General features: G+C 69.3%; 52 protein-coding genes and 3 pseudogenes (2 of these 55 running past the window's edge). 21 read left to right on the top strand and 34 right to left on the bottom strand.

All coding sequences use genetic code 11. The features are described 5' to 3' along the window. From AC1VNH_RS12290 to AC1VNH_RS12260, 7 genes and pseudogenes are all read right to left on the bottom strand, one after another. Positions 1-628, bottom strand: the 5' portion of a protein-coding gene (locus AC1VNH_RS12290; RefSeq protein WP_483111671.1) for a PaaX family transcriptional regulator C-terminal domain-containing protein. The gene continues 209 nt to the left of window position 1, outside the view; only the first 628 of its 837 coding nucleotides appear in the window; its start codon is at positions 626-628; the stop codon falls past the left edge of the window. Between the two features lie 7 nt (positions 629-635). Next, on the bottom strand, positions 636-953 hold the full coding sequence (locus AC1VNH_RS12285) for a hypothetical protein (protein ID WP_483112749.1): 318 nt from the start codon (positions 951-953) through the stop codon (positions 636-638). A 42-nt stretch (positions 954-995) separates the two neighbouring features. After that, positions 996-1,344, bottom strand: a pseudogene (locus AC1VNH_RS12280) (ATP-binding cassette domain-containing protein); the annotation flags it as partial. 85 nt (positions 1,345-1,429) lie between these two features. Beyond that, the gene (locus tag AC1VNH_RS12275; RefSeq protein WP_483111669.1) at positions 1,430-2,254 is read right to left on the bottom strand and encodes an ABC transporter permease; all 825 of its coding nucleotides are present in this window, start codon (positions 2,252-2,254) and stop codon (positions 1,430-1,432) included. After that, entirely contained in the window at positions 2,251-3,090 is an 840-nt protein-coding gene (locus AC1VNH_RS12270) for an ABC transporter permease (RefSeq protein WP_483111667.1), read from the bottom strand. Before AC1VNH_RS12270 ends, AC1VNH_RS12275 begins: the two co-directional genes overlap by 4 nt. A gap of 59 nt (positions 3,091-3,149) precedes the next feature. Next, complete coding sequence (locus AC1VNH_RS12265; RefSeq protein ID WP_483111666.1) at positions 3,150-4,136, bottom strand: ABC transporter substrate-binding protein; 987 nt, start codon at positions 4,134-4,136, stop codon at positions 3,150-3,152. 187 nt (positions 4,137-4,323) lie between these two features. Further along, the gene (locus AC1VNH_RS12260; protein ID WP_483111665.1) at positions 4,324-4,947 is read right to left on the bottom strand and encodes a TetR/AcrR family transcriptional regulator C-terminal domain-containing protein; all 624 of its coding nucleotides are present in this window, start codon (positions 4,945-4,947) and stop codon (positions 4,324-4,326) included. A 103-nt stretch (positions 4,948-5,050) separates the two neighbouring features. Here AC1VNH_RS12260 and AC1VNH_RS12255 point away from each other — a divergent pair, with 103 nt between their 5' ends. Together AC1VNH_RS12255 and AC1VNH_RS12250 are read left to right on the top strand one after the other, a co-directional pair. Beyond that, complete coding sequence (locus AC1VNH_RS12255; protein WP_483111664.1) at positions 5,051-6,517, top strand: APC family permease; 1,467 nt, start codon at positions 5,051-5,053, stop codon at positions 6,515-6,517. Then, positions 6,514-8,097, top strand: a complete 1,584-nt coding sequence (locus AC1VNH_RS12250) for an amidohydrolase (RefSeq protein WP_483111662.1) — start codon at positions 6,514-6,516, stop codon at positions 8,095-8,097. Before AC1VNH_RS12255 ends, AC1VNH_RS12250 begins: the two co-directional genes overlap by 4 nt. Positions 8,098-8,104: 7 nt before the next feature. On the opposite strand, the gene AC1VNH_RS12245 is transcribed toward AC1VNH_RS12250, so the two are convergent. The 5 genes from AC1VNH_RS12245 to AC1VNH_RS12225 form a co-directional block, all read right to left on the bottom strand. After that, entirely contained in the window at positions 8,105-8,869 is a 765-nt protein-coding gene (locus AC1VNH_RS12245; RefSeq protein ID WP_483111661.1) for an ABC transporter permease subunit, read from the bottom strand. 249 nt (positions 8,870-9,118) lie between these two features. Further along, the gene (locus tag AC1VNH_RS12240; RefSeq protein WP_483111660.1) at positions 9,119-9,970 is read right to left on the bottom strand and encodes a branched-chain amino acid ABC transporter permease; all 852 of its coding nucleotides are present in this window, start codon (positions 9,968-9,970) and stop codon (positions 9,119-9,121) included. Then, the gene (locus AC1VNH_RS12235; RefSeq protein WP_483112725.1) at positions 9,967-10,644 is read right to left on the bottom strand and encodes an ABC transporter ATP-binding protein; all 678 of its coding nucleotides are present in this window, start codon (positions 10,642-10,644) and stop codon (positions 9,967-9,969) included. The genes AC1VNH_RS12240 and AC1VNH_RS12235 overlap by 4 nt, the downstream gene beginning before the upstream one ends. Beyond that, positions 10,644-11,405 carry an ABC transporter ATP-binding protein gene (locus AC1VNH_RS12230; protein ID WP_483111659.1) on the bottom strand — a complete coding sequence of 254 codons (762 nt, stop codon included), beginning with the start codon at positions 11,403-11,405 and terminating at the stop codon, positions 10,644-10,646. The genes AC1VNH_RS12235 and AC1VNH_RS12230 overlap by 1 nt, the downstream gene beginning before the upstream one ends. 24 nt (positions 11,406-11,429) lie before the next feature. After that, complete coding sequence (locus tag AC1VNH_RS12225) at positions 11,430-12,632, bottom strand: ABC transporter substrate-binding protein (RefSeq protein ID WP_483111658.1); 1,203 nt, start codon at positions 12,630-12,632, stop codon at positions 11,430-11,432. Positions 12,633-12,815: 183 nt separating this feature from the next. On the opposite strand from AC1VNH_RS12225, the gene AC1VNH_RS12220 reads away from it, so the two are divergent. From AC1VNH_RS12220 to AC1VNH_RS12205, 4 genes are all read left to right on the top strand, one after another. Continuing rightward, positions 12,816-15,062, top strand: a complete 2,247-nt coding sequence (locus AC1VNH_RS12220; RefSeq protein ID WP_483111656.1) for an ATP-binding protein — start codon at positions 12,816-12,818, stop codon at positions 15,060-15,062. 104 nt (positions 15,063-15,166) lie between these two features. Beyond that, the gene (locus AC1VNH_RS12215; RefSeq protein WP_483111655.1) at positions 15,167-15,874 is read left to right on the top strand and encodes an alpha/beta hydrolase; all 708 of its coding nucleotides are present in this window, start codon (positions 15,167-15,169) and stop codon (positions 15,872-15,874) included. A 24-nt stretch (positions 15,875-15,898) separates the two neighbouring features. Continuing rightward, complete coding sequence (locus AC1VNH_RS12210; protein ID WP_483111653.1) at positions 15,899-17,398, top strand: aldehyde dehydrogenase family protein; 1,500 nt, start codon at positions 15,899-15,901, stop codon at positions 17,396-17,398. Then, positions 17,395-18,588, top strand: a complete 1,194-nt coding sequence (locus AC1VNH_RS12205; RefSeq protein WP_483111652.1) for a zinc-binding dehydrogenase — start codon at positions 17,395-17,397, stop codon at positions 18,586-18,588. Before AC1VNH_RS12210 ends, AC1VNH_RS12205 begins: the two co-directional genes overlap by 4 nt. On the opposite strand, the gene AC1VNH_RS12200 is transcribed toward AC1VNH_RS12205, so the two are convergent. The 10 genes and pseudogenes from AC1VNH_RS12200 to AC1VNH_RS12155 all read right to left on the bottom strand — a co-directional run bounded on the left by AC1VNH_RS12200 (position 18,551) and on the right by AC1VNH_RS12155 (position 28,338). After that, the gene (locus tag AC1VNH_RS12200) at positions 18,551-20,038 is read right to left on the bottom strand and encodes a benzaldehyde dehydrogenase (protein WP_483111650.1); all 1,488 of its coding nucleotides are present in this window, start codon (positions 20,036-20,038) and stop codon (positions 18,551-18,553) included. The genes AC1VNH_RS12205 and AC1VNH_RS12200 overlap by 38 nt on opposite strands. Positions 20,039-20,130: 92 nt before the next feature. After that, positions 20,131-21,009 carry a sugar phosphate isomerase/epimerase family protein gene (locus AC1VNH_RS12195; RefSeq protein WP_483111649.1) on the bottom strand — a complete coding sequence of 293 codons (879 nt, stop codon included), beginning with the start codon at positions 21,007-21,009 and terminating at the stop codon, positions 20,131-20,133. 25 nt (positions 21,010-21,034) lie between these two features. Continuing rightward, positions 21,035-21,817 carry an SDR family NAD(P)-dependent oxidoreductase gene (locus AC1VNH_RS12190; protein WP_234073889.1) on the bottom strand — a complete coding sequence of 261 codons (783 nt, stop codon included), beginning with the start codon at positions 21,815-21,817 and terminating at the stop codon, positions 21,035-21,037. 61 nt (positions 21,818-21,878) lie between these two features. Continuing rightward, positions 21,879-22,859 (bottom strand): sugar ABC transporter substrate-binding protein, encoded by a 981-nt coding sequence (locus tag AC1VNH_RS12185; protein WP_483111647.1) that lies wholly within the window; start codon positions 22,857-22,859, stop codon positions 21,879-21,881. 79 nt (positions 22,860-22,938) lie between these two features. Then, positions 22,939-23,931: an ABC transporter permease gene (locus tag AC1VNH_RS12180; RefSeq protein ID WP_243226510.1), complete on the bottom strand. Its 993-nt coding sequence runs from the start codon at positions 23,929-23,931 to the stop codon at positions 22,939-22,941. Between the two features lies 1 nt (position 23,932). After that, positions 23,933-24,169: a hypothetical protein gene (locus AC1VNH_RS12175; protein ID WP_483112748.1), complete on the bottom strand. Its 237-nt coding sequence runs from the start codon at positions 24,167-24,169 to the stop codon at positions 23,933-23,935. A 215-nt stretch (positions 24,170-24,384) separates the two neighbouring features. Then, positions 24,385-25,461 (bottom strand): annotated as a pseudogene (locus AC1VNH_RS12170) (sugar ABC transporter ATP-binding protein); the annotation flags it as partial. Beyond that, positions 25,458-26,540, bottom strand: coding sequence for a zinc-dependent alcohol dehydrogenase (locus tag AC1VNH_RS12165; RefSeq protein ID WP_483111645.1), 1,083 nt, complete (start codon positions 26,538-26,540; stop codon positions 25,458-25,460). The gene AC1VNH_RS12165 and the pseudogene AC1VNH_RS12170, both read right to left, overlap by 4 nt. Further along, positions 26,537-27,502 carry a transketolase family protein gene (locus AC1VNH_RS12160; protein ID WP_344231142.1) on the bottom strand — a complete coding sequence of 322 codons (966 nt, stop codon included), beginning with the start codon at positions 27,500-27,502 and terminating at the stop codon, positions 26,537-26,539. The genes AC1VNH_RS12165 and AC1VNH_RS12160 overlap by 4 nt, the downstream gene beginning before the upstream one ends. Further along, on the bottom strand, positions 27,502-28,338 hold the full coding sequence (locus AC1VNH_RS12155) for a transketolase (protein WP_483111644.1): 837 nt from the start codon (positions 28,336-28,338) through the stop codon (positions 27,502-27,504). The genes AC1VNH_RS12160 and AC1VNH_RS12155 overlap by 1 nt, the downstream gene beginning before the upstream one ends. Positions 28,339-28,591: 253 nt before the next feature. On the opposite strand from AC1VNH_RS12155, the gene AC1VNH_RS12150 reads away from it, so the two are divergent. Both AC1VNH_RS12150 and AC1VNH_RS12145 read left to right on the top strand, forming a co-directional pair. Beyond that, positions 28,592-30,094, top strand: a complete 1,503-nt coding sequence (locus AC1VNH_RS12150) for an aldehyde dehydrogenase family protein (RefSeq protein ID WP_483111643.1) — start codon at positions 28,592-28,594, stop codon at positions 30,092-30,094. Positions 30,095-30,181: 87 nt separating this feature from the next. Further along, positions 30,182-30,736: a MarR family winged helix-turn-helix transcriptional regulator gene (locus AC1VNH_RS12145; protein ID WP_483111642.1), complete on the top strand. Its 555-nt coding sequence runs from the start codon at positions 30,182-30,184 to the stop codon at positions 30,734-30,736. Positions 30,737-30,751: 15 nt separating this feature from the next. Here AC1VNH_RS12145 and AC1VNH_RS12140 read toward each other — a convergent pair whose 3' ends face one another. Then, positions 30,752-31,726, bottom strand: coding sequence for a S41 family peptidase (locus AC1VNH_RS12140; RefSeq protein ID WP_483111641.1), 975 nt, complete (start codon positions 31,724-31,726; stop codon positions 30,752-30,754). A 245-nt stretch (positions 31,727-31,971) separates the two neighbouring features. Here AC1VNH_RS12140 and AC1VNH_RS12135 point away from each other — a divergent pair, with 245 nt between their 5' ends. The 5 genes from AC1VNH_RS12135 (at position 31,972) to folE (ending at position 36,510) form a co-directional block, all read left to right on the top strand. Continuing rightward, the gene (locus AC1VNH_RS12135) at positions 31,972-32,847 is read left to right on the top strand and encodes a methylenetetrahydrofolate reductase (protein WP_483111640.1); all 876 of its coding nucleotides are present in this window, start codon (positions 31,972-31,974) and stop codon (positions 32,845-32,847) included. 12 nt (positions 32,848-32,859) lie between these two features. Beyond that, positions 32,860-33,735 (top strand): formyltetrahydrofolate deformylase, encoded by an 876-nt coding sequence (gene purU, locus AC1VNH_RS12130; protein WP_137418715.1) that lies wholly within the window; start codon positions 32,860-32,862, stop codon positions 33,733-33,735. Positions 33,736-33,783: 48 nt separating this feature from the next. Then, positions 33,784-35,187 (top strand): vanillate/3-O-methylgallate O-demethylase, encoded by a 1,404-nt coding sequence (gene ligM / locus AC1VNH_RS12125; RefSeq protein WP_483111638.1) that lies wholly within the window; start codon positions 33,784-33,786, stop codon positions 35,185-35,187. A 121-nt stretch (positions 35,188-35,308) separates the two neighbouring features. After that, positions 35,309-35,896 (top strand): PadR family transcriptional regulator, encoded by a 588-nt coding sequence (locus AC1VNH_RS12120; protein ID WP_483111636.1) that lies wholly within the window; start codon positions 35,309-35,311, stop codon positions 35,894-35,896. Continuing rightward, positions 35,893-36,510, top strand: coding sequence for a GTP cyclohydrolase I (gene folE / locus AC1VNH_RS12115; protein ID WP_483111635.1), 618 nt, complete (start codon positions 35,893-35,895; stop codon positions 36,508-36,510). The genes AC1VNH_RS12120 and folE overlap by 4 nt, the downstream gene beginning before the upstream one ends. Positions 36,511-36,559: 49 nt before the next feature. On the opposite strand, the pseudogene AC1VNH_RS12110 reads toward folE, so the two are convergent. Both AC1VNH_RS12110 and AC1VNH_RS12105 read right to left on the bottom strand, forming a co-directional pair. Next, positions 36,560-38,046: pseudogene (locus AC1VNH_RS12110) on the bottom strand (aldehyde dehydrogenase family protein). Between the two features lie 122 nt (positions 38,047-38,168). After that, complete coding sequence (locus AC1VNH_RS12105) at positions 38,169-38,930, bottom strand: IclR family transcriptional regulator (protein WP_483111633.1); 762 nt, start codon at positions 38,928-38,930, stop codon at positions 38,169-38,171. A 53-nt stretch (positions 38,931-38,983) separates the two neighbouring features. On the opposite strand from AC1VNH_RS12105, the gene AC1VNH_RS12100 reads away from it, so the two are divergent. The 4 genes from AC1VNH_RS12100 to AC1VNH_RS12085 are packed head-to-tail and all read left to right on the top strand — an operon-like array spanning position 38,984 to position 44,321. Beyond that, on the top strand, positions 38,984-40,036 hold the full coding sequence (locus tag AC1VNH_RS12100; RefSeq protein ID WP_483111631.1) for an Ldh family oxidoreductase: 1,053 nt from the start codon (positions 38,984-38,986) through the stop codon (positions 40,034-40,036). Continuing rightward, positions 40,033-41,277: an iron-containing alcohol dehydrogenase gene (locus AC1VNH_RS12095; RefSeq protein ID WP_483111629.1), complete on the top strand. Its 1,245-nt coding sequence runs from the start codon at positions 40,033-40,035 to the stop codon at positions 41,275-41,277. Before AC1VNH_RS12100 ends, AC1VNH_RS12095 begins: the two co-directional genes overlap by 4 nt. Next, entirely contained in the window at positions 41,274-42,713 is a 1,440-nt protein-coding gene (locus AC1VNH_RS12090; RefSeq protein ID WP_483111627.1) for an aldehyde dehydrogenase family protein, read from the top strand. The genes AC1VNH_RS12095 and AC1VNH_RS12090 overlap by 4 nt, the downstream gene beginning before the upstream one ends. Before the next feature lie 36 nt (positions 42,714-42,749). Further along, positions 42,750-44,321 (top strand): ABC transporter substrate-binding protein, encoded by a 1,572-nt coding sequence (locus AC1VNH_RS12085; RefSeq protein WP_483111626.1) that lies wholly within the window; start codon positions 42,750-42,752, stop codon positions 44,319-44,321. 46 nt (positions 44,322-44,367) lie between these two features. Here the strand turns inward: AC1VNH_RS12085 and AC1VNH_RS12080 are convergent, their stop codons facing one another. Beyond that, positions 44,368-45,258: an amidohydrolase family protein gene (locus tag AC1VNH_RS12080; protein WP_483111625.1), complete on the bottom strand. Its 891-nt coding sequence runs from the start codon at positions 45,256-45,258 to the stop codon at positions 44,368-44,370. Positions 45,259-45,361: 103 nt separating this feature from the next. On the opposite strand from AC1VNH_RS12080, the gene AC1VNH_RS12075 reads away from it, so the two are divergent. Continuing rightward, positions 45,362-46,006: a GntR family transcriptional regulator gene (locus AC1VNH_RS12075; protein ID WP_483111624.1), complete on the top strand. Its 645-nt coding sequence runs from the start codon at positions 45,362-45,364 to the stop codon at positions 46,004-46,006. Here the strand turns inward: AC1VNH_RS12075 and AC1VNH_RS12070 are convergent. From AC1VNH_RS12070 to AC1VNH_RS12035, 8 genes are all read right to left on the bottom strand, one after another. Then, positions 45,982-47,520 (bottom strand): GMC family oxidoreductase, encoded by a 1,539-nt coding sequence (locus AC1VNH_RS12070; RefSeq protein ID WP_483111622.1) that lies wholly within the window; start codon positions 47,518-47,520, stop codon positions 45,982-45,984. The genes AC1VNH_RS12075 and AC1VNH_RS12070 overlap by 25 nt on opposite strands. Next, complete coding sequence (locus AC1VNH_RS12065) at positions 47,520-48,530, bottom strand: aldo/keto reductase (RefSeq protein ID WP_483111621.1); 1,011 nt, start codon at positions 48,528-48,530, stop codon at positions 47,520-47,522. Before AC1VNH_RS12065 ends, AC1VNH_RS12070 begins: the two co-directional genes overlap by 1 nt. Continuing rightward, positions 48,527-49,561, bottom strand: a complete 1,035-nt coding sequence (locus AC1VNH_RS12060) for an aldo/keto reductase (RefSeq protein ID WP_483111620.1) — start codon at positions 49,559-49,561, stop codon at positions 48,527-48,529. Before AC1VNH_RS12060 ends, AC1VNH_RS12065 begins: the two co-directional genes overlap by 4 nt. After that, complete coding sequence (locus AC1VNH_RS12055; RefSeq protein WP_483111618.1) at positions 49,558-50,289, bottom strand: hypothetical protein; 732 nt, start codon at positions 50,287-50,289, stop codon at positions 49,558-49,560. Before AC1VNH_RS12055 ends, AC1VNH_RS12060 begins: the two co-directional genes overlap by 4 nt. 12 nt (positions 50,290-50,301) lie before the next feature. Further along, positions 50,302-51,177 carry a phosphoenolpyruvate hydrolase family protein gene (locus AC1VNH_RS12050; protein WP_483111616.1) on the bottom strand — a complete coding sequence of 292 codons (876 nt, stop codon included), beginning with the start codon at positions 51,175-51,177 and terminating at the stop codon, positions 50,302-50,304. A gap of 11 nt (positions 51,178-51,188) precedes the next feature. Then, positions 51,189-52,013: a phosphoenolpyruvate hydrolase family protein gene (locus AC1VNH_RS12045; protein WP_483111615.1), complete on the bottom strand. Its 825-nt coding sequence runs from the start codon at positions 52,011-52,013 to the stop codon at positions 51,189-51,191. 2 nt (positions 52,014-52,015) lie between these two features. Further along, the gene (locus AC1VNH_RS12040) at positions 52,016-53,206 is read right to left on the bottom strand and encodes a Tm-1-like ATP-binding domain-containing protein (protein ID WP_483111614.1); all 1,191 of its coding nucleotides are present in this window, start codon (positions 53,204-53,206) and stop codon (positions 52,016-52,018) included. Between the two features lie 153 nt (positions 53,207-53,359). After that, on the bottom strand, positions 53,360-54,040 hold the full coding sequence (locus tag AC1VNH_RS12035) for a GntR family transcriptional regulator (protein ID WP_483111612.1): 681 nt from the start codon (positions 54,038-54,040) through the stop codon (positions 53,360-53,362). 133 nt (positions 54,041-54,173) lie between these two features. Between AC1VNH_RS12035 and AC1VNH_RS12030 the strand changes: the two genes are divergently transcribed. The 3 genes from AC1VNH_RS12030 to AC1VNH_RS12020 form a co-directional block, all read left to right on the top strand. Further along, complete coding sequence (locus AC1VNH_RS12030; protein ID WP_483111611.1) at positions 54,174-54,887, top strand: cupin domain-containing protein; 714 nt, start codon at positions 54,174-54,176, stop codon at positions 54,885-54,887. A 48-nt stretch (positions 54,888-54,935) separates the two neighbouring features. Continuing rightward, entirely contained in the window at positions 54,936-56,516 is a 1,581-nt protein-coding gene (locus AC1VNH_RS12025; protein WP_483111610.1) for an ABC transporter substrate-binding protein, read from the top strand. Between the two features lie 125 nt (positions 56,517-56,641). Next, positions 56,642-56,984, top strand: the beginning of a protein-coding gene (locus AC1VNH_RS12020) for an ABC transporter permease (protein WP_483111609.1). 560 nt of this gene lie beyond the right edge of the window; 343 of the gene's 903 nt are visible here — the first part of the coding sequence; its start codon is at positions 56,642-56,644; its stop codon lies beyond the right edge, outside the window.

The following is a 56,984-nucleotide window of genomic DNA, read 5'->3' as shown; positions in this document are numbered from 1 at the left end:
CCGTGTTCCACTCCATGGCGAAGCGCTCGTGCGCGGCACGGATGCGGGCGAGATCCCACGCGGTGCGCGCCGCATCCGCCACCGGGAAGGCGGCGAGGTCCCGCGCGCGGAACGCGATCACGGCGCCGGCCGGCAGCTCCTCCTTGAGGCCCCCGAGGGCCGCGACCAGATCGACCTCTCCCGGCGCGATCCACAGGCCGTCGCGCACCGCGGCGAACCCCTCCCACGCGAGCGCCGCCCGCAGGCGGTGGCGGAGCGTGCGCTGATCCTCGGGCACCGTGAAGGTCACGAGCGTCCAGCCACTGCCGACCGGATCGAACGGATGCGGCGAGTGCACGCGTTCGGACGCCTCCTCCAGCACCGCGCGCCCCTGATCGGTGAGGGCGAACTCGACGCCCCGACCGACCCGTGCGCGCGAGAGCAGCCCGGTGACGGCCATCCGGTCCAGGGCCGCCCTCGTGGTGGGAGCGGCCACCCCCGCGCTCTCCAGCACGTCGAGGTAGAAGCTCGCGCGCACGGGGCGGGAGATCCCCCGCTCGAGGAGTTCGCCCAGTAGCGCGAGCAGCAGACGCTGCGGCGCACGCTGGGTCGCTTCGACCTCCCGCGAGAGGGATTGCACCGATGTCACCGACATATCATGCGGCCGGACGGACGGCCTCGCCGCGCTTGGCGCGCTGGATCTGCTCGTATACATGCGTGCGCAGCTCGGTGAAGCGGGGCAGCGCGCGCGTCGTGATCTGGTCACGCTCGGGCGCGAGGTCGATCACCAGATTCTCCTGCACCCACGTTGGCGACTTCGAGAGCACGACGACGCGCTCTCCGAGGTAGACCGACTCGTCGATGTCGTGCGTCACGAACAGGATCGACATGCCGCGCTCAAGGTGCAGGCGCCGCACGAGGTCTTCCAGGTCGGCGCGCGTCTGCGCGTCGACCGCCGCGAAGGGCTCGTCCATGATGAGCACCTCGGGCTGGTAGGCGACGGCGCGTGCGATCGCGACGCGCTGCTGCATGCCACCGGAGAAGCTGCCACGGGTAGCTGTCGGCGGCGTGGTCGAGACCGACCGCGAGCAGCGCGTCGTCGATGAGGGAGTTGCGCTCGCTCTTCGAGAGCTTCTTGTGCTTCAGCGGCAGCTCGACGTTGCCGCGCACCGTGAGCCACGGATACAGGCTGCGCCCGTACTCCTGGAACACGAGCGCCATGTTCGGCGGCGGCGCGGTGACCTGCTTGCCGTCGAGCACCACGCTTCCCGCGGTGGGGCGCAGGAGCCCCGAGATGCACTTGAGCAGCGTCGTCTTGCCGCATCCGGACGGACCGACGATGCACACCAGCTCGCCGCGGCGCATCGAGAAGTCGATGTCGCCGATCGCCTCCACGACGCCCGTCGAGGACTCGTAGACCTTCTTCAGGTGCTCGACCTGCAGGAGCGTCTCAGGCACGCTCGACCTCCTTGATTCCGTGGTACCAGCGCAGGACCCTGCGCTCGACGATGGTGAAGATGACCGACAGGATGACGCCGACCAAGCCGAGCAGCACGATGCCGCTCCACATTTCCGCGATGAGGTAGTTGCGCTGGAAGTAGGCGATCTGGAACCCGAGGCCAGACGAGGAGAAGAACATCTCGGAGATCACCATCATGATCAGCGCGACGGACAGCGTCTGACGCACACCCGCCATGATGCGCGGGCTCGCCGCGGGCAGCACGAGCGAGAACAGGCGCTGCGCGGGCGTCAGCGAGAACGACCTGGCCGTCTCGGTCATGACCGAGTCCGTGCCGCGCACCCCGTCGACGGTGTTCAGCAGGACGGGCCAGAGCGACCCGAAGACGATCACGACGATCTTCATGTTGTCGGTCACGCCCAGCAGGGCCACGAAGACCGGGATCAGCACGGGCGGGGGGATCGCGCGGAAGAACTCCAGCAGCGGCTCGGCAAGCTCGCGCAGCCACCGTATGAGTCCGATGAGGGTTCCGAGGGCGACGCCGATCACGATCGCCAGCACGATCGCCAGCGCCAGGCGCGTGAGGCTCGGCACGACGTCGGTGAGAAAGGCCGGACCCACCCAGGTCTCGACGAAGGCCTCGGCGATCCGCCCCGGCGCGGGGAAGAACTTGCCCGGAGCCACCGTGCCCCACACGCCCCAGATGATCAGCAGGACGATGGGCAGCGCGAGCGCGTACACCGTGCTCGTGGCCAGGCGCACCCACACCCGCGGCGGGCGCGGCGGCGTGCGGACGGTGCTCGTGTACAGGGTCACAGCACTTCCTCCCCTCGCACCGACTGGTGCCAGGCGAGCGCGCGGCGCTCGATCATGCGGAAGACAAGGTTGATGATCAGGCCCAGCAGGCCCGTCACGATCACGACGGCGTAGACCGTGGCGATGTTGCCGTTGCTGGCCGCCTTGATGATCACCTGGCCGAGACCGGGGTTGCTGATCGTCATCTCGGCGGTGATGGCCAGGATGAGGGCGACGGATGCGGCGAGACGCAGCCCGGTGAAGATGTAGGGCAGCGCGGTCGGCAGCACGAGCGAGCGCAGTTGCGCGCCACGCGTGAGACCGTAGCTGCGCGCGGTGTCACGGGCGACCGTGTCGATGTCGGCGACGCCGTAGAGCACCTGGACGAACACCTGCCAGAAGCAGGCGTACACGATGATCACGAGGGCCGCCGGGATCTGGATGCCGTAGGTCAGGATCGCGAGCGGGATGAGGGCGACCGAGGGGATGGGGCGCAGGAACTCCACCGTGGTGTTGGTTGCGCGCCGCAGCACCGGGACGAGGCCGATGAGCCCGCCGAGCAGGATGCCGAGCACCGAGGCGATCGCGAGACCGATCGCCCAGGCGGTCAGGGTGCGCCCGACATTGCGCCAGAACTCGAGGTCGGCAGCCATCGCGCCGAGGCGCGTGAAGGTGTCGACCGCGGAGGGCAGCTGCGAGGGATTGATGAGTCCGGCAGCGGAGATGAGCTGCCAGATGCCGAGGAATACGACGACACCGATCAGTCCGAGCAGCGGAGCTCGGAACGAACGTCGGCGTCGACGACGCGGCACGACGACCGTCGACGTGTGCACCGGCGCAGGCGGGGCGAGGGTCATGGGGGGCCTTCCAGAGGGGATGCGGGGGATGCGGCGCGTGCCGCATCCCCCGCTCGGGATCACTGCGGCTGGATGAGCTTCGTGAAGTCGGGCTCCGCGTCGATGTACTTGTACTGCACGGCGAGGGCTGCGAGCTTCTCGATGCCGGCGTCGTCGAGGTCGGAGGTGAAGTTCGGCAGGGTGATGCCCGCGGCCGCGGCCTCCGGGATCTCGAGGTTCTTCACGATCGCGGCGCGCACGGCGTCCTCGTTGTCGGTCGCGTACTGCTGCGCCTCGGCCATCGCCGCGGCGTAGTCGGCGACGAGCTGCGGGTCGGCGTCGATCTTCTCCTGGGTGGTGAAGTTCGTGAGCACCGTCAGTCCCGGGATGGTGGCCTGGTACGGCGAGACGACGTCGACGCCACCGCCGGAGACGATGAGGCCGCGGAAGGGGTCGGGCACCCAGCCGGCGTCGATGTTGCCCGCCTCGAGCTGGGCCTGGACGTCGGGGAAGGCCACCTCGACGAATTGGATGGTGGACGAGTCGCCGCCGGCGTCGTCGACGGCCTTGCGGATGGTGAGGTCACCGGCGGCGCCGATGCTGTTCACCGAGACGCGCTTACCGGCGAGATCGGCGGGGCTCGTGATGCCCGAGTTGCCGAGAGCGACGACGGAGTTGACGTCCTCGCCGTCGGCAAGGCTCGACGCGTAGTTGCTGAAGATCACGACGCCGAGATCCTGGAGAGCTGCGCGAATCGGACCCATGGGCTGACCGATCGCGAAGTCGATGTCGCCGCTGAGCAGTGCGGGGATGGCCTGCGCACCGCCCTGGGCGGGGACCACCTGGACGTCGAGGCCGTGGTCCTCGAAGATTCCCGCGTCGATGGCTGCCCAGAGGGCCCCCGTCTCGGCGATCGGGAGAGCGGCGACGCGCACCTGGCGCATCTCACCGCCGCCGGCGGTGGAGTCGCCCGAGGGGGACGTGGCGGGCGCGGCGGAATCGGTGCAACCGGACAGGGTCAGAGCGGCCACGGCGGCAAGCGCGACGGCGGCAAGGGTCTTCTTCATCGAAGTGCCTCTCAGTGACGGGTAAGCAGGACGCCAACGCGAAGCATCCGTCACGCGGAGTCACCACCTCGAGTCCCCGACGCGTCGGCACCGCAGCGTGCTGACCCCCTCATGGTGCGGGGTCCAGCGGGTGAAAGTCAAGAGATTCGTGACGCCCGTTTGCTTTTCGTTGAATCCGTGTCGGGCGTCACGCGTCCGCGACTCGGGACCTCGCCCGCACTTCGATCGCATCCAGCAACGAGGCCAGTCCCTGCGCGAATGCCGCGTCGAGTCGAGAATCGGGATCACTCCACGCGCGGCTCGCCTCCGCGAGAGCGCCATCGTTGTCCGCGATGCGCCATACCTCCGCAGGGGCTGAACGCTCGAGCGCGACGCCGAGCGCGAAGCTGTCGAGCACTTCGAGGTGGACAGCGACCTCGGCGGGCGCGAAGCCCGCGCGACGGAGAGCTGCAGCCAACCGCTCGTAGAGCTCCAGCACCACCGGAGAGGTGATCGGCGTTCCCACCAGCGCGGACACGAGGCGCGGATGCTTCGCGTAACCCGCATGCACGGCGCCGAGGATCACCTGCACCTCATCGCGCCAGCCTCGCGCGGGATCCGGCGCCGGAGGACTGTCGTCGCGGACCATGCGATCACGGATGAGGTCGACGAGGCGGTCGACACCCTCCACGTGGTAGTACAACGAAGGCGCAGCCACATCCAGCTGCTTAGCCAGCGCACGCATGGAGAACGGCCGCCCCGAGTCGAACAACGCAAGCGCCTCATCGACGATGCGCTCGACCGACAGTCGAGAAGCCTTCGGTCTCGCCACACTCACCCCCGAAACAGAACAGTTACACAGCGTACTTGTCGGCGACGCATCCCCCTCGACATACTGCCTAACACTGTTAGATAACTGATCCTCTGGAGGAGAAATGTCAAGGAAGACGCCCACCACCTCCGCACCCGCGGAGACCACCGGCACCGTCGGCGCCCTGAAGAAGAATTCCCTCGGGGCGCGGGGGGTCACGTTCCTCGTCGTCTCGGCGGCGGCGCCCCTGACCGTCATCGCGGGAACAGCGCCCCTCGCGATCCTGATCGCCGGCCCCGCGGCACCCACCGCCTACCTCGCGGTGGGTATCGCGCTGGCCATCTTCGCTGTCGGCTTCATGGCGATGACCTCGCACGTGACCAAGACCGGCGGCTTCTACACGTACATCTCCGAGGCGCTGGGCAAGATCGTGGGGCTGGGCGCAGGAGTTCTGGCTCTCGTCTCTTACAACGCAATGCAGATCGGCATCTACGGACTGTTCGCCGTGAACGTGAAGGCGATGCTCGCCACGGTCTTCGGCATAGACGTACCGTGGGGCGTCATCGCCTTCGTCGCGATTGCCGGCGTCTGGGCGATGGGCTTCACCGGTATCGACGTCGGCGCCAAAGTGCTCGGCGTGCTGCTCGTAGCCGAAACGCTCGCCCTCGCCGTGCTCGGCGTGGCGATCCTCATCACAGGAGGATCCCCCGAAGGCTTCGGTGCCGGAGCATTCGCGCCGGAGAACGTCTTCACGCCGCAGTTCGCCGTCGTGCTCGGCCTCGCCTTCGGTGCGTTCATCGGCTTCGAGTCCACGGTCCTCTACCGGGCCGAGGCGCGCACGCCCGACCGCACGATCCCCCGCGCTACGTATGTGGCGGTGATCGCGATGACCGTCTTCTACTTCGTCATGACCTGGCTGCTCGTGCAGGCGCACGGCGAGAGCCTGGTGCAGGCCTTCGTCGGCGAGAACGGTGTCGATAACTTCCTGTTCGCAACGGCCGACAACCGCCTCGGCCACGCCGCGACCATCGTCTTCCTGCTGCTGATCGTCACGAGCGTCTACGCCGCACTGCTCGCCTTCCACAATTCCATCAACCGATACACGTACGCCCTTTCCCGCGACGGCGTCCTACCGCCCGTGCTCGGCGCCACCCGCGCCAAGGCGGGCACGCCCTGGGTGGCGGGACTCGCTCAGACCGCACTCGCGGTGGTCGTCGTCGGCGCCTTCGTCGCCATCGGCGCAGACCCCTACCTCCAGCTGCTCATCTGGGTGAACACGCCGGGCGTGATCGGCATCGTCGTCCTGCAGATCTTCGCCGCAGCCGCGGTCGTGGTGTTCTTCCTGCGCCGCCGAGACATCCGGCGCTCCTGGTATGCACTGCCCGCGGGCGTGATCGGCGGGGTGTTGATGCTCGCGTTCCTCACGCTGATCATCACGAACATCGGCATCCTCACGGGCGCAGACGCCACGACCAACGCGATCATCATCGCTGTCGCTCCCGTCGCGCTCCTGTTCGGCATCGTGCTCGCCGTGGTCCTGCGTCGCGCGCGACCGGCGGCGTATGCGGGCATCGGCGGGGCGGAGCAGTGACGGCCGCCGACCTGGTCATCACCGCCGATGCGATCCACGGCTCGCCCGGCGAGGCGATGGCCGTCTCCGCAGGCCGGATCGCGGCGATCGGCGACATGAGGGATGCGGCCGACTGGACAGGTCTAGGCACGCGCTCGATCCGCGTGGAGGGAACGGTCCTGCCTGGACTCGTGGACGCACACACCCACCCTGTCTTCGCCGCGCGCGTATCGCGCGGTCTGAACCTGCAGCGCGTGCGCACGATCGATGAACTGCGCGAAACGCTCGCCGCGCAGCGTCGGCGCGCGCCCGGCGAGTGGATCCTCGGGTGGGGGCTGGAACACGCTGCGTGGGAAGGCAGGACGCCCAACGTCGCAGCCCTGGCCGATGCCGTAGGCGACGCGCCCATGCTGCTGCGTATGTTCGACGCGCATTCGGCGCTCGCGAGTCGCGCAGCCCTCGAGCGCGCCGGCGTGCATCGCGGTTGTGTGTTCTCGTCGGGCTCGTGTGTTGAAGCGGATGCGGACGACGTGCCGACCGGGTTCCTGCGCGAGCACGAGGCCATCGATCTCGTCGAGCGCATCGTGCCGACCGAGGCGCCGGATGCGGTCATCGAGCGCCTCGCTTCCGGGCTCGCCGAGATGTCGGCGGCGGGGCTGACCGGTGCGCATGTCATGGACTTCGAGGGCGACCCGGCACCGCTCTACGAGGCGCTCGACAGCTCCGGCCGACTTCCGCTGCGCCTGCGCGTCCATCCATGGGTCGACCCATCTTCGACCGTCGAGGACTGGGATGCACTCACCCGCGCGACAGGGACCGGAGGGCGCCTGTGGCGACGCCACGGAGTGAAGCTGTTCGTCGACGGCACGGTCGACAACGGCACCGCATGGCTGAGCGAACCCGACTGCCACGGCGAGTCCGTGCGCGGCACGTGGTCCTCACCGGCACGATACGCCGCAGCGATCGAGTGGTTCGCCGCGGCAGGTGTGCCCACGGCGACCCACGCGATCGGAGATGCCGCCGTGCGGCACGCCGCCGCATCCATCGCCGCCGCGCGCGCCGCGCATCCCGGCTCGCTGCATCGCATCGAGCACCTGGAGCTCACCGGCGACGACATCGTGCGCGAGGTCGCTTCCAGCGGCGCGGTCGTGAGCATGCAGCCCACACACTGCACCCGGTTCATCCGCGCCGACGGCAGCGACAATTGGAGCGAGCGGCTCGGGGCGCAGCGCGCACTCCACGCGTGGCGCACACGCACGCTGGCCGATCTCGGCGTCACCGTGGCGCTCGGTTCGGACTGGCCCGTCGTCCCCTTCGACCCGCGTGATGTGCTCGCCGAGGCGCAGACCCGCAGACACGGCGGCGGCTCGCCCGTCGGAGCGGACGAAGGGCTCAGCGCGGAGCAGGCGTTCGCCGGTTATACCTCGTCCGCTGCTATCGCCGCGGGAACGAGTAGGCAGGAGGGACGCGTCGGCGTCGGGATGCGAGCGGACCTCACGGTGCTCTCGGTCGATCCCACCACCTCGAGTCCCGACATCGTCAGCAGCGCATCGGTCCGCGCCACGATCGTCGACGGCGTTGTGCGCCACCTCGAAACCTGACTGCACGTCATTGCGCCACATCCGTGCTCATGCGGAGCACCGCACGTCGGACCCGTCGGCGGGCACGCCATCTATCCACGATGCTCGGCACGAGCCCCCGCGGCACGAGCAGGAGGAAGACGACCAGGATGAGGCCGTAGCCGGCGTACTGCAGAACGGGACCCACCACCGGAGGAAGTCCCGGTGTCGCGCTGACGGCGCTGAGCAGTTGCAGCCAGACGCTCACGGCGACGGCGCCGACCACACCGCCCCACAACGACCCGAGCCCGCCGACGACGGCCATGATGACGTACCCGAACGAGAGCAGCGGCGGATAGGTGTCCTGGCTGACATAGGGCGTGAAGAAAGCCGCGACGGCACCGGCGAACCCCGCGAACGACCCCGCGACGACGAAGACCGCCACCTTGGTGCGGGCGACCGCGACGCCGCTCGCCGCGGCCGCGCTCTCGCTCCCGGCGAGAGCGCGCATCCCGCGTCCGAAACGTGATCGCACGAGGTTGCGCGCCACGATCATCGCCACCGCGACCGCGGCGAGCGCGAGGTAGGCGTATGCGAGCTGACCCTGCACCTGGATGGGGCCGAGGGCGAGCGGCGGGATCCCGAAGATGCCGATCCCGCCGCCGAACAGCGGCACGGTCGCCATGACCGTCTGCAGGATGAGCAGGACGGCGAGAGTCCCGAACGCGAGGTAGTGTCCGCGGAGCCGCAGCAGTGGCCATCCGACGAGAAGCTGCGAGACCGCCCGCGACGACCGGCGCGAGGAGAAGGGCAACGATCGACGGCACGCCGAACTGCGTCGTGAGCACGGCCACCGTGAGCCCGCCCGCCGCGACGAAGGCGCCCTGGCCGAGCGAGGTCTGGCCGGCGTACCCCATGAACAGCGAGAGCCCCACCACGACGAGTGCCGCGAGGGCGGTCTGCACGAAGAACGTGAGGTCGCCGAGGAACGGCGGAATCACGCAGGCCACGATCAGGGCGAGGACGGGCGGCAGGATGCGGGCGAGGCGCCCTCGGGTGTCGTTCACTTCGCCTCCTCGGCGTTCAGGCTGCGGGCGCGCACGATCATGATCAGGAGCATCATGACGAGCGCGATCTGGGTCTGGTATGACCCGTTCGCGTATCCCGCGACGAGCTGGCCGACGACACCGAGGATCGCCGCCCCCAGGAACGTGAGCCACGGGCTGCGGAGGCCGCCGAAGATCGCTGCCGCCAGGCCGCTCAGCACGAGCGGGAGATCCGATGACACCGACACCGCGGTCGTCGGCGCGATGAGCGCGCCCGCGAGACCGCCGAGCGCGCCGGCGATCGCGAAGGCGATCAGCCCCATCGCGCGGGTGTCGATCCCGACCAGGCGGGCCGCGCGAGGATTGGATGCCGCCGCGGTGAGCCCTCGGCCGAGATCGGTGCGCGCGAAGAACAGTCCCAGCGCGAGGAACGTCAGCACCGCGACGATCAGCACCAGCACCCGCTGCGACTCGACGGCGACTCCCAGCAGATCGATGGTTCCGGGCAGGCCCGGCGGCGACACCGGATCCTGCCCCCATACCAGGATGATCACCGCGGCGCCGACCATCGACATCCCGAGCGTGATGAGCAGCGAGATCATCGGCGGCGTGCGTCGGCTACCCACCGCCACGATCCCGACGATCAGCCCGATTCCCGCGCACACGAGGATCACGATCGGCACCGACAGGTAGGGCGGGAGAACGCTCGACAACGACCAGGAGAGGAGGGCGCCGAAGACCGCGAACGTGCCCTGCGCGAAATTGAGGACGTGTGTGACGCGGTAGACCACGACGATTCCGCTGCCGATGAGCGCGAAGGCGCCGGCCAGGGCGAGTCCGGACACGATGTAGACGAGCAGATCGTTCACGGCGTCTCCGTTTCCGGGGTCTCGAACCCGCCGAGATAGGCCTCCCGCACAGCGCGAGCTTCTCGGAGCTGAGCGCTCGGACCCTCCAGCGCGACTCTTCCGGTCTCGATCACGTAGGCCCGTGAACACAGATCGAACGCGTGCCCGATCTCCTGCTCGATGAGCAGGACGGCGGTCCCGCGCGTGCGGTTGAGCTCCGCCAGATGCGTCATGAGCTGTCCGACGATGATCGGGGCCAGCCCCAGCGACAGCTCGTCGATCACCAGGAGATCCGGCTGCGCCATGAGCGCCCGCCCCATCGCGACCATCTGCTGCTGCCCTCCCGACAGTGTCGATGCGCGTTGGCGTCGCATCCGCTGCAGGTCGGGCAGAAGCTCGTAGACGTGCGCGGGGTCCTTGTCCCTGCGATGCCAGGCGCCGAGGCGCAGGTTGTCCTCGACGCTCATGTCGCCGAACATCTGGCGCCCCTCGGGCACCTGTGCGACGGCTCCGCCCGTGCGCACGCGCCCGGCGGCGGGCCGCACGAGACCGGAGACCGCGCTCACGATGGATGTCTTGCCCGCACCGTTCGGGCCGACGAGAGCGACCATCTCGCCGTCGTCCACGTGCAGCGAGACCCCGTCGACGGCGGTCGCCCCGCCGTAGCGGACCACGAGGTCCTCGACATCGAGCATCACGCCGCCGCCTCCGTCCCCAGATAGGCGGAGAGGACCGCGGGGTCGCGGCGGATCTCGTCGGGCGCCCCCTCGGCGATAACACGGCCGAGCTCAAGCACCGTGATGCGCTCGGCAAGAGAAGTGACCATCGCGACGTCGTGCTCCACGAGGAGCACGGTGATCCCCTCCTCGTGCAGGCTCCGGATGAGGGAGGCGAGCTCGCGTCGTTCGCCGGCACGCAGCCCGGATGCGGGCTCGTCCAGCAACAGCAGCCGTGGCCTGGCGGTGAGCGCCCGCGCCACCTGCATGCGTCGCTGCTGCCCCAGCGGCAACTGGTCCGCGGCGCGGTCGGCCCAGTCGGCCAGGCCCACGCGCTCGAGACTCGCGAACGCGCTGCGGAAGATCTCGTCCTCCTCGCGCCGGTGGCGCGGCAGCCGCAGAACGGCAGCCGCGGCACCCGCGCGGGTTCGCGCGTGGGCGCCGACGGCGACGTTCTCCCAGACCGTCATCTCCGGGAAGAGCCGGGCGCCCTGGAAGACGATCGCGACGCCGCGGCGCGCGCGCTGATGCGGGGCGAGCCGGTCGATGCGCTGGCCGTCGAGGAGGATGCGGCCGCGCTGCGGTCGCAGGTGTCCGCTCACGAGCGAGAACAGGGTGGACTTGCCGGCTCCGTTCGGCCCGATCACGCCGCGCAGCTCACCGTCCGCGACGCTCATCGACACCCCGTCGGTGGCGAACACGCCGCCGAAGGACCGGGAGAGATCATGCAGTTCGAGCACGCGCATCCTCCTCGTCGACAACCGTCACTTCGGCAGATCGGTCGTGAAGCGCTTCGTCGCGTACGCCGTGGGAACCCAGGCGCCGCCCTTCGCCGTCATGATCGCCAGCGCGTCGGAGGTCAGGCCCATGTGGTCGTCGGCGCTGTAGCGATAGCGACCGTTGGAGGTCAGCAAGTCGGTCTTCTCGAGGGCGTCCCGGATCGCCTGCCGGTCGCTGGAGCCGGCGCGCTCGACGGCGTCGGCGAGCAGCTCGAGCGCGGACGACCCGCCGAACGCGAACTCGGGCGGGTAGACGCCGCTGTTCGCCGCGAGCCAGGGCTCCGCGACGGCCATCACGAGCGTCTTGTAGTCGCTGTCCGGCAGCGAGGCCCCCGCCATCGCGGCCGTCGTCGCGGCGATGATGCCCTCCGCGGCGTCGCCAGCGGGATCGAGGTAGAGGTTCGACGCCTGCGCGCCCGTGAAGTAGGTCTGCACCCCCTTGCCCGCGATCTGCTTCGTGATGATCACCGGAGCCGGGCCCGCCCCCCACACGACGAATGCGTCGGGCTTCGCCTGCACGACCTTGTTCACGAGCGGACTGAAATCGGTCGCGGCGGCGTCGTACGGCTCGTCGAGCACGACGTCGATGCCTGCATCCTTCGCGAGCGCCACGGTCGCCTTCTCGCCCGTCTGCCCGAAGACGTCGGCGCCGACATAGGTGATCGCGAGGGTCTTGACGCCCTCCGACTTCCAGTAGTCCACGAGCGCGCCCGCATACACCGACGGCGTGGGCGGGGAGGTGAACGCGTAGCGGTTGCTGCCGTCGGCGAAGGCGTCGACGGGGCTCAGCGCGATGGTCGGGATCTTCTGGGTGCGTGCCACGTCGCCCACGGCGGTTGCCGCCGAGACGAACGAACTCGCGAGCATGGCGGAGTAGCTGGGATCCGCAGCGAGCTGGCTGAACTGCTTGACCGACTCGGTGACATCGGTCTTGTCATCGACGACCGTCAGCTGCAGCTCACGCCCGTTCACCCCACCCTTGCCGTTGATGTCCTCTACGAGGCGTTCAGCAGCTTCCTTGTCCCCGAGCCCCAGGGCGGAGTACGGGCCGGTCAGCGGCACGACCATCCCGATCTTGATGGGCCCCTCGCTGTCGGCGGTGCCGGTGGGCGCGGATGTAGCGGAGCAGGCGGTGAGTGTGAGTGCGGCCGCGGCGAGGGCGGCGGCGCGCAGCAAGGTCTTGCGCATGGGAACTCCCGGTTCGTCATTGAACGGTGCGTCGCCCACCGATGGAGGCGGGCGCGGCAAGTCTGTCGCCGGCGCGGCGCGTCCCGTCTATCCGTGAGATCACGTAATCCACGGGCGGCGGGCGAATCCCGACACCCCTCCTATTCAGCGGGATGCATAATCGGTGCAGACGAAGGGGTCTGGATGATCGCCGAACCGCGCAGCGAGTTCGTGGGCCGCAAGGCCGAGCTCGACACGATCGGCACGCTGCTGCGCTCTGGCCGCCTCGTGACGCTCACCGGGGTGGGCGGTGTCGGGAAGACGCGTCTGGCCTCGCGGGCTGCCAACGAGTTCGCCGCTGCTGCCGGGGTGACCACCTGGTTCGTCGGATTCGACAGCCTTCAGGATGCGCGCCGCGTGCCTCTCGCCGTCGCGCGGGCTCTGCCGCTCGGTGAGCATTCCGCCCGCGACCCCCTCGACTTCCTCGTCGACGTGCTCGCCGACGCCCCCTCGCTGGTCGTCCTGGACAACTGCGAGCACCTCATCGACGCGGTGGCGGCATTCGCCGACGAACTGTTGGATGCGGTCCCGCAGCTGACCATCCTCGCGACGAGCCGGCGCCGGCTCGACCTCGACGGCGAGCAGGTGTTCGCCGTTCCTCCGTTGTCTCTCACCGACGATGCGTCTCGCCCCTCCGACGCGCTCGCCCTGCTGCTCGCGCGCGCCCGGGCGGCCGACGCATCCTTCGCTCTGTCGGAGCAGGAGCAACCGGTGGCGGAGGAGCTGTGCCGCTCGCTCGACGGGCTGCCGCTCGCGATCGAGTTGGCGGCGACCCGGCTGCGGTCGCTGCCGCTGTCCGAGCTCAACGGGCGCCTGTCTTCCCGCTTCACGCTGCTGCGGGCAGCCTCTCGCTCCGCCGTCGCCCGCCAGCGCACCCTGGGAGCAGTCGTCGACTGGAGCTACGAGCTGTGCACCCCCGAGCAGCGCCGGGCGTGGGAGGCCATGAGCGTCTTCCGCGGCCCTTTCGACCTCGCGGCAGCAGCATCGGTGGCAGAGCTCACCGCGACCGAGATCGTCGATGTGGTCGACGATCTGGTCACGCAATCGGTCGTCGAAGCGGACCGGGAGAGCGGCCGCTTCCGCATGCTCGAGACGATCCGCGCCTACGGACGCCAGCGCGCGGAGGAGAACGGGACGCGGCCGCTGCTGCTGCATCGCCATCTCGCGCACTACCGCCGCCTCGCGGAGGCCGCCGACGCCCGTTGGTACGGCCCCGACCAGTCTCACATCGTCGCGACCCAGCGTGCCGACCGGGCGGAGCTCCATGCGGCGCTCAGCACCGCGACGACCGTCGACGCCGACACCGCGCTCGTGATGTTCGCCGCGCTGCGCTACCACTGGGGCGTGGGTGGATTCCTGCCCGAGGGCCGCGCGTGGGCGACGCGTGTGCTGGCTCTGCCGGGTGCCGGCGCGGTGCCATGGATGCGGGGCTCGATCACGGCGGCATGGTTGTGTCTGCTGCAGGGGGATCTGGAGGAGGCCGACCTCCACCTGCGCGATGTCGAGGCGCTGCTCCCATCCGTCACCGAGCCGGAGCGCAGCGTCTTCACCGTGGAGGCCCACAGATGGCGCGGCACGCACGCTCTGTTCTCCGGCGATCCCGCGGCGGCCGTGGTCGACTTCGAACGCTCGATCGACGGCGCCCTCGGCGCGGGCCTCGCCGACGAGGCACTGCTCGCGCAGTTCCAGCTCACGACGGCGCGGAGCCACCTCGGCGACCCCGGAGCGGGAGCCTCGGCTGAGGCAGCCGTGCGGCACAGCGAGGCGACCGGTGAGATGTGGATGCGCTCGCTCGCACTGTGGTCGCTGGCGCTGTCGGCGTTCTGCGACGGTGAGCTCGATCGCGCCGAGACCCGGGCGCGCCAGTCGTTGCGAGCAGAGGACGGCATCGACGATCCCGTCGGGGACTGTCTCGTGCTCGAGCTGTTGAGCTGGATCGATGCGGCCCGCTCGCCCACCGAACGCTCCGCTGTACTGCTGGGTGCCGCACGCAGCCGCTGGCGCCGCGTCGGCTCCGACATCGCGGTGCACGGGCCGCAGATGGCCGCCCACCACGAACGCTGCGTGGCCCAGGTGCGCGCCCGTCTCGGCGACCGCGCATACGAACGCGCCGCCGCCGTCGGCGAACGCCTGACCCCCGCCGAGGCGGTGTCGTTCGCCGCATCCGCGCGCGGCGCTGCAGGCGGGCTCAGCGAGCGCGAGCGGGAGGTCGCCGCCGGCATCCATGAGGGACTGAGCAATCGCGAGATCGCCGACCGACTCGTGCTGTCGGTGCGTACCGTCGACACGCACGTGCAGCGGATCCTCGGCAAGCTCGGATTCGGCTCCCGCGCGCAGATCGCGGCGTGGTTCGAGTCCACCCGCGCCGCAGTCGCGGGCGAGGTTACGTAGTCCTACGGATACCGCGGCTCCGGACTCCGATCGACACTGAGCGTCAGACATCGTCGTCACGGAGCCGCCGCACCCCGGCTCCCCGGATCAAGGAAGACCGGAACATGAGCCAGAACCCGCATGTGCTCCTCGTCCATGGCGCGTGGGTGGGAGGGTGGGAGTTCGCCCCCGTCATCCCCGCGCTCCAGTCGCGCGGGTGGACGGTCGAGACCCTCGAGCTGCCGTCGACAGGTACCACCGGGTCCCTCGCCGCCGACGCCGCGGCGCTGCGCGACCGCCTGGATCTCGCAGAGGATCCCGTCCTGCTGGTCGGCCACTCGTACGGCGGGGTGCCGGTGACCGAGGCCGGCGACCATCCCGCGGTCGCCGGACTCGTCTACATCGCCGCGTTCGCACTGGATGCGGGAGAGAGCGTCCGGGGATCCGTCGGCGGCGAGTTCCCACCAGGGTGGCACGTCGCGGGCGGCCAGGTCACCCTCGGCGCCACCCGCGAGGAGCGCGTCGCGATGGTCTCCGCCGACTTCCCGCCGGGCACTCCTGCGGAGGCGGGCGAGCAGCTCGCCGACATGTTCCGTCCGCAGTCACTCGCTTCTCTGACAGACCCCGTGACCGCGGTCGCCTGGCGCACGAAGCCGAGCTGGTACCTGCTCACCGAGAAGGACGTGCTCGTGCCGCCCGCGTTCCAGCAGGCGCTCGCCGGGCGCGCCGGATCCGAGATCGTGCGCCTCGCCACCGGGCACGCACCGTTCCAGGAGGACCCGCGCGGCTTCGTCGATGCGCTGTCGCGCGTCGCAGCGAGCGCGCTGGTCTGACCCCACCCACCGAAGGAGTACCTCATGACCCTCACCGATCCCACATCCACCGTCGCCCGCGCCGGCGAGCCCTCCCGCGGGCAGCTGTTCATCGGCGGCGTCTGGCGCGACGCCTCCGACGGCGCCGTCATGGACGTCGTCTCCCCCGCCACCGGCCGCAAGGTGGGCGACGTCGCTCGAGCGACGACGGCCGACGTCGACGACGCCGTCGCCGCCGCGCGAGCCGCCTTCGACTCCGGCGTCTGGTCCCGCCTGTCGAGCAGGGAACGCGCCCGCATCCTGCAGCGCGCATACGCGCTCATGCGCGAGCGGACGGAGGAGCTCGCGCAGGCGGAGAGCCTGGATGTCGGCAAGCCCATCACGTTCGCGCGCATCATCGATGTCAACAACGCTGCGGAGCTCTACGAGTTCTACGCGAGCCTCGGGCACCATCTCGACGGCGATGTGCGCGAGACGACCGGCAACAACCACGCCTACGTGAAGCGCGAGCCGATCGGGGTCGTCGCGGCCATCACGCCGTTCAACTTCCCCCTCATCCTCTCGAGCTCCAAGATCGCCCCCGCCCTCATCGCCGGCAACACGGTCGTCCACAAGCCGGCGAGCGACACCCCCCTCTCGGCCCTCATCATCGCCGACATCCTGCAGGAGGCGGGTGTGCCCGACGGGGTCTTCAACGTCGTGACGGGGCCCGGAGCCACCCTCGGCGACCACCTCGTCGGCCACCCGGACGTCGACAAAGTCGCCTTCACCGGTTCGACGGAGATCGGCGCCCACGCGGCGGCCATCGCCGGACGCACGCTGAAGCCGTTCACCGCCGAGCTCGGCGGCAACGCGGCCAACATCCTGTTCGCCGATGCGGAGCTGAACGCGGCGATCAACACGGTCATCTCGGCCTTCGTGTTCAACTCCGGCCAGTTCTGCATGGCAGGCCCGAGGCTTCTCGTCGAACGCCCGCTCTACGACACCGTGCTGGGCATCCTCGCCGATGCTCTGCCCCACGTGCCGTTCGGCGACCCGGCGGATGAGGGCACCGTCATCGGACCGCTCGCCAGCGCCAACCAGCTCGAGAAGGTCGCGGCGATGGTGGATCGCGCCCGCTCGGCGGGGGCACGGATCGTCACGGGCGGCGAGCGCGCCGATCTGGGCGGCGGCTTCTTCTACCGCCCGACCGTGATCGCCGATGTGCCGAACGACGCCGAGGTCGTGGCCGAAGAGGTCTTCGGTCCCGTCCTGACCGTGCAGCCCTTCGACACCGAGGAGGAGGCGATCGCCCTCGCCAACTCGACGCCGTACGGACTGGCCTCCGGCATCCAGACCGCTGATCTCGCCAAGGCGCACCGCGTGGCCGCGCGCCTGGATGCGGGCATCACCTGGGTGAACGGCTGGGCGCTGCTCGATCCCTCCGTCCCGTTCGGTGGCGTCAAGGCCTCCGGTTGGGGGCGCGAGAACGGACCCGAGGCGATGGCCTCGTACCAGCGCACCCATTCGATCGTCTTCAATCTCGAGACGGGAGCATCGGCGTGACCGCGGGCCGCGCGGCCATCCTGCAGGACGGCTCTCTGCGGGTCGAGGATGTGGAGTACGGGGCGCCGGGTCATCGCGAGGTGCTCGTGCGGCTCGTGGCGACCGGGCTGTGTCACACGGATCTCGGCGTGATCGCCGGCGGCATCCCGTTCCCGACCCCCGGCATCATCGGGCACGAGGGCGCGGGCATCGTCGAACAGGTCGGGGCGGGGGTCGACTCCGTGGCGCCCGGCGACAAGGTGCTGCTGAGCTTCACCTCGTGCGGCGCGTGCAGAGGATGCGGGGGTGGGCATCCCGCCTACTGCGAGACCTGGCAGGCGCGCAACCTCTTCGGCCTGATGCGCCCCGACGACTCGGGCACAATCACCCGCAACGGCCTCCCGGTGGCCGGCCACTTCTTCGGGCAGTCCTCGTTCGGCACCTACGCGATCGCCGACGAGCGCTCCGTCGTCGCGGTGGATGCGGATGCCGACCTCACGGTGCTCGCGCCGCTCGGATGCGGCATCCTGACGGGCTTCGGCTCCATGTGGAACGTACTGGACCCGGGCCCCGCCGACACCGTCGCGGTCTACGGCTCCGGCGCGGTCGGACTGTCGGCGATCATGGCGGCAGCGCACCGCGGACCCGCCGCACTCGTCGCGATCGATCTCGTCGACGAACGGCTCACGCTCGCACGCCGGCTCGGTGCGACCCACACGATCGACGCCGGCACCGAGGACGTCGCGGCGCGCCTCGCCGAGATCACGGGCGGGCACGGCGTCGACCTGAGCTTCGACACGACCGCGAGCCCCCGCGTCGCGCGCGGCGCCCTGGACGCGGCCGCCATCCGCGGCACGGTGCTCGTCTGCGGAGCACCCCCTCCCGGCACGGAGATCCCGGTGGACATCCAGGGCATCCTGACCGGAAAGGTGCTGCGCGGCGTGACGATGGGGGACACGCTGCCGCAGCAAGCTCATCCCGGAGCTCGCCCGGCTGCACGGCGAGGGCAGGCTGCCTCTGGAGCTGTTGGAGAAGACCTACGCGCTCGACGAGATCGAGCAGGCCGTCGCCGACATGCACCACGGCGTGACGGTCAAGCCGGTCATCGTGTACTGACGCGTCGACGAACGGATGCGGGCGACCCCGCGAGGGGACCGCCCGCATCCGTGAGCGTCAGAGCGGGTACTGTCCGGGCTCGCGGCGCATCGTGATCCAGCGGGTCTCGGTGAAGGCGTCGATGTTCGCCTGCGCACCGCCGTGGCGGGATCCCGTACCGGAGGCGCCGACACCGCCGAAGGGCGAGTTCGCCTCGTCGTTGACCGTCTGGTCGTTGATGTGCACGATGCCGGTGGGGATGCGCTTGGCGAGGTCGTACGCCTTCATGGCGTCGCGGCTGACGATTCCCAACGACAGCCCGTAGTCGGTCGCCGCGGCCAGCTCGACGGCCTCGTCGTCGGTCGCGAAGGAGACCACCGAGGCGACGGGGCCGAAGACCTCGTCGCAGTACGCGGCCGCATCCTTCGGCGGATTCGCCAGCACCGTCGGGCGGTAGAACAGCTGCTCGTAGGTACCACCGGCCGCGAGGCGGGCGCCTTGGGCGACGGCGTCCTGCACGAGCGTGTGCACGCGGTCCCGCTGCGTCTCATCGATGAGGGGTCCGAGGTGCACCTGCCCTGCGGCCGGGTCGCCGACGACCATCGAGTCCGCCTTCGCCGCGAGCTTCGCGACGTACTCGTCGAAGAGCGACTCGTGGACGATGTGGCGGCCGACCGTCATGCAGATCTGCCCCTGGTGCAGGAAGGCGCCCCATGTGGCCAGGTTGACCGCCTGGTCGACGTCGGCGTCCTCGCGCACGAGGAAGGCGGAGTTGCCGCCGAGCTCGAGATGCGCGCGAGTGAGGTGACGGCCGGCGAGCTCTCCGACGGCGCGCCCGGCACGCGTCGACCCCGTGAAGGCGACCACGCGCACGTGCGGGTCGGCCACCATGGCTTCGCCGACCTCGGCGCCGCCGGGGAGGAGCTGCAGGATGCCCTTCGGCAGACCGGCCTCCTCGAAGATGCGCACCATCGAGACACCGCCGGTCACGACCGTGCGGGGGTCGGGCTTGAGCAGCACGGCGTTGCCGAGCGCGAGAGCCGGCGCGACCGCGCGGATGCCGAGGATGAGCGGGACGTTGAAGGGCGAGATGACGCCCACGACGCCCACGGGGATCTGCTGGGCGAGCGAGAGGCGCGGCTCCTCGCTGGAGAGGATGGTGCCCAGCGGCGCCGAGGGCAGGGACGACGCCTCGTAGCACTCGGCCGCGGTGACGTGCAGGGCGAAACCTGCGAGCGGCGGGATGGCTCCGACCTCGCGGATGTTCCACCCCATGATCTCTTCCGCGTGCCGCTCCCATAGCTGCGCGGCCTTGCGCAGCACGGCCGCGCGAGCCGGATGCGGCGTGGCCGCCCACTCCTGCTGCGCGCGTGCGGCGGATGCGGCGGCGCGCGCGACGTCCGCGGCATCCGCCATCCCGACCTGCACGAGCGTCTCGCCGGTGGCGGGCTCGATGGAGGCGATGGCGCCTCCGCCGCCTTCGACCCACTCGCCGTCGATGTAGATGCGCCCGGCGAAGACGTCGGGATCGATCAGGGTGGCGGTGTCCTGCGTTGCGGTCGACATCGGTGTCACCTTTCCGGGCTTCCCTGCCCTATACGTATGAATACATCCTGAGCGACGCGGGGTCCGCGCGCAATGGGAGGGGTGCTCCCGGTTCAGCCCGTCGCGCGGGCCAGGCGGTGTGACCTGCGGCCCGGGATGCTCTCCGCCCAGCCGCGCCGGATGACGCCGATCGCGTCGCGCGCGAGGGCGAGACCGTCCGCGTAGGGCGCGCGCCAGATCGAGAGCACATCGGCGGCGCCCCCGGCCAGCGGCCGCGAGAACGCCTCCACGCCCCATCGGCCGCGGTAGCCCGCATCCAATGCCTCCCGCACGAGGGCGGGCACATCCACCGCGCCGTGCTCCAGCGGGCCGCGGCCCGACTGGCCGAGCTCGAGGTAGCGCAGCCGCGGCATCGCGGTACGGACCGCCTGCACGGCGTCCGCCTCCTCGATCGCCATGTGGAAGCTGTCCAGGTGCACGCCGAGGTGGGCCGAGCCGCTCGCGGCGACGTAGTCCATGGCCTGCGCGGCCGTGTTGATCGCCGCCTCCTCGTAGCGGTTCAGCACCTCGAAGGTCATCTGGACGCCGCGTTCCGCCGCCTCGTCGGCCACCGACCCCACCGCCCGCGCGCTCTCGGCGAGGAGGGCGGGGGCGACCGGCTCCGACGGGCGACCAAAGAGCCCGTAGGGCACCCCGTTCAGCTGGTCGGCCCCGAGCCGCTCGGCGAACCGGACGCTCGCGCGCAGCAGCTCGACCCCCGCCCGACGCACGTCGACGTCGGGCGAGGAGACGTCCGCGTCCGGAGCCTGGCCGCACATGGCGATCGGCAGCATCCCGGTCCGCACGAACGCATCGGCGAGGGCGTCCACGTCGGTGGAGGCGGCATCCAGCGGCGGGAGGACAGCGCGTCGGTAACCCATCTCGCGCAGGTCGTGCAGGACGGGCACGAGCTGCGCCGGGGCCAGCTGGGCGTGATCGCCGAGAGGTGGCACGCGAGATCGAGATCCATGGCGCGCCTCAGAACACCGGCAGATCGAGCCGCTGCTTGAACACCGAGTAGCCGTCGTCGACGCTCACGACGGTGCCGTTGATGGCGTTCGCCTCGTCGGAGGCCAGGAACGCCACGACGTCCGCGATCTCCTCGGGGGCCGTGAGCGCGTTGCGCATCTGCTCGGCGGCGAAGGTCGCCCGCAGCTCCTCGCTAAACTGGTTGATGATCGGGGTCCCGACGCGCCCGGGGGTGATCGCGACGGCGCGGACGCCGTACTGCGCCAGTTCGTAGGCGGCGGAGCGGGTGAACGAGATGACGGCGGCCTTGGCGGCGCTGTACGAGAACGAGAGCTCAGCGGCCTGCTGGCCGTAGATCGACGACGTGCTGATGATGACGCCGCCCGTCCCCTGCTTCCGGAACTGCCGACCGGCGGCGAGGATGCCGTAGTAGACGCCGTCCTGATCGATGCGGATCATCGGCGCGTAGTCGACCTCGGGGTCGTGCTCGAGCAGCGGCTTGCCGCCCGCGATCCCCGCGTTGTTGAAGATCACGTCGAGCGAGCCGAACACCTCGACCGTGCGGGCGACGGCGGCCTCCACATCCTCATAGCGGGACACGTCGGTGCGCACGGCCGCGACCGAGCCCGTGAAGCCGAGGCCCTCGAGCTCCGTCACGACCTGGTCGGAGCGCGCCAGGTCGACGTCGGCGATCATGACCTTCGCGCCCTCGCGGAGGAACTTCTCGACGGTCGCACGACCGATGCCGCTGCTGCCGCCCGTGATGAGGGCGGTCTTCGATTCCAGTCGCATGTGCGACCTCCATCCATGTCTGGGGTGGGGCGGGGTGCTCTCAGCACCCCGCCCCGAGGGGTCAACCGAGCTTGTCGGAGGGGGTGATGCTGTCCGCGTTGTCGACGGTCACGAGCGTCGTGGCGACCGCGTCGAAGCGGGAGGAGGGCAGCGTGCCGTCCTTGCGGTAGGCCTCGATGTCCCCCACGACCGTGTCGAGGATGCTGGGCCAGGGCTGCTCGATGGTCGCCAGGAAGGGCCCGCCGGCCTTGATCGCGGCGATCGCCTCGCTCGTCGCGTCGACGCCGGTGACCTTCGCCTTCGAGCCCGCCTCGCTGACGGCCTGGGCGGCGCCGAGCGCCGCGTCGTCCCAACCGACCCAGACGCCGTCGAGGCCGCCGGGGTTCGCGGACAGGTAGTCCGCGACGAGGGACAGCGCCTCGGTGCGCCCCGTCGCCGGGGAGGCCACCTTCTGGATGTCGCCGCCGGCGATGTTCGCGCCCGCCGCGGTGAGCGCCTTCTCGGCGAGGCTGGCCCGCAGCCGGATGCCGGGGTGCGGGTCGTGCCCGATCACCATGATGTTCTTGCCCTTCAGGCCTCCCAGCGCCTCATCCAACGCCCCGACGGTCTGATCGACGATGCCCTGCTGATCGGCGGTGACGTTGATCGCGAACGCGTCGTTCTCCTCGGTCGCGGAGTCGATCGCGAAGATCGGGATGTTCGCGTCCTTGGCGGCGGTCACGATCGAGCCGATCGAGGCGACGTCGGTGTAGCCGTCGAAGATCGCGTCGGCGCCCTGCCCGATGGCGCTCTCGACCGCGGGATTCATCTTCTGGAAGTCGAAGTCGCCCTGGATGACCGTGAGGTCCCAGCCGAGCTCGTCTGCCTTGTCCTGCACGGCCTTGACCCACCAGGCACCCACCGGGGTCTGGTTGCCGGAGGTGAAGGCGATCACCTTGAACTTGTCGTCACCGCCGCCTCCCGAGCCGCCCGACGAGCATCCGGTCAGGACGAGGGCCGCTGCGGCGGCCACGGCCGCGAGGGCCTTGAATGATGTGCGCACGTGTTACTCCTTTGTGTTCGTGCCGTTGTGATGGTGCGCGGTCGCGGGGCGACCGCTTCGGGAAAGCGGATGCGGAGCGTCAGCGCTCGCGGTGCCGCAGCGACGACAGCGTCACCGCGGCGATGATGATGAGGCCGGTGACGACCTGCTGGACGTAGGCGTTGACGCCGAGGATGTTCAGGCCGTTGCTCATGACGCCGATGATCGCGACGCCGACCATGGTGCCGCCGAGGTTCGCGGCGCCCGAGCGGACGACCGTCATACCGAGGAAGACGGCGGCGACGGAGAACATCATGTTGTCGCTGCCCTGCACGGCGCTCGCGCTGCCGAGGCGCGCCGCCAGCAGCACGCCGCCGAGCGCCGAGATCGCCCCGGCCGCCGTGAACGCGATGAGCCGAGCCCGCCGTACGTTGATACCGGACAGGCGCGAGACCTCGACGTTGCCGCCGGTCGCGTACCAGCGCCGACCCATCGTCGTGAAGCGCAGGACAAACCACAGCAGCAGCGAGATGACGATCGCGATGTAGACCGGGATCGGGATCTCGAACAGCTTCCCCTGCCCCATGGAGTTGAACTCCGGCGGCAGGTTGAACAGTGTCGTCCCCGCGGTCACGAGGTAGGCGAGACCCACCACGGAGGTCATCGTGGCGAGTGTCGCGACGAAGGCGGAGAGATTCACGTAGGCGATCAGCAATCCGTTGACGAGCCCGACGAGCAGGCCCACCAGGATCGCGACGGCGACCGCGACGGTGACGGGGACGCCGTTGATCATCATGGATGCGGCGACCGCGCCCGCGAGCGCCGACGTGGCACCCACCGACAGGTCGAAGTCGCCGACGACCATGACGATGGTCTGCGCCCCGGCGATGATCGCGAGGATCGACACCTGGTACAGGATGTTCTTCACGTTCGTGAACGTCAGGAACACATCGGGGCGCATCGCGAAGAAGAAGACGACGAGCACGATGAGGGCGACGACCGTGCCGCCGTGGAGGAAGATGCGCCCGAACGACTCGGCGCGCGCGGTCACGATGCTGCGCGTGGTGAGCGTGGGGTCCGTGGTGGTGGCCATGTCACTCTGACTTTCCGTAGCAGTAGGAGAGGAGCAGTTCGTCGTCGGCCTCCGCCGCGGCGACCTGTCCGGAGATGCGGCCCTCGTGCATGATGACGACGCGGTCGCTCATGCCGATGAGCTCGGGGAGTTCGGAGCTGACGGCGATCACGGCGGTGCCGGTCGCCGCCAGGCGGCGGATGAGGCGGTAGATCTCGGCCTTGGTGCCGACGTCGATTCCGCGCGTGGGCTCGTCCATGAGCAGGACTGCGGGCTGACGCTCGAGCATCTTGGCGAGCACGACCTTCTGCTGGTTGCCGCCGGACAGCTCCCCACGCTCTGGCGGGGGCTGCGCGCCTTGATCTGCAGATCCGACATCCCACGACGGGCGATGTCGGCGATGCGCGCCTGGGACACGACGCCGACCGAGCTCACCGAGGAGAGGTTCGCGATCGTGATGTTGTCCTGGATCGACGCGCCCAGGATCACGCCCTGGCTGCGGCGCTCCTCGGGAACGAGCGCGATGCCCGCGGCGAGCGCGCGACCCACGCCGGGCGAGCGCGGCAGCACCTTGTCCGCCACGGCGATCGTGCCGGCCTGATGCTTCTGCGCTCCGGCGAGGATGCGCAGCAGCTCGCTGCGCCCTGCGCCGGCCAGACCGCCGATGCCGAGGACTTCACCCGCCCGCACCTCGAACGACACGTCCCGCACGCGGCGACCGGTGAGGCCCTCGACGCGCAGCACGACGTCTCCGCCGCCCGAGCCCCGTTCGGGATAGAGCTGACCCGCCTCACGGCCGACCATGAGGGAGATGACCTCGTCGATGTGCGAGTCGGCCACATCCTTCGTGATGATGGTCTCGCCGTTGCGCATGATCGTCAGCCGGTCGCACAGCTCGAAGACCTCCTCGAGGCGGTGCGAGACGTAGACGATGGCGACACCCCGCTCGCGCAGGGATCGCAGCACCGCGAACAGATCGGTGATCTCGGTGTCCGTGAGCGACGCGGTCGGTTCGTCCAGGATGAGCACCCGCGCGTCCGTGGCGAGGGCGCGGGCGAACGCCACCATCGTCTGCTGCACGGGCGACAGGTCGCCGGCGAGCTTGCCCAGCGGGATGCGCTGGTTGATGCTGTCCAGCTGCTCCTTCGCCCGCCGACGGAGCTCCCGCCAGTTGACGACGCCCCCGCGGCGCGGCGTCTGCTCGCCCAGCAGGATGTTCTCGGCCACCGTCAGCGACGGGATGATCGACAGCTCCTGGTAGAGCGCGACGATCCCCTCGCCACGGGCGGTGCGCACGCTCTGGAACTCGACCTCCTGGCCCGAGCGCAGGATGGTGCCGCCGTCGGGGGCGTACAGCCCCGTCACGACCTTGATCAGCGTGGACTTGCCCGCGCCGTTCTCGCCGAGCAGGGCGTGGATCTCACCGGGCAGCACCGACAGCCGGGCGCCCTTCAGGGCGTGGACGCCGTCGAAGCGCTTGACGATGTCGCGGGCTTCAAGCGCGGGAGCGGTCTCCACCGGGGCGGCTTCGCGTTCCAGCGCGGTGGTCATGACAGTCCTCCGAGCCTGGCCTCGTCGTTGCAGGCGATGATGACCTTCGGATAGCGCCCGGTGAGGTGCGCCTCGAAGGCCTCCGCGGCCTGCTCGAGTGGGAAGACGGCCTGGGTGAACTCGGCCAGGTCGAGGTGCGGCAGCAGGTTCAACGCGCGCGGGAACGCGTACGGCGAGACGAACACGCCGGTGAGTGTGAGCTCCTTCAGGTAGAGGTAGTCCGAGATGTTCAGCGGCAGCTCGTAGTCGCTCGGGTACATCGCCCCGTAGATGACCGTGCCGCCCTTGGCCGCCAGATCGAGCAGCCCTCGGGTGGCGCGGGTCGATCCCGACGCGTCGATCACGACGTCGTAGCCGCGCCCCTCGGTGAGCTCGTCGGCGACCGCGGCCTGGTTCTCGCTCGTGGGGTCGATCGTGTACTGCGCCCCGTGGCGCCGGGCCATCCCCCGCCGGTCCGCGATCGGCTCGATCATCGTGAGCGCGGTCGCGCCGTAGCGGGCCATGACCTGGACCGTGAGCTGCCCGATCGGCCCGCCACCGCAGACGACGACACGATCGCCGACGCGGATGCGGGTCTTGTCGGCGATGCGCACGGCGACGGAGGTGGGCTCCAGCAGGCATCCCTCGAGCAGGCTCACGCTGTCGGGCAGGCGGTAGACCTGCGACTCGTGCCAGGTCACGGTCTCTGCCATACCCGGGCGGTTGTAGTCCTGGATGTGCTCGCAGAACTGCTGACGTCCGTCCTGACACGGTCGACACGAGCCGCAGAAGCGGAGGAAGTTGCCGGCGACACGGTCGCCGACGCGGAGACCGCCGCGCCCGGCACGCTCCCCCAGCGCCTCGATGACGCCGGAGACCTCGTGTCCGAGGCCGATGGGGACGTCGGTTCCGAAGAAGCCCTCGGCCAGGTGCGGGTCGGACCCGCAGATGGCGGCGTAGGCCACGCGGATGCGGACATCCTCCGGGCCCAGCTCGGGCTGGGGCATGTCGACGACGCCGATGCGGCCGCGGGCGGCCTCGTCGGGATCGCGCAGATTGCCGATGCGCGTGACGGCGACGGTGCGCATGGTCGGGCTCATCCCTCGGCCGCGATCACGCGACGCAGCGCCGCGGTCGTCGCCGACAGCCCGTAGCCGTACTTGTCGCGCAGCTGCTCGTCCTCGCCGAAGCCGGCGTAGACCTGCGGGATCCCGAGTCGCTCGAACGCCGTCAGACGGATGCCGCGATCGGCCACCACGTCGGCGACGCGGGTGGCGAGTCCGCCATAGGCGAGGTGATCCTCGAGCACGACGAAGCGCCCTCCGGTCTCGGCCGCGGAGCGCACGATGAGCTCCTCGTCGATCGGCTTCAGGGTGAACATGTCGACCACGCGCACCGAGCGGCCGTCCGCAGCCAGCTCGTCCGCGGCATCCAGCGCCTGCGCGACGGTCGTACCGTGCGTGAAGATCGTCGCGTCGGTGCCCTCCCGCGCCACGATCCCCTTGCCGATGCGCACCTCATGCTGACCGGGCTCGTAGAGCACCTTGTCCTTCTTGCCGACGGCGAGGCGGATGTAGATGGGTCCCTGCATCGTCATCGACTGCCGGATGATCTCGCCCACCATGAGCGGGTCGCCGATCGAGGTGACGGTCATGTTCGTCAGGGCGCACATGAGCGCGAGGTCCTCGACCGCGTAGTGCGTCGATCCGCCGTTGCCGACGAGTCCTCCGTGCGTACCGATGATCTTGACCGGGAGGTTGGGGTAGCAGACGTCGGTGCGCACCTGCTCGAGGGCGCGCATGCTGAGGAACGGGAGCATGCCGGAGACGACGGGGATGTTGCCGTCGTAGGCGAGGCCGGCGGCGATCCCGACGCACGCCTGCTCGGCGAGTCCGACATCGACGAACCGGTCGGGAAAGGTGTCGCGGAACTCGACGAGGGTCGCACCGATGTCCGGGGTGAGCACCCACAGGTTCTCGTATTCGGCGCCGAGCTCCGCGAGAGTCGAGCCGATCACCGATCGCGCTCCGAGGAACTCTCCGAAAGTGAAGGTCACAGGCATCAGACGGACTCCTTCTCACGCGAGGCGGTGAGCGCCGCGAGGGCGCGTTCGAGGTCGGCGGCGCCGAGCGATCCGGCGTGCCAGGCGAGGTTGCGCTCCATGAAGTCGACGCCCTTGCCCTTGATGGTCTCGGCGATGATGACCGTCGGCGTCTCACTGTCGGGCTCGGGCAGCGCGTCGAGCGCCTCGACCAGTTGGCCCATGTCGTGGCCGTCGATGTGCACGACGTTCCACCCGAAGGCGCGCCACTTGTCCGGGTAGGGCTCGAACGCCACACGCTCCTCCGCGAAGCTCGTCATGAGCTGGCGGTTGCGGTCGACGAAGGCGACGAGGTTGCCGAGGCGGTTGCTGCGAGCGGCCATGACCGCCTCCCAGACCGAACCCTCGCCGGTCTCCCCGTCACCGAGGAGGGTGAAGACGCGGTGGGCGTCACCGCGGTGACGGGCACTGAGCGCCATGCCCACGGCGAGGGGAAGGCCGTGGCCGAGCGAGCCCGTCGACGCCTCCACACCCGGCAGCTGCACCTTGCACGGGTGCATGCCGTATGCGCTGTCGAGCTGGCCGTAGGTGTCGACGATGCCTTCGTAGGAGAAGAAGCCGCGCATCGCCATCGCGATGTACATGCAGACGGCGGCGTGACCCTTGCTGAGCACGAAGCGATCGCGCTCGGGATTGGCGATGTCGGTCGGGTCGACGTTCAGCCCGTAGTGGAAGAGAGCGGTGAAGATGTCCGCCGAGGACAGGTCTCCGCCGATGTGGACGGCGCCTTCGTAGGTGCCGCACAGCTGCAGGAGCTTGCGCCGCAGCTCGAACGCCAGATCCTCCAGCTCGGCCATGTTCGGACGGTCGTCCGTCTGCAGGGGGAACTGCTCATCATGCCTCCTCGTCGATGGCAGGGAGACGTCGAATGTGCGCAGAATCGCGTCTTCATCGACGTCGTTTCGGGTGTCGCCATCCGACTCTGGAGGGCGACCCGGTGAACGTAGCACGATCTCATTTACATGTAAACAAGAATGGACGTAAACTCGTGCCGCGGGGGTGGCGACGGTCGCGATCCCGCACATATCCGAGACACAGAGAGGTGCAGGGATGTCGAGTTCGATCGCCCAGACGTCCGCCGGAGTGCGGACAGGGCTCTACATCGGAGGCGCGGAGCGCTTCACCGATGACGTTCTACAGATCGCCGATCCGGGAAAGCCCGGAGTCGTCGTGGGCGAGGCCGCTGCGGCCACGCCCGCGGATGTCGCGGATGCGGTCGCCGCCGCATCCGCCGCCTTCGGGTCGTGGAGCGCGCTGTCGGCGGCGGAGCGCGCGGAGGCGATGGCCGCAGCCATCGCCGGCATCGCCGACGAGCGCGACACGGACGCCGCCGTCCTGTCGCAGGAGAACGGCAAGATCCGCTTCGAGGGGTGGGTGGATGCCCTCGTCTTCGAGATCCGGTGGAACCTCGCCCTCATGCTGAAGGACGAGGTCGAGAAGGGGCACACGCTCCCCGTCGTCCCCGGCGCGATCCCCGTGACGACCGAGGTGGCCTACCAGCCGCTGGGCGTCGTCACGATCATCGTGCCCTTCAACTGGCCCATCGCCATCCTGGGCGCAGCACTGCCCCACGCGCTGCTCGCGGGCAACACCGCGATCGTGAAGCCGCCGCCCTCCGCGCCGCTGGCGACGACCCGCGTGGTGCAGCGCATCGCCGAGAAACTGCCGCCGGGCGTGCTGAACGTGGTCACGGGCCGCGACGAGAACATGTCGGAGCTCATCCAGAGCCCCGATGTCGCGAAGGTCTGTTTCACCGGCAGCGTGAACGGCGGCAAGCGCATCATGCAGATGGCTGCGCAGACCCTCACGCGGGTGACGCTCGAGCTCGGCGGCAACGACGCGGCGGTGTTCCTGGAAGACGCGATCCTCGACGACGCGCACCTCGACCGTCTCTACGCCGCGATCTACGACACGACGGGCCAGATCTGCATGAACGCCAAGCGCGTGTTCGTGCACCGCTCGCGTCTGGACGAGCTGGTCGCGGGGCTCGAAGCGCGCCTCGAGAAGGTCGTGATCGGGTACGGGCTCGACGAGGGCACGACCATGGGCCCGCTCCACCAGCCGGCGCAGAAGGCGTTCGTCGAGGAGATCATCCAGGAGGCGAAGGATGCCGGCGCCGACGTGCGCGAGTACGGCACCCTGCCCGCGGGCGAGCTCGCGGGCGGCAACTTCCTGCGTCCGGCGATCGTCGTGGACCCCGACCCGTCTCTGCGCGTGGTGACCCAGGAGCAGTTCGGCCCGGTCATCCCGATCATCCCGTTCGACTCGGAGGAGGAGGCGGTCGCCCTCGCCAACGACACCTGGGGCGGCCTGTGCGGTTCGGTCTGGACCACATCGCCCGAGTCGGCGCAGCGCGTGGGATCGCAGCTGGTGTGCGGCTACGTGTGGGTGAACGACCACGGCGCCACCCGCCTCGACCTGCGCGCGCCTTTCGGCGGCATGAAGCAGTCCGGCTTCGGACGCGAGCAGGGCATCGAGGGCGTACGCGCCTTCCAGGACACCCGGTCGATCGCCACGATCGATCCTGAGGCCCTGGCGGCGATGGCGCACTGACGAACGCGATGCGGGCCGGGATCACGCGTCCCGGCCCGCATCCCTCGCCGCGGCCATGACCGCATCCGACCCACGGAGAGGAACCCGATGGCAACTGATCGCAACCGCCATGCTCATGGCGTCGAGCCGCCCGAGAGCGCGGTGGTCGAGCCCTTGGCCGATGTGATCGACCCGGATGCGTTCACCCCGCGACTGCTCGCGCTGCTCTCCAACGCGCTGGTGTGGCGCGAGTCGCACGAGCTCCGGCGCCAGTTCGATCTGGGCACCAACGAGTGGCGCGTGATCTCCGCACTCGCCATGAACCCCGGCTTCTCCGCATCGGAGGTCTCGGAGTTCCTGGTGGTCAACAAGGCGATCGTCTCGAAGAGCGTGAACACCCTGGTGGAGCGGGGTCTGCTGGTGCTCGCCGAGGGCGCCCGCGGCTCGCGGCCGATGTACCTGACCGCAGCAGGCGCCGCCATGCACGACGACATGCTGCCGATCTCTCTTCGCGGGCAGGAGATCATCCTGGCCCACATGACGCCGGCGGAGGTCACCCGACTGAACGCGCTGCTGCGCAAGATGCTCGACGAGATGCGGGTGCTCCAGAGCATCGACAACGAGTCCTGGCTCGCGGATGCGGGCGCCTCCCGCAAGGGCTGAGCCCCGCCCGCTCGCTCAACCCGCGCAGCCCTGCTCACCCAACCACGCGAGCGCATCCGCGTCGGCCTCCGTCGAGTTCTGGTCGGGCGCGATGGCACCCTCCTCGTAGTTCCGGCCCGTCCGATCGACGTACAGGCTCTCGGTGAGCACGATCGTGGCACCGTCGAACAGCGTGTGGCTCACGTTCGCGGACGTGTAGCCGGCACTGTCCGTGCCGAAGGTACGCACGCCGTCCACGCCGCGGAAGGCCGCGAGCACGGCCTCCCCGCTCGACGCGGTCCACTCGTCCTGGAGGATGGCGATCGGCCGGCCGGTGACCTTGCTGCGCGCGCCGACGTCGACCGCGACATTCCCGGCCACCGCGGCGCCGCGGGCCTCGATCGTGACAGGGGTCGCGTTGCCGCCCCGGTCGACGAACGACAACGCATCGCCGTCGGGAAGCAGCGCCGCCACCCCCGACAGCATCGGATTCATGTTTCCGCCGCGGTTCCCGCGCAGATCGACCACCCAGCCGCAGGTGTGCGCGGCCGACTCATCGATGCCGTCAGCGACCGCCGTCGCGTAGGCCTGAAGGTCCTCCGCGCGCGGAGAGACCATCTCCGGCAGCACGATGGTCGTGATGCCGGAGCCGGAGTCGACCGTCGGCTGCGGGGAGGTCTCGGCGGGGTCGGCGGAGAGTTCCTCGCCCGCCGGCACGAAGCGCGAGTGGCGTCCCCCGGCGATCCGCGTCCCCTCCTCCAGGAGGGGATACAGATCGGCGTAGTCGCCCGCCGACATCGCCGCATCCAGGATGGCGGCCCGCGCCGCCGGCCACTCCGGGTCGTTCGCGTGGTAGCCGCCGTCGAGACGTTCGACGGCGAGCTGCGCATACTTCTCGACAGAGGGGGGCACGAGATAGAAACCGAACCGCGGGCCGTAGACGTCGGCCGCGAACAGCCCGGCGGCGACAATCCCGCCGAGCGCGCCGAGGGTGATCGTCGTGACGACCACGCGTCGACGTCGACGTTTCGGGCGAGCGGGAGGGGTGATTCTGGACACGCGTGAAGATGGCACATCCCCATGGTTCCCCCGCGGAATCGCGGGCACATCGGCGGGGCGATGTAACTCCTCGGGCGCACGTCATCCCGAAGGTGGACGACGAGCCGTGAAATACCTCTTGCCATTACCTATCGACATAGGTACTCTCGCTGACGAGGCGCAACGAAGCCCTCCCGACAGCGGAAGGACCACGACTCGTGGCACGTAACACCCCCGCACCCGACCCGGCCGCATCCCTCGCCCTGCTCGACGACTTCTCGCTCGAGATGACGGGCAAGGACATCCCCGGGCTCGAAGAAGCTCTGGACGTCATCCCCGCCGGCACCAAGATCAACGTCACCTTCCTCGGCAACGAAGACCTCGAGATGCGCATCGCCGCCACCAAGGCGGTCAAGGAGGCGGGCTTCGTGCCCGTGCCCCACATCTCCGCGCGCCGGCTCGCCTCCGCGGCCCAGCTCGAGGAGTTCCTGGACCGGCTGCAGCAGGTGGGCGCCACCGAGCACGTCTTCGCGGTCGGTGGCGACCCGGCCGAGCCCGCAGGACCGTACCCCGACTCGCTGAGCGTCATCCGCTCCGGCATCCTGCAGAAGTACGGCGTGCGCGAGGTCTCGATCGCCGGCTACCCGGAGGGACACCCCGACATCCCCACGGATGTGCTGTGGCGCCACCTCGAGGACAAGTCGGCGACCCTCGCAGATCAGGGCCTCGGCCAGGTCATCCTGACCCAGTTCGCCTTCGACACCGACCCCGTCATCGACTGGATCGACAGCGTGCGCGAGCGCGGGATCACCTCGGAGATCCGCATCGGCACACCGGGTCCCGCGGGCATCAAGCGCCTGATCACCTTCGCCCGCCGCTTCGGCGTCGGCGCCAACGCGATGATCGTCAAGAAGTACGGCTTCTCGCTCACCAACCTGATGGGAACGGCGGGCCCCGACCGGTTCATCGGCGACCTCGGAGCGCTCGTCGCGCAGAAGGAGTCGCGCGGACCTGTCAAAATTCACTTCTACACGTTCGGCGGTCTGCGGGCGACATCCGACTGGGCCCGCGACTACATCGCCGCGCAGTCCTGAGGAGATCCCCGCATGTCCCTGCACAAAGACGCCCTGCGTGACCACGCCTGCCTGATCGTGCACGGCCCCGACCAGCCCGGGCTCGTCGCCGCCGTCACCGCGCTCATCACGCGCAACAAGGCCAACATCGTCACGCTCGACCAGTACTCGGACAACCCCGAGGGCGGCGCGTTCTTCCAGCGCGTCGTCTTCCACCGGCCCGACCTGGCCGCGGCGATCGGCGACATCGAAGCGGACCTCGCCCAGACGCTGGAGCCCTACGGGATGCAGTGGCGCCTGACCGACCAGTCGGTGCCGAAGCGGATGGCGATCCTCGCCTCCACGAGCGATCACTGCCTGCTCGAGCTGCTGTGGCGTCACCGCCGGGGCGAGCTCAACGTCACGATCCCCATGGTGATCTCCAACCACACCAACACCGCGGAGGACGTGCGCTCGTTCGGCATCCCCTTCTTCCACGTGCCCTCGCAGGGCCCGGACAAGTCGGAGGCCGAGCGCGAGATCGTCAAGCTCCTCGCCGGCAACGTCGACTTCGTCGTGCTGGCGCGCTACATGCAGATCCTCACCGATGACTTCCTCGAAGGCGTCGGCGTGCCTGTCATCAACATCCACCACTCCTTCCTTCCCGCCTTCATCGGCGCCGGCCCCTACAAGAAGGCCAAGGAACGCGGCGTCAAACTCATCGGCGCCACCAGCCACTACGTCACCAAGGACCTCGACGAGGGCCCGATCATCGAGCAGGACGTCGCCCGCGTCGACCACTCGATGACCGCCGCCGATCTCCAGGCCCGCGGTGCGTACGTCGAGCGAGCCGTACTCTCGCGCGCCGTGCAGTGGCACGCGGAAGACCGTGTCATCCGGCACGGCAACCACACCATCGTCTTCACCTGACTCCGACGCCTCACCCGAGGCGCCGGCCCCCGAACAGAGAGGTTCATCGTGGCCAGCAACCTGCAGGAACTCATCGACCAGAACAACCCGGTCGAGATGCTGCGCAACTCGCAGATCGGCTCCTACATCTACCCGGTCGTCCCCGCCGACTTCCAGAACTGGATCAAGGAGCAGCAGGCCTGGCGCAACACCGCCGTGCTCTACGACCAGTCCCACCACATGGACAACGTGTTCCTGAAGGGCTCCGACGCGATCAAGCTCATCAGCGACACCGCGATCAACTCGGTGGCGAACTTCGCGGTCAACAAGGCCAAGCAGTACGTGCCCACCACCGCGAGCGGCCACGTGATCGGCGACGGCATCCTCTTCCGCGAGGCCGAGGACGAGTACGTCTACGTCGGACGCGCGCCCGCATCCAACTGGCTGATGTACCACGGTGAGACCGGCGGCTACCAGAACCTCGATGTTCAGGTCGACCGCCGTTCGCCCTCGCGTCCGTACGGCCACGCCGTCACGCGCCGCTACTACCGCTTCCAGATCCAGGGCCCGAAGGCGTGGGACGTCATCGAGAAGCTCAACGGCGGCCCGCTGGAGAAGCTCGGCTTCTTCAACATGTCGACCATGACGATCGCCGGTAAGACCGTGCGCACCCTCCGCCACGGCATGGCCGGCGCTCCCGGCCTCGAGATCTGGGGTCCCTACGAGGACCACGACGCCATCCGCGACGCCATCGTCGAGGCGGGCATCGAGTTCGGCCTCGTGCCGGTCGGATCGCGCGCCTATCCCTCGAACACGCTCGAATCCGGCTGGATCCCGTCGCCGCTTCCCGCGATCTACTCGGGCGAGGCCGAGCGCGGCTACCGCGAGTGGCTCGGCGTCGACAGCTACGAGGCCACCGGAACTCTCGCGGGCTCCTTCGTCTCCGACAACATCGAGGACTACTACCTCACGCCGTGGGAGCTCGGCTACGGCTCGTTCGTGAAGTTCGACCACGACTTCATCGGCCGCGACGCGCTCGAGAAGATCGACCCCTCGACCCAGCGCAAGAAGGTCACCCTCGCCTGGAACGCCGAAGACCTCGCGAAGGTCTGGGGCTCGCTGCTGAACGTCGACGGACCCAACTACAAGTTCTTCGACCTGCCGCTGGCCAACTACGGCTCCGCGAACTACGACTCGGTCGTGGATGCGGACGGCACGGTCGTCGGCTTCTCGATGTTCACCGGCTACAGCGCCAACGAGCGTCGCGGTCTCTCGCTCGGCACGGTCGACCCCGACGTGCCGGAGGGCACCGAGCTGAAGGTCGTCTGGGGCGAGCCGAACGGCGGCACCTCCAAGGCCTCCGTCGAGCCGCACGAGCAGACCGAGGTGCGCGTGGTCGTCAGCCCCGTGCCCTACTCCACCGTGGCCCGCCAGACCTACCAGGGCGGCTGGCGCACCGGCTACAAGGGCTGAGCCTCCCCTGACCGCGAGACCGGTTCGTCTCGCCGAGACCCTTGGCCTACCCCACGGTCTCGGCGAGGAGGACCGGTCTCGAGGCCTCTGGGTGGTGGAGTATGAGACGGGAGGGATGACGATGAGCCTCAGAAATGCGCTGCTCGCGATCCTGCGAGTGGGACCGCAGTCGGGCTACGAGCTGCAGAAGCAGTTCTCACTGTCGGTCGGGCACGTCTGGCATGCCCCCGACTCCCAGATCTACCCCGAGCTGCGCAAGATGGCGGCGGAGGGCCTCGTCGAGACCGAGGACCAGACCCGCGGCGAACGCGGGATGCGGCGCCTCTACCACGTGACACCGGCCGGAGACCGGGCGTTCCTCGACTGGATGAACGGGCCGCTCGACTACCAGCGCTTCCGCGACCCCGCGCACCTGCGCGCCGCCTATCTCGAGTCCGCAGAGCCCACGGCGGCCCGCGCCTTCCTCCTGGCGCACATCAGCCACTGGGAGGGCGAGCTGGCGCAGTTCGAGGGCGAGCTCGCGCACATCGACGCACTCTCCAACCCCATGCTCGTCCGGCGTCTCGAGAACACCCCTGCGGAGGGTCACGAGGCCACGATCGAGTACAAGCGGTTCACCTACGAGGGGCTCGCCGCCCGCGCCCGCGGCGAGATCTCCTGGGCGCGCCGGGGCCTGGCTCTCGTCGACCGACTGTCGGAGTCGTCATGACCGGAGCAGACCGCATCCTCACCGCCGCCGCGCCGGACCGCGCCGAGCGATCGCCCCGTGTCGACCGTGTCCGGGCCGCCGCCGCGGTGCGCGACCTCCTCGCCGCCGTCGGCGAGGACCCTGACCGCCCGGGCTTGGAGCGCACGCCCGAACGTGTGGCCGACCTGTTCATCGACATGTTCGCCAGCCTCGGGCAGGATGCCGCCGCCGCCCTGGGTGTGCCCGTCGCCCTCACCGATGACGAGGATCCGGGCGAGCTGGCCGCCGTGACCGGCATCCCGTTCCGCTCCGTCTGCGAGCACCACCTCCTGCCCTTCGACGGCACGGTCGACGTCTACTACGCCCCCGGGCGGCACATCGCCGGCTTCAGCCGCATCGCCTCGCTCGTGGCGATGGCCTCCCGGCGGCCTCAGCTGCAGGAGCGGCTGGGCCAGCAGATCGCCGATGCCATGATGACGGTGCTACGACCGCACGGCGTGACGGTGCGCATCGAGGCCGCACACGGATGCGTGGCGCACCTGGAACCGGCCGCGGCATCCGCCCGCGCCGTCACGGTCGCGACGCGGGGCCACATCCCCGACGCGTCGTGGGTGCCCGTCCCCACCCACCTCTAACACGCCGCCCTTCCGCTGTGCGGGCGGCGGAAGGGCGGGCACCGGTGGGTCAGTGGGCCATCGCGGCGAGGGCGTCGGGATCGATCGTGGCGATGGAGCGTGTGTCCTGGAAGGCACGGACTCCTTCGATCCCCTGCTCCCGGCCGATGCCCGACTGCTTCATCCCACCGAAGGGCGCACGCAGGTCCAGGCGCGTCGCGCCGTGGTCGTTGACCCACACATAGCCGCACACGAGCTGCGAGCCCACCCGCTTGGCCGCCTCGGGGGATCCCGTCCATACGCTGCCGCAGAGCCCCCCCAGGTATCGTTGGCGAGTCGCACGGCCTCTTCTTCGGTGTCGAAGGGAATCACCGGGATGACGGGGCCGAACTGCTCCTGAGTGACGACCCGGAGTGAGAGCTCAGGGTCGACGACGATCGCAGGACGAAGGAAGTTGCCGCCTGCCAGTTCACCGCCCGGTAGCACTCCGTACTGGCGGACGTCCGCGCCGGCATCCTTGGCCTCTTGAACGATCTCTTCGACGAAGGCCTTCTGCGCGGGCTGGTGCAGGGGCCCCATGGTGCTCCCCTCGTCCAACCCGTACCCGATGACCGCCCTCTCCAGGCGGGCAGCAAGGCCGGCGACGAGTTCGTCCATCCGGGAGCGGTGTACGAAGACCCGCTTGGCGTTCATGCAGATCTGCCCTGTGGTGTCGTAGACGGCCGCGTACAACCGGTCGAGATGTACGTCGTCGAGGATCGCGTCCTCCAGGAAGACCGCGGCGTCGTTGCCGCCGAGTTCGAGCGTGACTCGGGTCAGCGACTGTGACGCCATCTGCATAATCCGCTTGCCTCCGTCGACCGAGCCGGTGAAGCACACCTTCGCAACATCCGGGTTCTGGATGAGGCCGGCCATGTTCTCGTCCTTGCCGCTGATCACGTTCAGCACCCCGGCAGGGAGCTTCTCCGCGACACGCTGCACGACACGCGCGGTCGCCAAGGGCGTCGTCGGCGGCACCTTGACGATCGCCGTGTTGCCCGCCAACAGCGCGTGGGGCAACGACGCGCCCAGGATGGCGATGGGCCAGTTGAACGGCACGATCGCCGTCACGACGCCCAGTGGCTGATACGCGACCTCGGTCTCGACCGGGATCGCCCCCGGCACCACCGGCAAGGTGTGCGACGCGTCGACCTCGTCCGTGAGCGCGAGCGCGAGGTTCCACCGGATCTCGAAGACCAGCGCGTCGACCCACGCCTCAAAGCGGATCTTGCCGTTCTCCTGCGAGAGGATCGCCGCGTCCTCGTCCCGCGCGTCGCCGATCCCCGCGATCGCGGCCGTCATCGCCGTCGCGCGGCCGGACGCGCCCAAAGCCGCCCACGCGGGGAACGCCGCTTTCGCGGCGGCCACCGCGTCGGCGACATCCGTCGGCGAGGCGGATGCCGCCTCGCCGACCACACGAGCAGGCCGCGCCGGGTCCACCACCGTGAGGACCTCTTGCGTGAACCGCTCCTCACCACCGATGAACAGGCCCGTCCGGACACGGGTTCCCGTGGTCATTGAATCCGACATCGTCGTGCGCACCTCTCTGTGTCGTCTGCGTGCCCCGTCCGAGGGCTCCCCCATGAGACACCGTCGCGGTCTCCGGCGCCAGTGGCGTGTCCGCTCCGCGGGACGGGCGGTCAGAGGGTTCGCGGCCTTCCTAGCTCGCGCGCGAGCGCGAACGCCGTGGCAATGACGGTCGGTGCGAAGCGCTGGGCCTGCGACAGCGCGGTGGCCCCGGTCACGGATACGGCCGCGGTCGCGCGACCGGCGCGGTCGAGCACCGGGGCCGCCACACAGAACAGGCCGATCTGGGACTCCTCGACGTCGAAGGCGACGCGCTCCGCCCGAACGCGCACCAGCTCGCGGCGGAGGGCGGCGGCATCCGTGAGGGTGTGCGCGGTCAGGGCCGGCATGGGCAGTGACGCGACCTCGATGTCCGGCTGTGGCCCGAAGGCGAGGATCGCCTTCCCCAGCGCGGTCGCATGGAGCGTGCCCCGCCCCCCGAGCCGCGTGTGCGGCACGGTCAGACCTCGCGTGTTGATCTTGTCGAGGTAGAGGATCTGGTCGCCGTCGCGCACGGCCAGGTTTGCTGCGAGCTTCGTGACCTCGTGGAGGGTGTGGAGATAGGGGGATGCCGCTTCGCGGAGCGTCGGATGACTCGGTGAGAGGGTCCCGAGCTCGAAGAGCTTCGCGCCGAGGCGGAGCCCGTTCTCGGTGCGCTCCAGTGCACCCCAGTCGATGAGCTCCTGGGCGAGTCGGTGCGTGGTCGAGCGCGAGACACCGGTGCGTGCGCTCAACTCGCGTATCGACATCTCGCGCTGGTTCGCGGAGAACGCGTCGAGGAGCGACAGCGCTCGGCGCAGCGAGCTCGGGGTGTCCTGGTCCGCGGGACTGTCCATGAGACGGATGCTACACAGTTGTCGACAATGTTGTGGACAGAAAAGTGAGGGGAATGTCGATGGTGACCGAACCCACGACCGTGACGGTCGCGCGCGACGAGTTGACGGAACTCGCGACGGAGTTCCTCTGCGAGCGCGGCGCGCCCGCAGCTGCCGCACGCGTGCAAGCCGTGCACCTCGTCGAAGCAGAACTGCGGGGTCACCCCTCGCACGGCGTACGCCGCCTCGAGGTGATCGGGGCGCGGATGGAGAACGGCGTGCTCGACCCCGCCGCCGCCCCGCGCCTGGAGTGGATCGGCGCGGCCGCACTCCGCGTCGACGGCCGGTGCGGCTTCGGTCCGGTCAGCGCGTACGCCGCCGTCGACGCCCTGATCGAGCGCGTCCCGGCGAGCGGCGTCGCCGTCGCGTCGCTGTCCCGCACGCATCATCTCGGAATGCTCGCACCGTACGTCGAGCGCCTCGCCGCGGTCGGACTCGTGGGCATCGTCCTCTCCGCCACCGAGGGCCTCGTCCATCCATGGGGCGGGGCGGGCGCACTCCTGGGCACAAATCCGATCGGCATCGGCATCGGCGCCACGGGCGGCGACCTCATTCTCGACATGTCGACGGGCGCGACATCGGCCGGGAAGATCCTCGACTATCACGCTCGAGGGCTCCCGCTGCCGGAGGGGTGGGCGGTCGACCCGGGCGGGGAGCCGACGACCGACGCGGCGGCCGCGGCGAAGGGCGCGATCTCTCCCTTCGGAGGCCCGAAGGGCTATGCACTGGGGCTCGCCTTCGGAACCCTCGTCGGCGCACTGACCGACTCCGCGCTGGGCACCGAGGTGCACGGAACCTTGGACGCCGAGAAGGAGACGACCAAAGGCGACGTCATCGTCGCCTTCGGTACGTCGCTGGTCGCCGGCGGCGACACACGCGACAAGGTGGGCGACTACCTCGATCGCGTCCGAGCGAGCGGCCGGACGGCGGCGGTGCAGGTCCCGGGGGATCGCGCGCGCGCCGAGCGGGCGCGCCGAATGGAGGACGGCGTGCCCATCGCGCACGACGTGTGGCAGTCGTTGACAGGCGACGGCGAGCGCCTCGCCGCGAAAGGAGAGACCCCATGATCGGGATGCTGCGCCTCCCCCAGGAGATCCACTTCGGCTTCGGCGTCCGTGTCGGCATCCCGGCGGCCGCCGCGGCGCTGGGCCGCCGAGCATTCGTCGTCGTCGATCCCGTGCTCGCAAGGACACCGGCCTTCACCGATCTCGTCCGCGAGCTCGAGTCGACCGGGATCGAGGTGGCGCTGCACACCGACATTCCCCCGGAACTCCCCGTTGCATCCGTGGAGTCAGCGGGAGCACGCGCACGCGACTACAGTCCGGACGTCGTGATCGGTTACGGCGGCGGCAGCGCCCTGGATGCGAGCAAGCTCATCGCGCTGCTTGCGGCGTTCGACGCCCCGCTCTCGAACTTCTACGGCGAGAACGCGGTGCCCGGCCCGGTCCCTCCCGTCATCGCCGTGCCGACGACGGCGGGCACCGGATCGGAGGTCACCCCCGTCGCGGTCGTGTCCGATCCCGCGCGAACGCTGAAGGTCGGCGTGTCGAGTCCGCACCTGATCCCTCGGTTAGCCTTCGTCGACCCGGAGCTGACTCTCGCGGCGCCCCCCGGGGTCAGTGTGCATGCCGGAATCGACGCGTTCGTCCACGCCGTCGAGTCGTTCACCGCCCGCCCCCTGCCGCACGCCGGCAGCGAACCCCTTCCGGTCTTCATCGGCCGCAACGCGCTCTCCGACCCGCTATCGTTGGAGGCTGCCCGACTCATCTTCTCGGCGTTGCCCGCGGTCGTCGCCGACCCCGCCGATCGTGACGCGCGCGCCGCAATGGCCCGCGGCAGCCTGCTGGCGGGTATGGCGTTCGGCTCGACCGGGACGCACCTGTCGCACGCGATCCAGTACCCCGTCGGCGCGATGACCAAGACGCCCCACGGGCTCGGAACGGGCACTCTGCTCCCCTACGTTCTCCAGGCCGTCCTCCCGACCTCGATGGACCGCCTGATCGCACTCGGCACCGCGGTGGGCGTGCGTGCGCACGATGACACCGCACCGGCCGTCGTAGCCGCGCAGCGCGTCGTGGACGCGGTGGCCGACATGTGTGCACGCGTGGGCATTCCCGCATCGTTGGCCGAGATCGGCGTCCAGGCGTCCGATGCGTCCGAGATCGTCGAGCTGACACTCAACGTCGGTCGGCTCGTGGCCATCAGCCCGGTGGGCGGCGATGCCGCCACCATCCGCCGCATCGTCGACGCAGCGATCGCCGGCGATCGATCACTGTTGATCGCCCCCACCGAGGAGGACGAGCGATGACTCTCGAGAGCAGCCTGATCTCCGACCTGTTCATCGACGGCGTCTGGCGAGCGGGCGGTGAGGGCGACCGCTTCGCCGTGATCGACCCCGCCGACGGCACGACGCTGGCGATGTTCGCGGCAGCGTCGGCCGCCGACTGCGACGACGCGGTCGAAGCAGCCGCGGCGGCGTTCCCGTCCTGGGCGTCGAGCAGCCCGCGCGCTCGGAGCGAGCTCCTCTACCGCGCTTTCGAGGTCCTCCGCGAGGAGAAGGAGCAGTTCGCCGAGATCATCGTGCGCGAGAACGGCAAGGCGTGGGCGGATGCGGTTGCGGAAGCCGCGTACGCGACCGAGTTCTTCCGCTGGTTCGCGGAGGAAGCGGTCCGCGTCGGCGGCGACTTCAGAATGTCTCCCGCCGGCGACAAGCGCATCGTGGTCGCGCGCCAGCCAATGGGCGTGGCGCTGCTGATCACGCCGTGGAACTTCCCGGCCGCGATGGCGACGCGCAAGCTGGCACCGGCGTTGGCAGCGGGATGCACGACGATCCTGAAGCCGGCCAGGGAGACACCGTTGACAGCCGCCTACGTCGTCGACGTCCTGCGCCGCGTGGGAGCCCCGCCCGGCACGGTCAACCTCGTGACCCCGGTCCCCACCGGCCCGCTCGTGGCGCGCATGCTCTCGCACCCGGCCGTGCGCAAGCTGTCGTTCACGGGGTCGACCGAAGTCGGGCGTGACCTGCTCCACGCCGCTGCGGACACGGTGGTCAGCTCCTCCATGGAACTGGGCGGCAACGCGCCGCTCATCGTTCTGCCCGGCGCCGACATCGAAAGCGCTGTCGACGGCTCCTTCGCCGCCAAGATGCGCAACGGCGGATCGGCATGCACGGCCGCGAACCGGCTCTACGTCCACGAGTCGCTGCACGACGCATTCGTGGACGGCCTGATCGCGCGGCTCGCCGGGCTCTCCACCGGGCCGGGTCACGACCGCGCGAACGACCTCGGCGCCCTCGTGTCCGTGGCAGAGCGCGACAAGGTTGCGGAGCTGGTCTCGTGCGCCACCGACGAAGGGGCGACCCTGCGGTACGGCGGAGGGACGACGGATACCGGTGCGTTCATCGAGCCGACGGTGCTGACGGGGGTCACGCACGGGGACACGATCACGCGCCGCGAGATCTTCGGGCCGGTTTCGGCCGTCATCCGCTATGACGACGTCTCGGAGGCGATCCGTCTGGCCAACGACACCGAGTTCGGGCTCGTCGCGTACGTGTTCGGGCCCGAGCAGGCAGCCCTCTCGGTCGCCCTCCGGCTCGAATGCGGCATGGTCGCCGTCAACCGGGGGGTGCTCAGCGACCCCGCTGCCCCGTTCGGCGGCACGAAACAGAGCGGCCTCGGACGCGAAGGCAGCTCGGAAGGCATCCTCGAGTACCTCGAGGAGAAATACGTCGCACTCAACCCCTGAACGCGACCTCCCCACCATCACGAAAGAAGCACTCTCATGCACTCGAACAAGAGGGGCGGCGGGCGACGCTTCGCCGCCGCCACAACAGCGCTGCTCGTCGGCGCGCTCGCTCTCGCGGCATGCTCCGGGGGGTCGGACGATCCGTCCGCGTCCGGCTCGCCGAAGCAGGGCGGCTCCATCACCATGGAATCGGCCGCGGGCTTGACCAGCTGGGACCCGATCACGACCTGGGGAAGCCTTCCCGGCGTCGTCACCGACCGACTGATCGCCGTGTACGGCCAACTCGTCTACGTCGATCAGGACGGCAAGACCGTCCCCAGCATGGCCAAGAGCGTCACCACAAGCGATCAGGGAGCGACCTGGAATCTGGTCCTGCAGCCCAACATCACCTTCACCGACGGCACGCCCTACGACGCCGCCGCCGTCAAGGCGAACTGGGACCGCGCGGCGTCCCCCGACCACCCCTCCGCGGTACAGGCGCTGGCGCAGTCGTTCACGACGACGGTCGTGGACCCGGTGACGCTCACGATCACGCCCGCCACGGCGGACCCGGTGCTCGATCAGGAGATCGCCGAGCAGCTGCAGCTGATCGCGTCCCCCACGGCGCTGAAGGCCACGAGCTATGACACCCCGGTCGGCGCGGGCCCCTTCGTCCTGAAGAAGTGGGATCCGGCCGTCGGGGAGGACTTCACGGCCAACCCGAACTACGTGCTCGGAGCACCCAAGTACGACGAGCTGCACTTCCGGGTCGTCGACGACCCGGCCCAACGTGCCAAGACGATCGCCTCCGGCGACGCGCAGTACATGAACGGCTTCGCTTCCGACTTCCGGGCCTACGAGGGCGACCCCGGGTTCGGGTTCTTCACGGTGCCCAACGGCGGGTTCCGGGCGATGGAGTTCAACAACCAGCGGGCGCCCTTCAACGACGTCCGCGCGCGCGAGGCGGTTGCGCTGGCCCTGGACCCGACAGAGCTCGTCCAGACCATGCTCGCGGACCCGACCCTGCAAGGGTCGACGACACTGCTGGACCAGGACTCGCCGTACTACGACGGCTCCTTGAGTCTGCCATCCCCGAACCTGGCGCAGGCGCAGAAGCTGGTCGACGAGTTGAAGGCCGACGGCATCCCGATGAACATCACGATCGTCCCGGCGGCCATCCCGGAGCTGACACGTGCCGCGGAATACGTGCAGACGACGCTCTCGAAGCTGTCCGGCGTGAACGTCACGGTCGCCCAGGTAAGCATCCAGGACATCCGAACCAAGACCTGGGGCCCGGGTGACTACGATCTGACGTTCTACCCGGGCATCTACGACGTGAACCCGGTGACGACCTCGTTCACCAACTTCTTCGGGACCAACGGGAGCGACAACTTCCAGAAGTCGTCGTCGCCCGAGATGGAACAGGCTCTGGCGCAGCTCCGCGCAGCGACCACCGACGACGCACGCAAGACGGCAGCGATCGCGGTGCAGAAGCTCTATGTCCAGACCGTGCCGGTGTACGTCTTCGGATACGACCACCGCGTCTACTTCCACCAGGCCGACGTGCAGGGCTGGGACGCGGTGGGGCGCGGAGCCATCCTGCCGCAGAACTTGTACTACACGCAGTGACGACGCGCGCCGGGGCGGGGCCGTGCGCCCCGGCGCGATCACCTGCTCACCAGCCCAGAAGCCGCCGCGCCGCGCCGCCCAGAATGTCGGCGCGTTCGACAGGGGTGAGCGCGGGCTCGTCACGGATGTAGCCGAAGGACTCGGACCAGGAGCTGAACTCGAGGTCCAGCGTCCAGTCACTGGCCCACATCACGCGGTTCGAGCCGAACGCGCCGACGACCTGGCACAGGACGGCCGACACATCGGGATACGGGTAGGGCCGCTCGGACAGCCGGGTGGCATGCCCCCACTTGACGGCGACGTTGGGGAGCTCTGCGAGGCCGCAGAGCTCGGGGAACTGATCGAAGCGGTCGGGGCGGGACCCGCGCGAACCCGGCATCGAGACCCCCATGTGGTCGATGATGACCGGGAGGCGCGGGTGCGCAGAGGCGATCTCACGGATCGCCGTCAGCCTTCCGCGGATGCCGATCCCGTTCACCTGGACGAAGACGGGGATACGGCTCTCCTGCGCGAGCGAGAAGTAGCGATCGTACCTTCCGCCCACGAGGTCGCGCGCGAAGGCGTCGACCGCGGCCTCGTTCTCGGGTCGTTCCCCGGCACTGGGCGGGAACGGGACGAACGGGAGGATGCGGAGGCCGACGACGCCCGGGCGCTCACGCAGTCCGCCGACGACGCGGTCGATGTCGGGGTCGTCCGGCTGAGCGCGAGTGATGTAGGCGAACCGATCAGGGTGCAGGGCGACGGCCTGCTCGGCGAGAGGCTGGATGTGGCGCACCGATCCCCCGCGGAGCGGATAGGACGGCAGCGGCCGGCCGCGGTCGTCGAACCCCCAGAACTCGTCGATCACGACGCCGCGGACGCCCGCGGCGTCCATGGCGACGAGTCCTGCGTCGATGCCCACCATGTTCAGATGCACCTGCGCGTCGATGATCTCCACGACAGTCTCCTCTCTGTGCGATGCGACCGGACGGTCACTCCGGTCGGGGCCGTTCCGGCCGATAGGCTTGCTCCCGAAAACTGTTCTCGAGGGGTATCGCACAATGGCCAGTGGCACCGGCGGCGCCGAGTTGGTCGACTCGCTCGCGCGCCACATCCGCGAGGGCGTCTACCACCCGCACGAACGGCTCATCGAGTCGGAGTTGTGCGAGCGTTACGGAACCAGTCGCACGGCCGTTCGGTCCGCGCTGATCGAGTTGACCGCGCTCGGGCTCGTTGAGCGGGAGGCGAACCGGGGCGCGCGGGTGCGACACGTGCCGATCGACGAGGCGATCGAGACGGCCGAGGTGCGTTTCACCCTCCAGGCGATGTGCGATGCACGCGCGGCGACGCGAGCGACGGACGCGGACCGCGAGGAGCTCGCGGTCCTGCGCCGGCGTCTCACCGACGCGGTCGCGGCCGCGGATCGCAGACAGACAGCCGCGCTGAACGACGAGATCTCTCGCGTCGTGCGCCGGATCAGCGGGCACGCGATCGCCAGCCGCATCATCGAGGGACTGCAGTCGCAGATCCCCGTTGATCGATACCCTCACCAGCTTCCCGACCGCCGGATGGCGTCGATGGCCGAGTTCGAGGAGATCATCGAGGCGATCCTCGTCGGCGACGAGGGGGCGGCTCTCGCGGCCGGTCATCGGCATCGTGACAACATCCTGGCCGCCCTCCGTCAGGCGCGCGACGCCGCGGAGTAGCCCTCCGCGGTCGGCGAGAGGAAGTCAGCGGCGCGCTCGCCGATCATGACCGCCGTCAGATAGGTGTTCGCGCGCGGGACGACCGGACAGACGGACAGGTCGGCGACGGTCAGCGCATCGACGCCGCGCACCTCGAGGCGGGGCGTGGTGACAGACTCCTCGCCGCCCATGTTCGCACCCCCGGTCATGTGGGAGGTATCGCGCGCGCAGGCTCGCAGCCAGCCATCGAGAGCGGCGTCCGAAAGGTCGTCGACGGCCGCGCCGAAGCGGTCCCGGACCTGCGCACCGGACGACGCGAGCATCGAGACCGCCGACCTCACCGCGGCGCGGGCAAGCTCGACGTCCCTCGGATCCGACAGTAGCCGGAGACGGATGTCAGGGGCCACGGCGGAATCCGCCGAACGGATGCGGGCATCGCCGCGGCTCAGGCAGTACGCCAGCTTCACGCCGAACGCGGTCTCCGCGGCCGACGCCGACGCCGGGTTCGCGGCGACCACCAGCAGATCCCCCGGCCGTGAGTGAGAGAGGCCCGACGAGTACCGCAGTGTCACGTTTCCCCGAGCTCCACCCGCACCCGGTCGCGCCCCCTCCTGCGGCACGTGCAGCCAGAAACCGACGTGGTCCTGCACCCCCTCCCCTACGGGCAGATCGGACAAGACCCGGATCCCGTGCGACCGCAGCAGCGCCGCGCGGCCGATCCCGGATCGCTGCAGGATCGCGGGCGTGGACGCCGCTCCGGCCGCCAGCACGACGCGGTCGCCCGCGAACACGCGTCGGGTGCCGTCATCGCCGATGCAGAGCACTCCTTCCGCGCGGCCGGATTCGATCACGACGCGCTCGGCGCGCATACCGGCGTGGACGTGGATGCGGTCCTCTCCTCGCCAGGTCTCGACGTATCCGTCGTACGCCGTCACACGAACCCCCATCCGGAGGTGGCTCGCGGTGCGCGAGACACCCAACGAGCCGGGTCGATGATAGTCCGGCTCCCACGCGTGGCCGGCGGCCAGCGCAGAGTCGGCAAGCAGCCGGTCTCCGGAGCCCCAGTCCGACACCTCGCGTCGGACGACGGGAACCGGGCCGCCGCGACCGTGATACGCCGCGGATCCGTAGTCGAGGTCGTCCTCGAGGCGCCGGAACACCGGCAGGACGTCGCCCCACCCCCAGCCGCGCGCACCCAGCCGCTCCCACTGGACGAACTCGTCCACGGGCGGACGGATCGCCACGATGCCGTTGATGGCCGACGTGCCGCCCATCCCCCAGCCCCGCAGGTACGCCTCCGGGGCGTCTGCGTCGCGCCGGCGGGCGAGGACACCCGGAAACGAGTAACGACTGGGCGAACGACCGTCCACCCGCCACGCGAAGACGTCGTCACGGGGGAAGCGGATCTCGCCGGGAGCGTTCTCGCTGCGCCAGTCCGGTCCGGCGTCGACGAGCGCCACCGTGTGTCCGCGTTCGGCGAGTCTGCCGGCGACGGCGCAGCCAGCGGATCCTGCCCCGACCACGACGACGTGCATCAGAGCCCCAAACGGGCCTTCAGATCGGCGGGCATCCGTTCGAGCGGGAACGGCCAGACATAGTCCGGCCCGCCGAGCAGAGTCTGGTCGACGCGGCCGGCAGCGGCGAGGCGATCCCGGGTCGCCGCATCCAGCGAGCGGTCGAGCATCCCCACGTCCTCGCGCAGTTCTGCGACGGACGCGACGCCGATGACGACGACGTCGATGAGGTCTTCTTCCAGGGCGAAACCCATCGCCGCCTCGGGGAGCGACAGCCCTGCGGCGTCGGCTTCGTCCTGGACCCGGCCGACGGCGTCCACGACTTCCGGCTGAGCGTCCCAGAAGCTGTAGAGCGGTTGCTCGACCCCACGAACGCCCGTCCCGAGGATGTTCCCGGTGAACGGCGACGTGAGGATCGTTCCGATGTCCTTCTCCTTCGCCCGTTCGAGGAGCCCCGACGTCTTCGCCGCCTGGTTGAGGATCGTATACAGCCGAGGGAACTGGATGACATCGAACTCGTCGGACTCGACGGCGGCCAGCAACGGACCGAGCGTGCCCGTCGCGATACCCACGGAACCCACGAGCCCTTCGTCCTGGAGACGTCGGAGTTCCGGCAGTGCGCCGCCCTTGCCGTAGATCGTCGCCAGGTCGTCGTCGTTGCGCGGGTCGTGCAGCATGAAGACCGGGATGGTCCGGACGCCGAAGGCGCTGAGGCTCCGTTCCACGGACTCGCGCACCTGCGCCCCCGTGAACCCCTTGCCATGCCCGAACTTCGTCGAAACGATCAGACCTTCGGGCGCGCCGACCGAACGGATCACGCGGCCGAGCATCGCTTCGTTGTCGTACACCTCCGCGGAGTCGAGGAGAGTGATCCCGGACTCGAAGGCGCAGGCGACCAGGGCGGTCACCTCTTCCTCGCCGAGTACCTGAACGGCGGGGTGGGCGCCCGCATTCCCCAGCCCCCACGCACCAAGGCCGATGCGGGAGCTGGTCAGTCCGGTGCGCCCGAGCGTCACGGTGCGAGCGCTCATGGCGTGACCACGTCCTTCAGCTCCTCGGGGACGCGGTCGAGCGGGAACGGCCAGACGAAGTCGGGCCCTCCCATTAGCCGATCGTCGACGATTCCCGCGTCGGCGATGGATTCCAGGTCGTCGCGAGAGAGCGCCAGATGCAGAGACTCGACATTCTGCGCGAGCTCCTGCGGCGACCTCACGCCGATCACCGCTACATCGATCAAGGGCTCGGTCACAACGAAGGCCACAGCGGCCTGAGCGATCGTCACGCCGAGCTCGTCCGCGCGGTCCTGCATGCGGCCGACCGCATCGACGACCTCGGGCTGGGCGGGCCAGTATGCGTACAGCGGCTTCTCGACTCCGCGGACGCCTGTAGCGAGGATGTTCCCCGTGAACGGCGCGGCCAGCTGCGTTCCCATGCCGCGAGCTCGCGCCTTTTCCAGCAGGCCGGAAGTCTTCGCAGCACGGTTGACGAGGGTGTAGAGCCTGGGGAACTGGATGACGCCGAACTCTCCGGAGTCGACGGCGCGTTCGAGCGGCCGCATGGTTCCGGTGGCGACGCCGATCGCCCCGACGAGGCCCTCGTCCTGCAGCCGGCGTAGCCCCTCGAGTGCGCCGCCCGGCGCGAGGACGATGTCCATGTCCTCGTCGTTGCGCGGGTCGTGCAACATCATGAGCGGGATGCGTTCCACATCCAGAGCGGCGAGTGAGCGCTCGACGGAGGCACGCACGCCGTCCGCGGTGAACGGCTTGCCATGACCGTACTTGGTCGCGATGAGCAGATCTTGCGGCACGTTGCGCACCTGGCTGAGCAGTCGTCCGAGCCGCTCCTCGTTCTCGTACATGTCCGCCGAGTCGAGGTAGGAGATGCCCGCCTCGAACGCGGCTTCCAAGACGCCGACGATCGTCTCGTCGTCTTCGATCGTGGCTGCCGCAGCGGCCTTGCCGATCCCCCATGTTCCGAGCGAGAGCTGGGAGGTCGTGATGCCGGTGGCGCCGATGGTGACCCGCGGAACACGGCTTCTCGTCTGGTCTGCTTCCTCGCTCATCGCGGAACGACCACCTCTCCGACCGAGCGGGCGCGAAGCTCATCCCACATGCTCTCCGGGACATCGCGGCCGATCGCAGGCTCTCCCTGGTTCTTGTGGTTGAGGTGTCCGTCGCGCTGGGCGCCCTCGAGAGGCATCGCCATCACGATGGCATTGATCGTCTCTTCCGGGGCCAGAGCGCCGTGCGCGATCCCCTTGCCCGCGGCGAGCAAGTGACCGGGCCCGACCGGGATGCGCATCCCGTTGTAGTCGAGGGTGACGTGCCCTCGGAAGATGACCCAGTACTCGTCTCCGTCGTGATAGTGGTAGTCGCACGGGTTCTCCGGGCGGAACATGCAGATCTCGTTTCGGACCGTGTGGTCCCAATGGCCTTTGACACGCACGAGCTCGGCCATCGACTGTCCACTGTTGGTGAGTGTCGCACCCGATGCGGGCACGTCGTAGTAGTCCCGCTTGTGGAGAGTGAAACGCCCGTGTTCGCTCTGAACCTCCACCTGCCCGCTGACGACGGTGATGCGATCCTTCGCGGTCGTCGGCTCGATCCTGACGCTCGAGGCGAGTGGCGTGTCCTGGTAGTAGCCCCAGTAGGCCACGTGGCCGTTGGCGTCGGGGACGACAGAGTGATTGTTCATGACCATCACGCGACCGAGATGGATGAACTCGAAGTCGTCGATCTCGACCCAGGGCAGTTTCTGGCTCTGAAGGGTCTCACGGGTGAAGATGGGCATCTGGTACTCCGATCAGGCGTGCTCGGCTGCGGTGCGCAGCACGGGACTCTTGAAGCTGGCGATCTCTGCGGTGACGTATTCCTCGACCGGGATCCGTTCGATGGCGGACTCCGCAAGAATCCCCTGGACGTCGGTGCTCCGGTAGAGCGCGTCCGTGTCGCTCGGACGCGCGATCGGACCGCCGTGGGCGATCACGAAGACATCCGGGTTGGCAGCACGAGCCGTCTCGATGACGTGCTGGATGTGCTCGATCGCGCGCTCGGCGGACAGGCTGCTCTCCGCATCCGGGGACGGACCGACCGTCCCGCCCTGTGTGAGCCCGCAGCGAGCGACGATGAGATCGGCGCCGGCGGCGGCGAGCTCGCCCGCGAAGGTCACGTCGTACGCCTGTCCGACGGAGAAGAGGTCGCGCGACCGGGCGAGGGCGATGAGCTCCAGCTCGCGGTCGGATCCCATGCCGACGTCGTTGCGCGCGCGCCCCCAGTTGCCGGTGTAGGCCAGAGCCGTCGGGAAGTTGGTGATGCCGTTGATCCCGCGCGACACGTAGTCGTCAACCACATGCGCGAGGCGCCGGCGCTGGCCGTCTGTCGCATCGATGCCCGCGATGACCGGTGTGCGGTCGACGACGTTGTCGATCTCCGGGTACATGTCCAGCGTCATATCGATCGGGTTGCCGATGTAGATGGATGTCGGAACCCCGAGATTGCGAGAGCGGCTGTTCGCGTGGACGAAGATCAGATCGGCACCGCCGATATCCGCGCACTTGGCGACGATGCCCACACCGGCGGCCACGCCGACAAGCGGCTGGCCCGCCGCGAGGGTCGCTCGCAGGCGTCCGACGATGTCGGCGCGGCTGAACACCCGTTCGGGAACGGATTCGATGTTCATGGTGGTTCCTTTCAGGCGGTGGCTCGAGGGGAACGGGACTTGAACTCCCGCAGGGTCTCGATCACCGCACGCTCGACCGGGATGCGCTCGGCGCTCGATGCGCCGAGGAATCCCTGGGCATCGGTCGTGTCATAGAGGTACTGGAGGTCCTCGGGGCTCGAAAGGGGCCCGCCGTGGGCGAGACAGATGATGTCCGGGTTCTCTTTGCGCGCCAGCTCAATGAGCGTCTGCACGTGACGGCAACTCTCTTCCAACGTCATCGCGGACTTGCCTGCGCCGGCGAGCCCACCCGTGGTCCAGCCTGCGTGGGGGACGATGACGTCGGCGCCGGCGGCGGCGAGACCCTGCGTCTGTGCCGCCGTGTACCCGTAGCAGATCGTGAAGAAGTCGCGCTCTCGCGCACGCGCGACCATTTCGAAGTCGAGGTGCAGCCCCAGCCCGACGTCGTTGCGATCGGGCTGGGCGAAGGAGGTGGGGAAGTTGATCAGGCCGTCGTACCCCGCAGCCTGGTAGTCGTCGACGAGACGGTCGACGTCCTGCCAGTACGTGGGATCCTGCGCCTCCGCGCCGCCGATGATCGGGTGGTCCTTCACGGCGTTCGCGATCTCGGAGTACATCCCGAGCGTCGTCGGGTTCGCATGGTTGAGCAGGTGATTGGTGGCGAGTCCCATCAGACGGGTGCGTCCCGTGTTGTAGACGATGATGAGGTCGGCGCCGCCCGCGGCCGCAGACTTGGCGATGAGTCCGGAGCTGCTTCCCGCCCCGACGATCGGCCTGCCGTCGGCGAGCTGAGCACGCAGTCGTTCGAGGATCTGCGACCTCGTGAATCGAGCCATGATCATTCCTTCCCGTCGATTCGCGGCGCCGCCTCGATCAGGCCCAGGAGCGTCTGGGCCGCCACTCGCGCGAACGCCTCGTCGTTGATGTGCAGCGAGCTGGTGACGACGGGCAGCGACTCTGGCGCAGCCTCTCGTACGGCCGCCTCGAACGCGCAATCCGCGTCCTCGTCTTCGAAGTCGCCGCCCGCGAGATCGAGGGAGGAGAACCCGCCCCTCGGCACGAGCACGGCCGCGGGCCCGAGGGAACGGCCCAGGCTCTCGCCAACGCGGCGCCCCACCGCAGCGTTCTCGGCAGCCGTGGAGCGCACGAGCGGCACCGTGGGGAGATGCCAGTGGACCGCTCGCCCGGCGAACGACTCGGGTACGGGCGGAAACACGTTGATGACATCCACTGCGCCGGGGACGACGACGCACGGCACGCCGCGGCGGGCGGCCGCCGTGAGACGGTCGGGGCCTGCGTCGCACAGACCACCGGCGATGTTCTGAACGAGCTCCGTCGTCGTCCAGTCCAGGACGCCCGCGACGTGACCTTCGTCGATCAGCCGCTCCATCGTGCGGCCGCCGGCGCCCGTTGCGTGGAAGACGACGACGTCGTAGCCGGCCTCTTCCAGGACGCGCCGTGCGATGTCGCCGCCGGCCGTGGTCACCCCGAACATCGTCATCGCGATCAGCGGCCGCGATGAGGTGACGGCGTCGCGGGTGCCGGTAGCCATCCCCACCATCGCGTCTGCGGCGTTTCGCAGCACCGGACGCAGCAGGTCGTTGAGTCCTGCGACGTCGACGACGCTGGGGAGATAGAGCACGTCGTGCTCGCCGGACGGCTTCACCACGGTCGTGACGATCAGTCTGGGGACGCCGAACGGAAGGGACTCCACGGCGCGCTGCGCCATCCATCCCCCGGTGCCGCCCCCGATGCCGATCACTCCTGCCAGCCTGCCCGCGGCTCGCATGTCCTCGAGCACGCGTCGTGCAGCGTCCGCCGTCGTGGCCATCGCGCCGGTCCGGTCCTCGCCGTCGGCGTCGATCGCGCCGCGCTCGGCGAGGTCGCGGCGAGTCACGTCGGCATCGGCCGGTGAGCTCCCGCGCAATGACATGTCCACCAGCCGCGCGTGCACGGAACGGGCACGGAGGCGTTCGATGACGTAACGGGCTTCGGCCCCTTTCGTGTCGAGCGTGGCGAGCACCGCCACCTCGGCACCTCTGGGGGGCATCGCGTCGGACATCGACGAACTCCATCGTTCACGGCTCGGGCGTCGCCCCGACCGGGCCGACGCCCTCACGTTAGGACGAGCCACACCTTATTGTCAACTAGATTGTTGACAACTTTGCGCATGTTTCGATGCTCAGGTCTGCCGGTCGCGGAAGCTCTCGAGGAGACCGACGACATGGCTCAGGTGCACCCTCATCGCAGCCTCCGCCGCCCCGCCGTCCCCGGCCGAGATGGCTGCCGCGATCTCGGCATGGTCGTCCTCGGACTCCACGAGCGGCGCCCCCTCGAATGCAGCAGGAAAGTGCCGTTGGAGATTGTGCACGCGGATGTTGGCGAGCTGACGCGCCGCGATCGAATGCCCGGAGGCGTCCACGACGGCGCGGTGGAAAGCGACGCTGGCGCGCCGATACGCGTGAACGTCGTTCCAGCCCGCCGCGCGGTGCATCTCATCGACCGTTCCGAGGATCGCCACCTTCTGCGCTCCGTCCGCGCGTATCGCCGCATCGCGCGCGCAGAGCGCCTCGAGCTCGCGGCGCACCTCGGCGAACTCGATCCCCTCGGTCACCGTCAGCGCACGTACACTCGCCCCGCGATGGGGAATGCGCTCGACGAATCCTTCGGCCGCGAGCGCGGTGAGAGCGCCGCGCGCCGCAGAGCGAGTCGTCCCGTAGCGGGCCACGAGGTCGCTCTCCACCAGTCGCTCACGCGGGTGGTAGCGCCCCAGGCGCAGGTCCTCCCTCAGTGCTTCGGCCAACCGGACGACCGCGTCCTTGGAGTCGATGTCCTGACGGTTGGGACGAACGTTGCGCGGCATGGCCGAATCATACTCGCCAGGCGCAGATATGCTCACACAATTGTCAACAATATGATTGACGTAGTCGTCGTTGTGAACCTATGCTCACCTCGTCCCCGACCTGTCGCGGGGCCCTGCATCAAGGAGGCTGCCGGTGCCGCTGTACGCCGATCGCAACGAACTGAAGAACCGACCCGCAACGCACGCCTGGGTCGACGTCGACGACGTCGAGTTCTTCACACTGGGAAACGCCGACCGCGTCGCCCAGGAGGAGGAACCCCCCGCAACCTCATGGCCGGATCCGGTGACCGAGCCCGAGGCTAGCCTCCACACGACTCACGACATCGCCGCCGCACGACGCGTGATCCCGACCACGCCGAAGGAACGTCTCGTCGTCGTCTCGGGCGAGGCCGTCGTCGAGACCGAGAACGCTCGGGTGACGTTGAAGAAGATGCAGTGGATCGACGTTCCCCCGAGCGGCGCCATCGTCCGCAATAACCTGAGCCCGGGCCCCGAGGGGCACCGCGGGCAGGTGGAGATCGCGCGGATCGCCGGCCACTGGAAAGAAGCCATCCGAACCGCGATCTTCACGTTCGGTCCCGGACGTCCCTGCGACTACCACTACCACGACGGCGATGAGTACTGGTTCGTCTTCCGCGGCCACTTCACGCTGCGCTACCGCGGGCAGGACTACGAGGTGCGCCCCGGCGCCGTCCTCGCTGCTGGCATGGGCGAAGAGCACGGGGTCCTCGATCCGACCGAGACGTTCGAGGGCATCGGCTTCGCGACACAGCTCGAGGGCGAAGGCCGTGACGGCCATCTCTGGCGCCCGGTCCACGGAGAACCTGGCGAGACCCGCTCGGCGTGATAAGACGCAGCGCAATGGCGTGCTGCCCAAGAAGGAGAAGAAACGTCAATGAAGATGTCTCGAGTAACGATCGCGGCGTGCGCAGCGATCGCGGTGGCCGCACTCGCGCTCACCTCTTGCAGCGGGGGCGGAGCGCCGGCCCCCACGACCTCGGCGCCGGTCGAGAAGCCCGCCGCCGGCGGTGACCTCACGATCCTCGTCGCCTCCAGCATGACGACCTGGGATCCCGGCGCCTCCACGGGCTCCTATCCGGGCGTGCAGTGGGACCGGCTCTACGCGGCTTACGGAGCGCTGCTGAGTGTCAACTCCGACGGCGCCATGGACTACGGGTTCGCGGACAGCATGGCCACCACCGACAACGGAAAGACCTGGACGCTGAAGCTGAAGCCGGGCCTGACATTCAGCAACGGCGAGGCCTACGACGCATCCGCCGTCAAGGCCAACTTCGACCACTTCGCCGACCCGGCCAACAAGCTCGGAGCACAGAGCGTCGCGAGTCTGTTCAGCACGACGGTCGTGGACGCCACGACGCTGACGCTGACGCCGAAGACCGCCGACCCCGGGCTGGACGTCGAGGTCGCGAACGCCATCCCGTTCATCGCCGCACCGAGCGCGCTGCCGGCCGCAGGCACGCCGATGACCAAGCCGATCGGGGCCGGGCCGTTCATCCTCCAGAAGTGGGACACCTCCGTCGGAGAGACCTTCACAAAGAACCCGAACTACTACGTCTCGGGTGAGCCCTATCTCGACAGCCTCACCTTCTCGATGGTGGCCGATCCCGCGCAACGCGTCTCGACCGTCGCGGCCGGGGACGCTCAGATCATGAACGGCTACCCGTTCCAGTGGATCTCGAACGCCGACGACAAGAGCACCGCAGTGTTCTCGGTAGCCTCGGGCGGAATCCGCCACTTCGTGTTCAACACGACCAGCGAGCTGTTCAGCGATGTGCGGGCGAGGCAGGCCGTCTCGCTCGCGATCGATCCGACCGAGCTCGTGCAGACACTGACCCAGGACCCGAGCGCGGAAGGCAGCAGCGCGCTGTTCCCCACGAACTCGCCCTACCACGACTCTTCGCTCAGCCTCCCCACCACGGACACGGCGAAGGCGCAGAAACTCGTCGACGAGGTGACGTCCGGAGGCAAGAACTTCACGATCAACCTGCTCATCGCAGCGATCCCCGAGCTCGTCCGCTCCGCCGAGCTCATGCAGCTCACGCTGCAGAAGCTGAACGGCGTGAAGGTGAACATCACGCAGGTGCCGATCGCGGACTGGCGCTCTCAGGCCTATGACAAGGACGCTTTCGACATGACGTTCTACCCCGGCGTCTTCGACCTGAACAGTCCTCAGGTGGGCATGGCGAGCCTGTTCGGCGCAGGGGGCCTCGACAACTTCGCCAACTTCACCGATCCCGCCATGATGTCGGCCCTGGCGGAAGCACAGGCGGCCAAGACCGACGACGCGCGGAAAGAAGCGCTGCAGAAGGTGCAGAAGATCTACGTCGAGGACGTCCCGATCGTCGTCTTCGGTATCGACTACCGCTCCTTCTTCCACACGGCCGACGTCGTCGGATTCCAGTCCATGGGCCGCGGTGCCCTGTACACCGACCGGCTCGGGTACGCGAAGAAGTAGATCCGTCGGAGGGCGCCCAGGAGACGAACCCGGGCGCCCTCCCTCGCCGAGACGAACGAATCGAGCCAACCCTGATGAGAGCGACGCTGCGGGCCGTGGGGTCCCGCCTTCTCTACGGAGTACCCGTGCTGATCGTGGTCACGATCGGAGCATCGGCGCTCACGGACCTCATGCCGGGATCGCCGGGACAGGCGATCCTCGGGGACTCCGCGACACAGGACCAGGTCGACGCCATCAACCAGCAGCTCGGCTTCGACCGCCCGTTCTGGATCCGCTACCTCGAATGGGCAGGAAACGCTCTGCACGGCGACTTCGGGTCCACGCTGTTCACCCACGAGCCCGTCACCGACGTGCTGCTCAGGCGCCTGGCCGTCACCGGTGAGATCGCGATCCTCGCGCTCGTGCTGGCGTTGGCCGTCGCCCTGCCGCTGGCGATGATCGCCGCGCTGCGTGCGGGACGGCTTCTGG

Source organism: Microbacterium sp. KU4F, assembly GCF_056868075.1.
This window is presented reverse-complemented; position numbering and strand designations above follow the sequence as displayed.

Excerpts from the sequence above, each read along its gene's own strand:
- AC1VNH_RS12285 (WP_483112749.1), bottom strand. The coding sequence starts at position 953 with ATGGACGAGCCCTTCGCGGCGGTCGACGCGCAGACGCGCGCCGACCTG.
- AC1VNH_RS12270 (WP_483111667.1), bottom strand. The coding sequence starts at position 3,090 with ATGACCCTCGCCCCGCCTGCGCCGGTGCACACGTCGACGGTCGTCGTG.
- AC1VNH_RS12265 (WP_483111666.1), bottom strand. The coding sequence starts at position 4,136 with ATGAAGAAGACCCTTGCCGCCGTCGCGCTTGCCGCCGTGGCCGCTCTG.
- AC1VNH_RS12255 (WP_483111664.1), top strand. The coding sequence starts at position 5,051 with ATGTCAAGGAAGACGCCCACCACCTCCGCACCCGCGGAGACCACCGGC.
- AC1VNH_RS12235 (WP_483112725.1), bottom strand. The coding sequence starts at position 10,644 with ATGCTCGATGTCGAGGACCTCGTGGTCCGCTACGGCGGGGCGACCGCC.
- AC1VNH_RS12225 (WP_483111658.1), bottom strand. The coding sequence starts at position 12,632 with ATGCGCAAGACCTTGCTGCGCGCCGCCGCCCTCGCCGCGGCCGCACTC.
- AC1VNH_RS12220 (WP_483111656.1), top strand. The coding sequence starts at position 12,816 with ATGATCGCCGAACCGCGCAGCGAGTTCGTGGGCCGCAAGGCCGAGCTC.
- AC1VNH_RS12215 (WP_483111655.1), top strand. The coding sequence starts at position 15,167 with ATGAGCCAGAACCCGCATGTGCTCCTCGTCCATGGCGCGTGGGTGGGA.
- AC1VNH_RS12210 (WP_483111653.1), top strand. The coding sequence starts at position 15,899 with ATGACCCTCACCGATCCCACATCCACCGTCGCCCGCGCCGGCGAGCCC.
- AC1VNH_RS12200 (WP_483111650.1), bottom strand. The coding sequence starts at position 20,038 with ATGTCGACCGCAACGCAGGACACCGCCACCCTGATCGATCCCGACGTC.
- AC1VNH_RS12190 (WP_234073889.1), bottom strand. The coding sequence starts at position 21,817 with ATGCGACTGGAATCGAAGACCGCCCTCATCACGGGCGGCAGCAGCGGC.
- AC1VNH_RS12180 (WP_243226510.1), bottom strand. The coding sequence starts at position 23,931 with ATGGCCACCACCACGGACCCCACGCTCACCACGCGCAGCATCGTGACC.
- AC1VNH_RS12175 (WP_483112748.1), bottom strand. The coding sequence starts at position 24,169 with ATGGACGAGCCCACGCGCGGAATCGACGTCGGCACCAAGGCCGAGATC.
- AC1VNH_RS12165 (WP_483111645.1), bottom strand. The coding sequence starts at position 26,540 with ATGAGCCCGACCATGCGCACCGTCGCCGTCACGCGCATCGGCAATCTG.
- AC1VNH_RS12160 (WP_344231142.1), bottom strand. The coding sequence starts at position 27,502 with ATGCCTGTGACCTTCACTTTCGGAGAGTTCCTCGGAGCGCGATCGGTG.
- AC1VNH_RS12155 (WP_483111644.1), bottom strand. The coding sequence starts at position 28,338 with ATGGCCGAGCTGGAGGATCTGGCGTTCGAGCTGCGGCGCAAGCTCCTG.
- AC1VNH_RS12150 (WP_483111643.1), top strand. The coding sequence starts at position 28,592 with ATGTCGAGTTCGATCGCCCAGACGTCCGCCGGAGTGCGGACAGGGCTC.
- AC1VNH_RS12145 (WP_483111642.1), top strand. The coding sequence starts at position 30,182 with ATGGCAACTGATCGCAACCGCCATGCTCATGGCGTCGAGCCGCCCGAG.
- purU (WP_137418715.1), top strand. The coding sequence starts at position 32,860 with ATGTCCCTGCACAAAGACGCCCTGCGTGACCACGCCTGCCTGATCGTG.
- AC1VNH_RS12120 (WP_483111636.1), top strand. The coding sequence starts at position 35,309 with ATGAGCCTCAGAAATGCGCTGCTCGCGATCCTGCGAGTGGGACCGCAG.
- folE (WP_483111635.1), top strand. The coding sequence starts at position 35,893 with ATGACCGGAGCAGACCGCATCCTCACCGCCGCCGCGCCGGACCGCGCC.
- AC1VNH_RS12105 (WP_483111633.1), bottom strand. The coding sequence starts at position 38,930 with ATGGACAGTCCCGCGGACCAGGACACCCCGAGCTCGCTGCGCCGAGCG.
- AC1VNH_RS12100 (WP_483111631.1), top strand. The coding sequence starts at position 38,984 with ATGTCGATGGTGACCGAACCCACGACCGTGACGGTCGCGCGCGACGAG.
- AC1VNH_RS12095 (WP_483111629.1), top strand. The coding sequence starts at position 40,033 with ATGATCGGGATGCTGCGCCTCCCCCAGGAGATCCACTTCGGCTTCGGC.
- AC1VNH_RS12090 (WP_483111627.1), top strand. The coding sequence starts at position 41,274 with ATGACTCTCGAGAGCAGCCTGATCTCCGACCTGTTCATCGACGGCGTC.
- AC1VNH_RS12085 (WP_483111626.1), top strand. The coding sequence starts at position 42,750 with ATGCACTCGAACAAGAGGGGCGGCGGGCGACGCTTCGCCGCCGCCACA.
- AC1VNH_RS12075 (WP_483111624.1), top strand. The coding sequence starts at position 45,362 with ATGGCCAGTGGCACCGGCGGCGCCGAGTTGGTCGACTCGCTCGCGCGC.
- AC1VNH_RS12070 (WP_483111622.1), bottom strand. The coding sequence starts at position 47,520 with ATGCACGTCGTCGTGGTCGGGGCAGGATCCGCTGGCTGCGCCGTCGCC.
- AC1VNH_RS12065 (WP_483111621.1), bottom strand. The coding sequence starts at position 48,530 with ATGAGCGCTCGCACCGTGACGCTCGGGCGCACCGGACTGACCAGCTCC.
- AC1VNH_RS12060 (WP_483111620.1), bottom strand. The coding sequence starts at position 49,561 with ATGAGCGAGGAAGCAGACCAGACGAGAAGCCGTGTTCCGCGGGTCACC.
- AC1VNH_RS12055 (WP_483111618.1), bottom strand. The coding sequence starts at position 50,289 with ATGCCCATCTTCACCCGTGAGACCCTTCAGAGCCAGAAACTGCCCTGG.
- AC1VNH_RS12050 (WP_483111616.1), bottom strand. The coding sequence starts at position 51,177 with ATGAACATCGAATCCGTTCCCGAACGGGTGTTCAGCCGCGCCGACATC.
- AC1VNH_RS12045 (WP_483111615.1), bottom strand. The coding sequence starts at position 52,013 with ATGGCTCGATTCACGAGGTCGCAGATCCTCGAACGACTGCGTGCTCAG.
- AC1VNH_RS12035 (WP_483111612.1), bottom strand. The coding sequence starts at position 54,040 with ATGCCGCGCAACGTTCGTCCCAACCGTCAGGACATCGACTCCAAGGAC.
- AC1VNH_RS12025 (WP_483111610.1), top strand. The coding sequence starts at position 54,936 with ATGAAGATGTCTCGAGTAACGATCGCGGCGTGCGCAGCGATCGCGGTG.